Below are 56,498 nucleotides of genomic sequence, written 5' to 3'. Positions count from 1 at the left end.
AAGAGATCGCGTTATATTTACATTTGACAGCAAAAGAAAATTTAATATTTTGGGGGAGAATGTACGGACTCAAAGGAAAGGAGTTAAAAAGCAGAGTACAAGAAACACTTCAGTTAATTGGTCTTGAAGATAGAGCAAATGATAAAGTGAAAGTATTCTCTGGAGGAATGAAAAGAAGAGTGAATATCGGATGCTCGATTTTGCATCAACCGAAACTATTAATCATGGATGAACCGACTGTAGGTATAGATCCACAATCAAGAAATCACATACTAGAAACAGTAAAAATGTTAAATAGTGAAGGGATGACAATTATATATACTAGTCATTACATGGAAGAAGTCGAATATTTATGTGAAAGAATGGCTATTTTGGACCACGGATCGATCATTGCAATGGGGGATCAACATGAATTAAGTGAGCTTGTCGGCAATCAAAGGGAAATTATTTTTACTATTAAACGTGAACATGGACAGAGCGAAATAGATCGTGTGTGCCAATACATAAATGATGAAGATCCGTTAAAGGAAATCGTGATTCATGGAAATCAAATTAAAATATTTGATCAACATCCTCAGCAGCTATTAAGTCGTCTCATTCAAGGTGTGACTGCATTAAATGTTCAAATTATTTCAGCAGAAATCGTAGAACCAAACTTAGAAAATGTTTTTTTATATTTAACTAGTAAAAAATTGAGAGATTAGGCTGTTTGGAGGTGAGCATATGAGCATTTGGGTTGTACTGAAAGATCTATTATTGTTTTTTAGGGATAAGAAAAGCTTTTTTACACTTTTTTTTATGCCTATCATATTAATTGCTATTTTAGGTGCAGCATTTGGAGATAACATGAAGAAAGATAGTGAAATCAGGATCAATTCATTTCGAGTAGGAATAACAGATCAAGATAAGTCCGCTACAAGTAGAATGTTTCTTTCAACAGTGTCTAAGAGTGAACTAAGTGACATATTTGATGTGAAGGTCACCTCGAAAAATCAGCTAGAGAAAGATTTAAATAGTAGAGACATTACAATGGGTATAATCATCAAGCCGAATTTTGAAAAAAGCCTATTGAATTATGATCATGTGCAATTGAATATTCTCAAAGGGCCCAATTCAAACTTACAGGAAATGGTTCTGGAAAATGTGGTTTTGCAATTCTTTCAAAATTATCATATGAATCGTATTCTGTTGCCGTTGAATCAAGGTAAAGAAGTGGAAATCGCGTCTGATCAACTGAAAAAAGAACTGGTGAACGAGAGGAATATTCATATCAACAGCCAGCCGATTACATCCTTCCAATACTACGCAGGTGGGATGGGTGTGCTTTTTTTATTAATGACTGTTGTTTTTCTAGTTGGAAGTATGATAGAGGAAAAAGAAGAAGATGTTTATAAAAGGCTGATTGTATCAAAATTAAGCAATACTAGTTACATCGTTGGGAAGTTATTGGGTATTGTTTTGATGAGTATGATTCAACTTGCGGTCATTATTTTATTTACTAGTTTTGTCTTTAAGGTGAACTGGGGAGAGCCTTTTACTGTTGTTATGATCGGATGTAGTTTTATATTAAATGCTGCGGGTTTCGGGGTGCTGATTGGTTCTTTTATCAATAGAGAAAAAACGTTTAACAGTGTAGGGATTTTAGGAACTCAAGTGTTAGCTGCTTTAGGTGGGAGTATGGTGCCCTTATACTTATTCCCACAATGGGTGATTGATATCAGCTATTTTTTACCTAATTCTCTTGCACTTCAAATGTTTTTGAAAAGTATGGCAGGTGCTGATTTTAGTGAAATTCAAAGCGGATTATTACTTAGCTGTGGGATGGGACTAGCTTTCTTCATCATTGCTTTATTAAGAATGTCTTTTGAAAGGAAGCATCGTTATGCATAAAATATTAGCCATTATAACGTTAAAGTTAAAAGAAACATTAAAGTCCCCATTGACCCTCATTTTTTTATTTGTTATGCCAATCGTATTTAGTTTTATCTTTGGAAGTACCGCATCTGATTCAAAGAAACCTACAGTTGCTTTTATTCTAGAGCCTAGTCAAGGGAAACTGGATCAAGAAATTTTTCAAATTCTCGAAAAAAACACCAAATTTCTCTGGGTAAAGGCGACTGAAAGGGACGCAAAAGATTTAGTATCTGAAGAAAAGGTAGTGGCGTCTGTGAAAGTCGCAAACCAATTAAAGTCCCATCTAAAAGAAAATAAAGAAATTTTTGATGTGACAGTTTATAAGAAAACTGAAGAATATGCAGTCTTATCTCCTTATTTAAAAGAGACAGCTACCATCATTTATCAAATCAATCAGGGTGTGAAAAAGCAGAAAAGTGTTTCTCTCTCTAATGCATTGAACAAGTTAAATGAATCTGGCACCATTTCATTGATTGAAAAAAATCAAGATGATCAAGCAAGCCAGCAACCAAATTTAATACCGCTTGGCTTTACCATTATGTTTATGATGTTTGCGATTTCAAGCTCTGTGTCATCTATTCATTTGGAATATAAAGATTATACATGGCAAAGATTGCTTTCGAGTCCAATTCATAAAATATATGTGCTTCTGGGCTATTTAGTGGTTTATTTCCTCCTTGGATGGATACAACTGGGTGTTCTTTTGACTGTCTTATCTGTGTTCTTTCATGTGTACTTAGGAAACGTAATTCATATTCTAGTGTTTGGATCATTTGTTATAGGGCTAGTCGTGAGTTTAGGTTTTATGATTGCCACCTTATCTCATACAAAAAAGCAATCTGAAGTATTTAGTGCAATTGTTATCGTAGGATCGTGTATGCTGGGTGGTATTTATTGGCCTTTAGATATCGTTCCAGACATTATGAAGAAGATCTCTTTGGCTATACCGCAAACATGGATGATGTCGGGTTTTGGTGAGATCATGAGCGGTACTGTCAACCAATCAATCTTATTATTAGACATAACAGTTTTAGCTGCTTTTACGATTGTTTTTATGGTGATTGGTTTGAAAAATATCAGATCCTATTAATCACTTTTCTTCGTTTCATTTTAGTTTTTAAAAACCCTCTATGGCTCTCAATTGCGATAGAGGGTTTTTTATTCATGCGTACTCCTCAAAATGATATGATAGACGACAACATCTCATGGAGAAAGGATTGGATGAATGATGAATTTTCAACATAAAACCGTCATCATCACAGGCGCAGCCAATGGTATTGGTGAAGCGATCGCCTGCGGTTATGCAAAAGAAGGGGCGCGTGTGGTGCTTGCGGATATAGATGAAGAAAAGGGAAAGCGTTTGGAGGAGCAGCTGAGAAAAGAGTCCTATGAAGTTTATTTCATTAAAACGGATGTGAAACAGGAGAAGGATATTCAGCGCTTAATGTCGTTTGCTGCAGAGCACTGCAAAACAATTGATATTCTCATTAATAATGCCGGCGTCATGTGCACAGCATCGCCTTATGAGTTAACGGTCGATGAGTGGGATCATGTGCTGCATACAAATGTAAGAGGGACTTTTTTATGCGCTAGAGAAGCAGCACGTTATATCAAAGAGAATCCAAACGGCGGTTCCATTGTGAACATTTCATCTACCCGTGCGACCATGTCAGAGCCCCATACGGAAGCATATGCTGCATCAAAAGGCGGCATTTCCGCGCTTACTCATGCCTTGGCGGTTTCTTTTAGTCAGGATCACATTACGGTGAATAGCATTTCCCCTGGATGGATTGAAACGAAAGATGAGAAAAGTCTTCGAGAAATTGACCATCAGCAGCATCTTTCCAATCGAGTGGGTACGCCAAAGGATATTGTGAGAGCCTGTTTTTATTTAACTGATGAAGACAATCAATTTGTGACCGGCACAGATTTGGTTGTTGATGGCGGCATGACTAGAAAAATGATTTATGCGGATTAACATGAAAAAAATATTGACGCTTTGATCGAGGCGCAGTACAATATGTAACAATTCAGCTGAAGATCGTGATGAAAAAAAGACACAGCGCAAATAGAGAAGAGTACATCATAGCTGCCCCACACAGAGAACTCCGTGAAGCTGAGAAGGAGCTGGGAAGCATGATGGAACCAAGCCTCTTAGCTCTGCACCGGATTCCCTCGGATGGTGGTGCAGCGAACTTCTCCCGTTACAGAGAAGGGTGAATGATCACCCGCTAAGGTTCATCTGGCAACAGATGAATGAACTGAGGTGGCAACGCGGAGTAAATCCCGTCCTCAAGACAGACATGTCTTGGGGGCGGGATTTTTTTTATGACAAATAGGGGGGATCATGATGAAAAAACATTGGCGGGATATGAGTATTTTACTTGGAGCCATCGGGATCGCGAACATAGGAGAATGGATTTATATGATTGCTCTCCATCTGCTTATTTTTCAAAAAACGGGCTCTGTACTTGCTGTAACAGCAGTTTATTTACTAAGACCGGCTGCTGCTCTTTTGACCAATAGCTGGTCCGGCAGTTTGATTGACAGGCTGAATCAGCGGAATGTGATGATCAGTTTAGATATTACCCGTGCTCTGCTCATTGCATGCATCCCTTTTGCCTTATTCTCAGGACATCTGATCATCCTATATGTCATGGTGTTTTTCATACAGATGGCACAAGCGGTGTTTCATCCAGCGTCGATGGTGTATATGACAGGACTAATCCCGGCGGATAACCGAAAACGGTTTAATGCCATTCGCTCTTTATTACAATCCGGTGGATTTTTACTTGGGCCCGCAGCAGCAGGTCTGCTCTTTCTCATCGGGACTCCTGTGCTTTCAATTTATGTAAATGCGATCTGCCTGTTGATATCTGCTTTGTTAACGATGTGTTTACCGAATTTGGTCAAAACAGATGCTGCCCAAAAGCGGTTTTCCCTTTCAATGTTAAAAGAGGATGCAAAGCTTGTTCTGCGTTTTAGTCTGACGTCACGCCAGATCATGACGGTATATTTATTATTTAGTGCCGCAATATCGGTCCTTCCTACGGCCATAGACTCACTTGAAACAGCCTTTGCAAAAGAAGTATTGATGCTGACTGATACACAATATGGCCTTCTTGTCAGTATAGCTGGAGCGGGTATTATCGCAGGAGCAAGTCTTAATTCGGTCATTGTCGAAAGGCTGTCAGTTTCGCTGATGCTTGGAATCGGCAGTTTGTTTGTGGCGTTTGGCTATCTTATTTATGCATTTTCCAGCAGTCTAGTTGCAGCCGCAGGTGGATTTTTTATATTAGCCTTCTTTTTAGCATTTGCGAATACAGGTTTTATGACGTTCTATCAAACAAATATCCCCGTAGAGGTGATGGGGAGGGTAGCCAGCTTTTATGCTTTGGTTGAAGCCATTCTGACGATGACCATGACAGGAATATTCGGCGGACTCGCTCATATTCTATCGATCAGAATTTCCGTCATCATTGGGTGTCTATGTATGCTTCTTATCTGTCTATTGCTATGTTTTGTCATCTTTCGTCCATTGACTGTCAAAAAAATAGTGCATCCTACTTAGAAAATTAAAAAAATTATGTTATCATTATTTAAGTAAGTTAATTAAATTGATGAGAAAAGGAGTCTTATAAATGAAAGCACTACGCTGGCACGATCAAAAGGACATTCGACTAGAGGAAATTGATGAACCAACAGTTGCTCCAGGAAAAGTGAAACTTAAAGTAAAATGGTGCGGCATTTGCGGTAGTGATTTACATGAATATTTAGGCGGACCGATCTTCATTCCTGTGAATGAACCTCATCCACTTACAAAAGAAAAAGCACCCGTTACACTGGGACACGAGTTCTCTGGTGAAGTTGTTGAAGTAGGAGAAGGCGTGAGCAATTACAAAGTAGGCGACCGAGTGGTGGTTGAACCTATTTTTGCAACTCACGGGCATCAAGGTGCTTATAACTTAGATGAAAACATGGGCTTTTTAGGGCTTGCCGGAGGCGGCGGTGGGTTCTCTGAATATGTATCAGTCGATGAAGAATTACTTCATTTATTACCAGACGAAATCTCATATGAGCAAGGCGCGCTTGTCGAGCCTTCTGCAGTTGCTTTATATGCGGTTCGTTCTAGTAAAGTACAAGCTGGGGATACAGCGGCTGTGTTTGGCTGCGGACCAATTGGTTTACTTGTCATTGAAGCATTAAAAGCAGCTGGTGCTACTGATATTTATGCAGTTGAATTATCAAAAGAGCGCCAAGTGAAAGCAAAAGAGCTTGGAGCGATCATTGTAGATCCATCTCAGTATGAAGATGTTGTTCAAGAAATCGCTCGCCGTACAAACGGTGGCGTCGATGTTTCTTTTGAAGTGACAGGTGTACCTGTTGTATTGAAGCAAGCAATCCAATCAACTAGAATTTCAGGCGAAACAGTCATTGTAAGCATTTGGGAAAAAGGCGCTGAAATTATGCCGAATGACATTGTCATTAAAGAACGTACAGTAAAAGGAATTATCGGCTACAGAGACGTATTCCCATCTGTATTAAACTTAATGAGAAAAGGCTATTTCTCTGCAGACACACTCGTCACGAAAAAAATCAAGCTGGACGATGTGATCGAGGATGGCTTCCATGCATTAATCAATGAAAAAGATCAAGTGAAAATTTTAGTCAGTGCTGAATAAGTAAGATAACAAAGAGGATGGCATAAGCCGTTCTCTTTTTTTATGTATTCAGATCATTTTCATAAAGGGAGCTGCGGTCGAATAGTGATAAGTGAAAAGATGTTTTTGATAAGGGAGATGACATCGTGTTTTATCACATCAAAGAATTGCAATATGAAGCAAAGCCCTCAAAGCCGGATCCGGTGTATGCAAAGAAATTACAAGAAGTATTAGGCGGTCAATATGGTGAAATCAGCGTGATGATGCAATATTTATTTCAAGGCTTTAATTGCCGGGCAGATCAAAAATATAGGGATTTATTATTTGACGTGGGAACAGAGGAAATTGGTCATGTCGAAATGCTGGCAACGATGATTGCGCGTTTACTTGATAATGCACCAGTTAAGGAACAAGAAGAAGCGTATCAAAGTGATCCTGCACTTGCAGCTGTCATGGGCGGAATGAACCCGCAGCATGCGATTGTTGCAGGTTTAGGGGCAATGGCAGCGGATAGTCAAGGATACCCGTGGAATGCCAAATACATCATTTCAAGCGGAAATTTAATGGCGGATTTCAGAGCCAATTTAAATGCAGAGGCCCAGGGCCGCCTTCAGGTCACAAGACTTTACGAAATGACAGATGACCGCGGCGTCAAAGATATGCTCTCCTTCCTCATTGCTCGTGATACATATCATCAAAATATGTGGATTGCCGCAATTAAAGAATTAGAAGAGCGAGAAGGAGATGTCGTCGTACCAACCACCTTCCCTCGTTCACTAGAAAAACAACAAGTATCCTATGACTTGTTTAACTTCTCAAGAGGGGAAGAAAGTAAGCAAGGCAGATGGGCACATGACCGCAGCATGGATGGAAAAGGAGAGTTCAGATATATTTCTGCACCTGTCGTATTCGGCTCTGCACCAAAGCTCAAACCCGCACCAAAAGAACTATTTAACACACCAAAAAAGGGTGAATAAAAAAGTCGATCAGGTTTTTGTGCCTGATCGACTTTTTAACGTCCGAGAGTTCTTCCGTATACACTGACACGTTTCTCTAATAATGCAAAGGCTAATTCAAAGACAATGCTCAGCAGCCAATAGATCAAAGCAGAGACGAGATAAGTTTCTAAAAACTGATAGCCGTCATTTGCAATGATCCGGGAAATACCCATGATTTCGAGTACCCCAATTGTAAACGCAAGAGATGTCGCTTTTAATAACTGAACGAGCTGATTGCCTAGGTTTGGTAAGGCCACAACAAATGCCTGCGGCAAAATAATGCGTATCATCGCCTGACGTGTGGTCATGCCTACAATTTTTGCCGCTTCAAGCTGCCCTTTATCTACTGCCAGAAGTGCACTTCGGACCACCTCTGTTAAATGAGCGGCTGAATGCAGGCTGAAGGTAATAAGAGCCACAGCTAAAGGGGAGACCATATCCGGATGAAAGGTCAGTCCGAATGTGCCGCTCATACTGGTTAGAAGAAAAGGGAGCCCATAAAAGAAAGCGAACAGTTGAACAATAAGCGGCGTTCCTCTAAAAAAGGAGACGTATAGCGTAACGAGCTGTCTGAGTACAGGGATGCGAAAGAGGCGAATGAAAGCAAAAACAGATCCGATCACAAGACTCACAGCCATGGAAACAAGAGCAATTAATAAGGTTAAAGGGACACCTTTTAGAATATGTGGTACTTGGTCAATCGCAAATGGAATATCAATGGTTTGCATCAAATCGCCTCCTTAACGTGACAGACTGGTACGGCCTTTTACAAATTTCTTTTCAAGCAGCATGGTGACTAGTTCAATGCTCATACAAATGAGCCAGTACACAATCGCAATGATCACATACACTTCAAACATGCCGATTCCATAGTTATTTCCTAAGATGATCTTCACCTGTCCCATAATATCGATGAGTCCGATCGTAAAGGCAATCGCCGTGTCTTTCACAAGATCAATGGTGTAATTTCCGAGGTTTGGCAGGGCAATGAGAAAGGCCTGCGGGATAATGATCCTGATCAAGGCCTGTGTATCTGTCATCCCCACAATGTAGGCGGCTTCCAGCTGATCCTTCCCAACAGACGAATACGCACTGCGAAAAACTTCAGATAAATAAGCCCCCGTATGTAAAGAGAACGTCATCATCACAAATAACACACGATCCCAATGATTGATTTGAATTCCTGCCACAAGTAAAAGCTGAGGAAGTCCAAAATAAATTAAGAATAACTGAACAATTAATGGCGTACTTCGTGTAAAAGATAAATAGATAACAGCCAATTGCTTCAGCACTGGGATTTGTTTTATACGAATGCATGCAAATAAGAGCCCTATTATGATGGCGAAAAACAATGACACCGCAATAATGAGAAAAGTGAGTGGCAGGCGTTCAAGCACCTGTAAAAAAATTCGCAGCCAATCTCCAGCTGTAAACGTCATGACGCTTCCTTCCTTTCTTCATATTGATAGCCTTGCTCTGAGATGTAGTCAATATCTTGAAAGAAATCAACCCCAAACCACTTTTTCGCAAGCTTAGGAAGTGTTCCATCATCAATCATCTCTTGTGTGACCTGGTCCAAATCTGCTGCAAGCTGCTTCTCACTCGGCTGTAAGACAAGATAAATCGGCTCCTTTGACACAATGCCGCCAACTTTGACCTTTAGGTTGAGATGCTTTTGTATGGTATCGAAGGTCGAAATATTCATAAAAGCCGCATCAGACCGTCCGCTTTCAACGCGCTTTAAGTTGAGTTCATTTGAAGGGCTTTCAATGGTTGTCAGCGGAATATCTGGATCATGTTCTTCATTATATTGATTTAATATGGAACGCAATCCGCCGCTGGGACTGACAGGAGCGAGCTTTTTTGATGTCATATCATCAAGCGATTGAATATCCCGGTTTGATTCATTCACAATTAATCCTGTCATCGAATAGCCGTACGGAACTTGAGGGTAAAGAAACCGTTTTTCGCGTTCAGGGTTACTGAAAAACCAATTAGCTGCCATTTCAAACTTCCCTGCGCCAACACCAATTAAATTGGATTCTTCCTCGCCAAAGATGTAATCAAAATGTATGTGTGGAAGTCTCTTTTCCACTTCATTTAAATAATCAATGTTATAGCCAATCGGTTCGTTTCGGTCATTTGTGGCTAAAAAAGGTGGATTGACCTCTGCACTCAGTGCGACTTTCACAATTTGTTTTCCATCATCTGTTGTTGTTTTCACACTGCTGCAGCCAATCAGGGAGAGGAGAATCAGAAGGACACCAGCTGTCATGAATGCTGTCTTTTGCTTCATATGTCTTCCTCCGATCCTTGCCACATTCCGCGATGAATCCTAGATAAAAATTGTTTCGTTCGTTCATGCTGCGGCTTCATGAGGACGTCTTCTGGGGAGCCTTTTTCAACGATTTCCCCATCTGCCATAAAGATCACGGTATCCGCTACGTCCTTTGCAAACGAAATTTCATGCGTCACAATGACCATCGTCATCCCTTGGCTCGCAATATCTTTGATCATTTCAAGGATTTCTCCGACCATCTCTGGGTCAAGTGCGGACGTTGGTTCATCAAACAAAAGCACCGCAGGATTCATCGCAAGAGCGCGGGCAATTCCAATCCGCTGCTGCTGACCGCCAGATAATTCACTCGGAAATGCATCCTTTTTATGAAGCAGTCCAATCCGCGCTAAAAATTGCTCTCCAACCTTTTCAGCTTCTTTTTTAGACATGTTTTGGGACACAATCAATCCCTCTGTAATATTTTCAAGTGCTCGTTTATTTTGAAACAAGTGATAATGCTGAAATACCATGGAAGATTGCTGCCTTAGTTTTAAAAGATCTTTTTTATGATATCGTTCAAATTGAATCGTGGCTTCTCCAACAGTCAGCTCTCCTTTGTCTGGAATGTCGAGGCTGTTTAAACTGCGGAGAAGTGTTGTTTTTCCTGATCCGCTCGGTCCAATAATTGCGACCACTTCACCTTCTTGTACGGTGAAATCAATGCCTTTTAACACATGGGTCTGCCCATAAGATTTATGTAGATTAGTAGCTGAGATCATAAAAGCATCACGTTCCTTTGACAGATGTACTTAATATTGATAAAATTTAACACATTAAATCCTATAAGTAAAGTGTGTTTTATTCATTCCGATTGGAAAAATGAGATATCATAGATTGTGAGAAACAGAGGAGTTGGATACGTTTTGTCTAAAGCATTATTTGTCGATACCGATTTTCAAAAAACATGGCTTAATCAGCTGGAATCTCTTCGTGAAACGATTGAACAAAACGCAAAAAAACATGATGAAGGCGCTTATTTTCCTAAACAGAATATCGAATCATTAGTAAACATGGGATATACAGCCCTGTCTCTTCCCGCTGAATATGGAGGCGGGGGTCAATCTGTGACAGATATGGTTCTATTTCAAGAAACGCTTGGCAGCATGGACGGAGCGACTGCCTTATCGATTGGCTGGCACCAAGGAGTTGTTGGTGAAATTTATGAAAAGAAACTATGGAATGAGAAGCAGCTGCAATTCTTTGCGGAAGAAGTGAAGAAGGGCGCCCTTGTCAACCGCGCTGTGAGTGAGGCGCAGACAGGCAGCCCAACAAGAGGCGGCAAGCCTGGGACAACAGCGATGAAATCAGGTGATCGCTGGGTGATCAATGGACATAAAATTTTCACAACAATGTCACCAGCTCTCACATACTTTTTAGTCGGTGTATGGATCGAAGAAAAAGAGGCGATGGGATTCTTCTTAATTCACCGTGACACAGAAGGTGTTTCTATAGAAGAAACATGGGATGTTGTCGGCATGAGAGGAACAGAAAGCCATGATTTAATCTTAGATCAAGTTGTGGTATCAGATGATATGCTTGTTGAAGTGCAAAAAGGACCTCGGGGCGGTACGTTAAACCCTTGGATCGCACATATTCCTTCCTGCTATTTGGGGATTGCGCAAGCGGCAAGAGATTATGCTGTTCAGTATGCCATCACCCATTCACCGAACAGTATCAGCGGAACGATTAGTGACCTGCCGAATGTCCAAACACTGATTGGCGAAATTGATTTACTACTAAAGCAAGCACGCCACGTCATCTATTCAACGACAACATTGTATGAACAGCCAGAGAAAAGAGAGCTGTTAATCAATGAATTCGGTGCTGTGAAGCATACAGTCGTAAATCATAGTCTGCAAGTGGTCGATAAAGCCATGCGTTTAGTCGGTGCAAAAAGCTTAAGCCTCGGCTGTCCGCTTCAGCGTTACTATCGAGATATCCGGGCTGGGCTCCATAACCCGCCAATGGATGATATGACGATTTCAAAAATCGCGAAGCAGGCCATTGAAGAGAAAAAAGAAAGCTAATATGATCAAAAAGCCGGATGAAACCGGCTTTTTTTATTTGGCAGAAAAGAGGACAAGCGTACCTTATGTCTCATCACTCAGGCATGCTACAATCGATACAAATCATAGGAAAAGGAGCGATTTTTTTGAAGAAAAAGCATATGAAATGGCTGTTTTGCACCATCATGCTGATGGCATTTTGTATCGGCCAGCCTTCATCAAGTGAGGGAACATCTCCAGCTTGGTCAGTAGATGAATTCATGAAAGACCGAGAAGGCACATTTGTCATCCAAGAAGTAAAAGAAAAATCGCCATGGGTGTATAACCAAAAAAGAGCGAACAAGCGCTTTGCCCCACAATCGACATTTAAAGTGGCAAATGCCCTCATCGGACTCCAAACAGGCGCAGTGAGAGATGAATACGACATTAAATATTGGGACGGAGTGAAAAGAGAGATTGATAACTGGAATAAGGATCATACACTGGGCTCTGGCATGAGAGATTCAGTCGTCTGGTACTATCAAGCCATGGCACGTGACATCGGAGAAGAACGCATGAGTCATTGGGTGAAAGCCATTCATTATGGGAACGAAGACATATCAGGAGGAATCGATCAATTTTGGTTAAGCAGTTCGTTGAAAATTTCTCCAGTAGAACAAGTCCATTTCCTCAAACAGCTATATGAAGAAAGTCTTCCATTTGACCTGTCTGTCATGAGAACGGTCAAACGAATGATGATACAAGAAGAAGAGAAACATGCCACCCTATACGGAAAAACAGGCTCCGGCTCAGGCATCGGCTGGTACGCAGGCTTCATCAAACATGAAAACAAAACCTACATCTTCGCCACAAATATCGAAGGCACCGGCATAGAAGCAAAAGAAATTACCTATCGTATTTTGAAAAAATATCATTTGATGGAAGCATCCGTTTAGGGTGCTTTTTTATATATAAAAGGGGATATTTTGATAAGATGATGATATATGGGTTAGTTTTAGGAAAATGATAGTGATATCACATGAGAAGGAGGCTTTTTGCTTGAACCAGCCTGAGCCCTTATTTGTTCGTTCAGAAAAAGAATTCAGGTTCTATCAGAATTTAGTGGATCATGTATTTGATCAAAATAAAGGGCTGCCACAGCAAGTCTTCCGTAAGAATTTTGATTGTTTTTTGTTTCAAGAGTTTGATTGGGCATTAAGTGATGATATTTTACCAACAATCAAGGAGTTATCAAATTCAACACGTGATAGAGAATTTTTGACCGCAATCCTTAAGCCAGATCCAGTTGATTACTATTTGAAGGAGTTTGGTTATTATCATTGGCTGAAAGCGAGTGTGAACATTTCAGGTGAGGATTATGTAAATGCACTATGGATGCACCCAAAAGGTTCTATAGCTGATAATATAATTACGAACTCAAACATAGTGGTTTGGTTATCCCGTTCTTTGCAGTGGGCGATTTGGGCAGATAGAGATATGGAAATTTGTATAATAGGTATGGTATCAAAAAAAGAGTGTTCCCAAAATATTTTATTAGAAGAAGGATGGAAACCACTGGATCATCCTGATTTAGCAAGTTGGTTAGAACTGTTATTGAAGGATCAAAAAACATTCAATGAATATTTCAGTCAATTGCTATCAAATTATCCGTAATGGTACTTGTGGTTTAAATTAGGAAGTATCAATTACTAATGATAGACAAAGAAATGATTATCAGTAATGTCTATATATAAAAGGAGCATAAGGCCATGAACATCAGCCAAGATAAAACAGCATTAATCAATGATTTGAAGCAGCGCTATCAATATTGTTTTCATTCCGCTTATCCAGAAGATATCGTATCTTTTGAGGAGGAAACTGGCATTTGGTCCGATGATTTTTATGAATTTTTCACACTTGTAACAGGAAGCTTAAGTTATGTGATCGATAACAAACGAATACCGAAAAAACAATTGAACGTGCTGCGTCAATCATTTGAAGAGCATTACCCTCAAATCAAAGCGTTTCAACACATCCTTGAATCGTATCCTTTATTACATTCCTACGTTCAATACCATGAAGAAACAAGAAAACGAATCATTGCACTTATACAATAACCTATGGGGGACAAACGATGACATGGTTTTTAGATGAAAAAATCCAAAAGCAAATCCCTGATTTCAATATCAACCATCTAAAGCAAATCAATGAATTTCACTATTTTAAAGAGTATAATGAACATTACGACTTGATCAACTGTATTAATCTACACATCCCATACGAATCTGCGATCCATAAAGCAGACATTTATCTGAAATTCACCAATGTCTCTTCTGTTCAAATCAAAGATTTGGAGTTAACAAACGATGACTATATTTTATTGGACATTCAGCTTTTGGATAGGGGCTGGGAAAATTTGAATTACTTTGTCGAAGACTTTGAAGAACAGTATTTTTCTTTTTATTGTCAAACGGTTCAAGTCATACAAGTCGTATCAAATGAATCGTGATAGTCTACCAACATATGCCTAAATATACTTCCCCATCCCAACACAGAAAGGTGCAATGACATTGAATCGATTCATGAAATGGCTCTTATTTGCGGCGGTCATCGCTGGTTTATTGGTATGCGCATTCTTTGTGTTCCGTTTCAACCAGCCTAAGCCGACAACCAATATCCATTATGCAGACACACAAAACAAACAGCAAACACTCGATATGTATATGCCAAAGGGCAAAGATGAAGACAAAAAGAAGAAGCATCCTGTGATGATCTATCTCCATGGCGGCGGCTGGACAGGCGGCGATAAGAATAGAGTCGCTTCAAAGGCTGATTATTTTACTGGTCAAGGGTATGTGTTTGTTTCAATGAATTACAGGCTTCACCCTGATGCCAACTATGAGCAGATGGCAGATGATACAGCAAACGCCATTAAATGGGTGAAGGATCATGCAGATGAATATCAAATCGATTCATCAAAAATCAATGTCATGGGTCACTCAGCGGGCGGTCATTTGACTGCATTGGTTGCCACAGATTCGACCTACTTAAAACGTGTGGGGCTGTCGCCAAAAGCGATTAATTCCATCGTGATTTTAGATGGGCCGTTAAACCTCAATCAATTTATACAAGCCATCCCATCGTACAAAAAAGTCTTTGGCAAACAAGAGAAAAATTGGACAAAGGCATCACCTGTCACTTATATGAATCAAGCGAATGTACCTCCTGTCTATTTGGTCACGGGCTGGGAAAATCCTCAGGTGTACCGATTTGCAGAAAAACTGAACCATGATAAAGGCTCTCGGTTTGTTTTTCGGGTTCATACGTTAAGCCATAGTGATCTGAACAAATGGTTTGGATCAGACAGAGCGCCAAAAGAAGCACAAAAAATGACAGAGGCTGTGATGGCTTTTGTCAAAAAACAAAATCAATAACGAAGACCGTATGCTTGGGCAATTCATTTTGCCGCAGTATATGATAAAGCGTAAATGGTTTGAAATTAAAGGAGTGTATGTTGTTGTCATCACGAATGGAAAATAAAGTATTCAATTGCGAAAAAGAGCTGACGCTAAATATTATCGGCGGTAAGTGGAAAATGCTGATTTTATGGCACCTTGGCAGAGAAGGGACAAAACGTTTTGGTGAGTTAAAGTCGTTAATGCCTGGGATTACGCAAAGAATGCTTGTCAATCAGCTAAGAGAATTAGAGGAAGATCACATTGTGCACCGGGAGGTTTATCCTGTCGTCCCGCCAAAGGTTGAGTATTCTCTCACAGAACTAGGAGAAAGCTTAATGCCGATTTTAGAGGCGATGTATGATTGGGGAAAACAGTATCTCGACAGTAATTTTTTAAAAGATGATAAATAGAAAGACGACCGATTGTAGGCAAAGGGCTAAAATAACTTTATTTTAGCCCTTTGTCTTTACGCTGAGATACTGGCCAAAAGACAGTATCTTTTTTGTAACCATATGCGGAAAAGTATAGTATGTAAAAAAAAAGTGCGTACTTGGATTGCGTCCATCCTGTTGTTATACTCATTTCATCGTTCAAGATGCATCATCCGCGGAGCTCTTGAAGATGAGATGAAAAACGGGAGTGAAAGTTGATGAAATTACAATTAGCATTAGATTTAGTGAATATACCAGAAGCGATTGAGCTGATCAAAGAAGTAGAAGCATCCATTGATGTGGTCGAAATTGGGACACCTGTTGTGATTAACGAAGGGCTTCGTGCTGTAAAAGAAGTCAAGCAGGCTTTTCCGAATTTACGTGTACTCGCTGATCTGAAAATTATGGATGCTGCCGGCTATGAAGTGCAGCAGGCCTCCGAAGCAGGAGCAGATATCGTCACCATTCTTGCAGCGGCAGAAGATATGTCCATTCAAGGAGCGGTGAAAGAAGCAAAAGCAAGAGGAAAACAAATTTTAGTTGATATGATTGGCATCAAAGATATCGCAGGCCGTGCAAAAGAGCTGGATGCGCTTGGAGTCGATTATATTTGTGTGCATACAGGCTATGACCTGCAAGCGGTTGGTCAAAACTCATTTGCTGACCTTATGACAATTAAACAAGTCGTCAAGCAGGCAAAAACAGCGATTGCAGGCGGAATTAAGCTTGATACGTTACCTGAAGTCGTGAAATTAAACCCTGATTTAATCATTGTCGGCGGCGGTATCGCAAGCCAGGACAATAAAGCAGAAGTAGCGGCACAAATGAAGCAGCTGATCGCACAATCATGAAGACCAGCGACTATGTGAAGGCCATTTTAAATGAGCTTTCTGAGCATTCGCCAGCCATTCAAGACGAACAAGCAGAGCGCCTGGTCACAAGTATTTTATCTGCACAAAAAGTCTTTGTGGCAGGTGCAGGCAGGTCTGGTTTGATGGGAAAATCGTTTGCGATGAGACTTACGCATATTGGCGTCAAGGCTTATGTCATTGGAGAAACGAATACGCCTTCTTTTACCAAAAAGGATCTCTTGATTGTGGGGAGCGGCTCTGGTCGCACAGAGTCTTTGCTTGTCCTTGCAAAAAAGGCAAAAGCAATTGGCGGAAAAGTGGCAGCGTTCACGCTTTCTGCTGAGTCACCTTTAGCTGATCTATCGGATGAAGTCATCTTATTGTCAGGTGCACCGAAGGATCAACAGGAAGGAAGTCATCATACCATTCAGCCAATGGGTTCACTATTTGAGCAGCTGCTTCTTTTGACTTACGATGGGGTCATTTTGCGGTTAATGGAAATGAAAGAGCTCGATACACATACAATGTACGGTCACCATGCAAATTTAGAATAGTCATTTTCAACGCCTTTCCTTTCTTAAAAGGAGAGGCTTTTTCATTTCAATCAAGCCCAGAATCTTGACATAACCGATTTGATGTAACTATAATAGTTACATCGTTAAAGAAAAAGTGCAAGCACGGAAGGAAGATGAAAATGAAAGTACAAATTTGGTCAGATATCGCCTGTCCTTTTTGTTATATAGGAAAAAAACAGCTGGAAACAGCGCTAGAACAATTCCCAGAGAAGGACCAGGTAGAGATAGAGTTTAAAAGCTTTGAGCTTGATCCACATGCACCTGCTCAAGTCGATTATGACGTTCATGATATGCTCGTCAAAAAATATGGCATGAGCCGCAGCCAGGCCATGGCGATGAATGAGCAGGTGAAGCAGGCCGGCAAAGAGAAAGGAATCGATTTTCAATTTGATCCGCTCGTGTTGACAAACACCTTTGATGCTCATCGATTGGCGCAATATGCTGGTCAAATGGGGAAAGGCGATTTTGTCATGGGAGAACTGTTTCAAGCATATTTTACAGATGGAAAGCATGTTGGTGACCGTCAAACTCTTTTAGACATTGCAGAAAAAGCTGGTCTTGATGAGAAGGAAGTACAGCAAGTTTTAGACAGCGAAGCATTTACCGATCATGTCCGAAAAGATGAACAAGAAGCGAGACAGCTTGGTATCAATGCTGTTCCGTTTTTCTTGATCAATGACAAGTATTCAGTTGCAGGTGCGCAGCCGGCCGATACGTTCCTGCGCGCACTTGAAACAGCTTGGACAGAGGAAGCAGCTCAAGCAGAAAAAGCGTCTGCCAATTCATTTGAAGCAGCATGTGCAGATGGCGTATGTGCGGTGCCTACTCCTAAAGAAGAAGCGTAATAGCAAGTTCCCTATCTTTCTAAAAAGATGGGGATTTTTTCTTGTTTTAATATAAAGGTTGCTTTATACTTAAGATATCTTAATTATGAAGGTGATAAAAGTGACATCCAAAACAGCTATGATTCAAGAGCTAAACAATATCGAAGCCCGCATCCATCAAAAGCTCCGATTAGAGTTTGAAGAATTATTTGTAGATGAGTTAACCGATAAGCAGCATATTGTACTGAATTTTATTGAGCAGAAAGGGGGAAGTTCTCCTATTCAAATTGCCCAGCAATTAGGCATCACTCAAAGTGCAGTGAGTCAATTGTTAAACACGCTTGAAAAAAAAGAATGGATTCGCCGCAGCATTAACCCGAATAACCGGAGGGAATTGCATGTTGAACTTTCTGAGAAGGCAAAAACGTACCTTGAGAATATGCGAAAGGTAGAGCTTGCGATTATTGAAAAATATTATTCAGCATTATCCTTCGATGAGATATCCACATTGACATCGATTTATGAAAAGCTTGATCAATTGATCCCACATCAAAACGAAGAGAAAGGATGAGAATGAATGACGCTCAAACAAGAAGTACAGAGAATCGCTTCCTCTTATACAGAGAAAAAGAAGGAGGCGCTGCTTGTGATCGGACTGATTCATCAAGGGGAAACGCATGTCTTTCATTTCGGGGATCACCCTATACAAAAGCGAGTGCAGCCAGAGGATGTCATTTTTGAGATTGGCTCGATTTCAAAAGTCTTTACGACAAGTATATTGGCAAGCATGATGCAAAAAGGGCAGATGAAACTCGATAATTCGATTTCTCTGTATTGTCCTCACATTCGAAAGAATCACCCCATTCAAATAGAGCAGCTGGCAACCCATACGTCTGGTCTTCCTCCGCATCGTCTTCTTAGAGATTTGCAGCTATGCTTCCTTCCTAAAGTGAGAAGAGATATGTTCTGTCAGTATTCACTCGATGAATTAATGAAACTGTTAAATTCGAAAAAGTGGAATCAGCCAAAAAGCTTTCCATCTCGTTATTCCAATGTGGGTATGGGTCTGCTTGGTTTAATCATGGGCTGGTCTCGTCACAAAACATATGAACAGCTATTGATGGAATATATCGTGGATGAGCTTCATCTATCAAGTACCTTTATTACGATTAAGGATAATGTAGAAGCAAAGATGATCTTAGGGCATCGGGAAAATGGAAAAGAGGTTCCGCCGCTTCATATGCTTGACTATCAAGGAGCTGGCGCTATTCGCTCGACCATCACAGATTTATTGTCATTTCTCTCTAGCCATCTACACGCAGATGCGGATTCTTTTTGGAAAATCACGCATGAACCAAGACGGGATATGGGCAGGAACATGTCAATGGGACTCGGCTGGGTCATCGATGACACAGGACTCATTTGCCATAATGGGGCGACGTCTGGATTCTCCAGTTTCATGGGCTTCCGCCCGCATTCAAAATCAGGCGTGGTCGTTTTATCCAACTACCGTAATCGAATCACGCAAGACTCTCCCGATCGTATAGCGTATGATCTGCTGGATATGCTGGAATCTAAAATAAAATGAGCCACTTGGAGTAGGGGCTCATTTTATTCGTTTGATCGTTTCACCTGGAACCAATTCAGGCTCGTAAAACGTTTGATCAGGGAGATTCTTTTTTCCTTGTACTTTTTTAATCATCCAGTCTGCTGCATCACGGCCCATTTGCTCCTGAGGATGGGTCAGTGTTGTCAGCTTCACATGGGCATTTTTCTGGGCGATATATGAATTATCCTGTCCAATAATCGAGAGATCATCTGGAATGGACAGCCCGATTTCGCTGCATACGCTGGCTACTTCTAAACCCACCTCATCGTTATAGCAAACAAGGGCGGTCAGCTCATGTCTGTGCGCCATCAGGAATGTGTTAATTTGCTCCCCTAAATGCTGCTTCGATTCTGTATCGAAAAAAAGCACATGCTCAGGCAGGAAATTAAGCTTCGCTTCACCTAGCGCCTGAATATAGCCCTTCATCCGATATTTTCCCTGTAAATCATCTGTTTTTGAAATAAGCCCAATTTGCTGATGTCCAGAGGTGATCAGCTCTTTTGTGGCTAAATAGCTGGATTTTACATCATCCAAACAGAGAAAAGGAACCTCTAACTGCTCATAATAGGCATTGATCATAATGAGCGGTACATCCTGTTCTTTAAAGGATAAATAGTACGAGATGTTTGGGTTATATAAATTGCTTTTCGTCGGCTCGACGATAAGTCCGTCCACACCAAACGACAGCATCATTTCCAGCGCTTTTTTCTCCTGCTCAACATCGTTATTTGTGCTTGCCAGTAATAAAGAATAGTTCTCTTCGTTTAAACGGCTTTCAATGCCTCGAATGATAGAAGGAAAAATGTAATCGGATATGTATGTTGTAATGACACCAATCGTTTTCATATGTGCATGTCCCGCAGGCTTTGTTTGATATTGATTGGTCACAAATGTGCCTGAACCTTTTTCGCTGCGCAAAAATCCTTCGCTGGACAATTCCAAAATGGCTTTTCGAACTGTATGTCTGCTTACTTGATACATGTCTTGCAGGCTTGATTCGGTTGGAATACGCTCCCCGATCCGATAATCCCCTGTGAGTATTTTGCTTTTTATATCATCAATAATGATCTGGTACTTCTTTTTCATCGTTTCACTTCTTTCTCAGTTGATCATCTACTCGGATTGAGAAGAAATTGTATGGACATATTTTAACATGGTTGTCGGATCAAAAACAGGCGCTTCCCTTTTCTGTTATGACCCCTTCAGAAAAAATGAAAGTTTTTGTCGCATTATGTATGTACAACTATATTTATTATTGACATATGTACGTACAAATATTATATTGTGATTGTACCAGAGAATCAATGAATCTAGAAAAAGAAAATTGAAACCGCTATCAAAAATGGGGGTGAACGTAGAGTGGATCACAAAGAGACGGCCAAAGCCTTGAAAGAAGGACGGACATCTTTAGGCATTGAATTTGGCTCAACACGAATTAAAGCGATTTTAATAGATGAGGAATTTCAGCCAATTGCACAAGGTGCATATGAATGGGAAAGTTTTCTCGAGGATGGAATATGGACGTACAACTTAATTGATATCATTACAGGTCTGCAAGTGGCGTATCGAGAGATGAAAGAACAGGCCGAGCAAAAGTATGGTGTGACCATTCAAACCATTGGCTCAATCGGGGTATCAGCGATGATGCATGGCTATGTGGCATGTGATCATACAGGAGAGGTTCTCGTTCCGTTCCGAACATGGCGGAACGGAACGACCATCGAGGCGAGTCAAAAGCTGACAGACGTATTTCAATTTCATATTCCAGAAAGATGGAGCATAGCCCATTTGTATCAAGCGGTATTAGAAGATGAAAAACATCTATCCCGATTAGAATATATGACCACTTTGTCAGGATATATTCACTGGCTGTTAACCGGAAAGCAGGCCATTGGCATTGGGGATGCGTCAGGTATGTTCCCAATTGACGAACAAACGAAAGATTACAATGAAGAAATGCTCCATCAATTTGAAGACTTGATCGCAGAAAAAGGCTATCCATGGAAGCTTCGTCATCTTCTGCCGCATGTTTATTTAGCAGGTGAGGAGGCTGGCGTGTTAACGGCAGCAGGAGCAGCCATTTTAGATCAAGGAAAACATTTGCAGCCAGGCATTCCATTTTGCCCGCCGGAAGGTGACGCTGGAACGGGAATGGTGGCGACAAACAGTGTAGAAAGACGGACCGGGAATATTTCTGTTGGGACGTCGGTTTTTGCCATGATTGTGCTGGAGCAGGATCTAAAAGGTGTGTATCCAGAAGTGGATCTTGTCACGACGCCGGATGGACTGCCAGTTGCCATGGTTCATGCGAATAACTGTACAAGTGACCTAAACGCTTGGATGAATATATTCAGAGAGGCATTTGAAGCACTTGGCCTGCAAGTGGAGTCAGAAAGGTTATACGAATCCTTATTGCAGCAAGCTTTAAAAGCAGATCGAGATGGCGGCGGACTCTTAAGCTATGGCTATTACTCTGGTGAAAATATTACGAGACTGCCAGAAGGAAGACCTCTTTTTGTCAGGTCTCCTGAAAGCCGCTTTAACCTCGCTAATTTCATGCGAACCCATTTGTTCTCCGCTTTTGGTGCAATGAAAATAGGCATGGACCGGTTAAAGGAACAGGAACATGTAGTGATTGACCGCTTACTAGGGCATGGGGGATTATTTAAAACACCGCTCGTTGGACAAAAAATGGTTGCCGCAGCGCTGAATACACCTGTATCAGTCGTTTCAACAGCGGGAGAAGGCGGTGCGTTTGGGATGGCTGTCCTTGCTTCATATATGATCCATCAGCAGCAGCAAACATTGGCTGAATTTCTCACTCATCGAGTATTTGCCCATACATCAGAAGAGCTCATGGAGCCTGATCCACTCGATGTCAAAGGCTTTGACGAATTTTTAAAGCGCTATCAAGAAGGTCTTGCGATTGAAGAAGCGGCAGTAGCGCATCTGATGCCAAAGAAAGGAGTGACGACGGTATGCTAGATCGCTTAAAAGAAGAAGTGTATCAAGCAAATTTAGATTTGCCAAAATACGGACTTGTGAAATTTACATGGGGCAATGTCAGTGCATGTGATCGTGACAGTGGTTTGTTTGTGATTAAGCCGAGCGGCATAGCGTATGACCAGCTATCAGCAAAAGACATGGTCGTTGTGAACTTTGACGGTGAAGTAGTGGAAGGGGAATTCAGCCCTTCGTCAGATACAGCTACACATGCAGTTCTTTACAAACACTTTGAGGAAATTGGCGGCATTTCACATAGCCATTCTATGTGGGCAACCGTTTGGGCGCAGGCAGGTCTTGATTTACCAGCAATGGGCACAACGCATGCCGATACATTTTACGGAGCCGTTCCGTGCGCTCGTTTTCTAACAGAAGAAGAAGTCAATCGCGGTTATGAGGTAGAAACGGGCCGGCTGATCATCGAAACGTTTGAGAAAAGAAACCTAGATGTGATGGCGGTGCCGGGTGTCTTGCTTCAAGGTCATGGGCCGTTTACGTGGGGGAAAGATGCAAAAAGTGCGGTCACAAACAGTGTGATTTTAGATGAAGTCGCCAAGATGAACCTTTTTGCCAAGCAATTGAACGAATTTGCGGAGCCATTACCGCAGCGAATTTTAGATAAACATTACTTAAGAAAACATGGAAAGCATGCGTATTACGGACAAAAACCTTCAAGATAAAGAAAAGAGGGATATCTATGTTAACAAGTCAGAAAAAAGAATTTTGGTTTATCGTTGGGTCACAGCATTTATATGGTGATGAAGCACTGCAAAAAGTAAAAGCAGATGCACAAAAGATGACGGATGCTTTAAATGAGAGCGGTTTACTTCCTTATCCCGTGATCTTGCAAAACCTGGCTGTCAGCGCTGATCAAATCACACAGCTTATGAAAGAGGTCAATTATCGCGATGAAGTTGTCGGTGTGATGACGTGGATGCATACATTTTCTCCAGCAAAAATGTGGATACGCGGCACTAGCCTTTTGCAAAAGCCTCTTTTGCACCTTGTCACACAATATTATGAAAAGATTCCGTGGGACACGATCGACATGGACTATATGAATCTCCATCAATCCGCACATGGAGACAGAGAATATGGCTATATCAATGCACGTTTAAATAAACAAAACCAAATTGTGACCGGTCATTGGTCAAAGCCGGAGGTACAGCAGCAAATTGCTGATTGGATGGACGTTGCGGCTGCTTATCATGAGAGCTTTCACATCAAAGTAGCCCGGTTTGGTGACAACATGCGGCATGTAGCCGTGACAGAAGGCGATAAAATCGAAGCGCAGATTCAATTAGGATGGACCGTTGATTACTTTGGAATAGGCGATCTCGTCGAATATGTAAATGCAGTAGAAGACGAAGAGGTAGATGCATTATTTGCTGAGTATTTAACGCAATATGATGTAAATTATGGAACGTATTCAGTTGAAGAATGGGAAAAAAGTGTCAAGGTGCAGGCGCGATATGAGATCGCCATCAAACGTTTCTTAGATGAAGGCGGCTATAATGCCTTTACAACAAACTTTGAAGATTTACATGGGATGAAGCAGCTGCCAGGGCTTGCGGTACAGCGGCTGATGGCAAAGGGGTACGGCTTTGCTGGGGAAGGCGATTGGAAAACGGCCGCACTGGACCGCTTATTAAAGATGATGAGTCATCATCAATCCACTGGATTTATGGAGGACTACACGTATGAAATGACGTCTGGGCAGGAAGCAGTGCTGCAATCTCATATGCTGGAAGTAGATCCAGCGCTCGCACATACAAAACCCGTCATTGTCGTATCTCCACTTGGAATCGGAAATCGGGAAGATCCAGCACGTCTTGTGTTTGATGGAAAAGCAGGCGAGGGTGTCGTTGTTTCCATTGCTGATTTTGGAACACATTTTAAATGGCTGATACAAGAAGTCGAAGCCTTTGAGCCGGAGGAAGCAGCACCTCATTTACCAGTTGCACGTGTATTGTGGAAAATCAAACCGAATTTTCAGGATGGCGTCAAAGCATGGATTAAAGAAGGCGGGGGCCATCATACAGTCGTGTCTCTCAATTTAAAGGTTGATCAAATTGTTCACTTTGCAAAGCTAGTCAATGCAGAATATGTGGTTTTATAGAAGGGGGAAAGGTCTTCTACTGGTTACAGTAGAAGCACCGGGTGAAATGAAAGCGGTTAATTAAGTGAGGGGGTCATCCACTTGGAGAAAAAAGTGTCAAGCAAATTTATCTTCTTTTTCGGGTCCTTTGCAGGCATCTTATTTGGATATGATATTGGTATTATTGCAGGGGCGGAAGGACATATTCAGGAAGAATTTCAGCTCAGCCCATTATGGCTTGGAATCGTTGTCTCTTCATTAATGGGCGGGGCCATCATTGGCTCCATCTTAAGCGGTCTCTTAGGGGATAAATTTGGCCGCAGAAAACTCATTTTGGTCTCATCCGTGATCTTTTTTGTCGGGGCGATCGGATCAGCTATCGCACCAGAAGAGATTTCACTCACCATCGCTCGAATCTTTTTAGGGACAGCAGTAGGAACAGCTTCATCTTTGGTTCCTGCTTACATGTCTGAAATCGCTCCTGCTAAAATCCGCGGGAAATTATCTGGGCTCAATCAGCTCATGATTGTAACTGGTCTATTGCTCAGCTATATTGTTGCGTTTGTGTTTGAGCCCATCCCGGACAGCTGGCGCTGGATGCTGGGAAGTGCCGCTTTATTTGCGATCGTGCTTTATATTGGCATGCTGAAGCTTCCTGAATCTCCGAGATATTTGATTAAACACGGAATGGCTCATAAAGCACGGGAAGTATTAGGATCACTGCGTTCTTCCCGTGAAGAAATCGAATCAGAAATGCAGGAAATTTTAGAAGTCGCCAAAGAAGAACGCTCGGGAATTCGTGAATTGTTTCAAAAGAAATTCCGAATGGCTCTTTTCATTGGGGTTGGAATGGCAACCCTTCAGCAAATTCAAGGCGCGAACTCCATTGTCTATTATGCAACGAGTATCGCTCGGAATGTAGGTCTTGCGCCGCAGGTCGCCGCAGGTTTTACAGTCATTGTCGGTGTCATTTTCGTCGTCACGACCGTGATCTTTTTACAATTTGTTGACCGCTTCGACCGCCGAACGATTCTCACCGTAGGGGGATCGGGAATGGCCCTTTCTTTCTTTGCTCCAGCCGCATTAGGGGCACTTGGCGTTAGTGAAGGAATTTTAAACTGGGTGACATTGATTTCACTTTGCTGCTTTATTTTGTGCTATGCCTTCTCGTGGGCACCGATCACTTGGATCATCATCGGCGAAATCTTCCCGCTTTCTGTCAGAGGCATCGGAGCAGGTATCTCTTCTGCTTTTAACTGGACCGGATCATTAGCAGTTGGACTTGTTTTCCCTATTCTGGCTGATCAATTCAGCTTTGGGGTCATTTTCTCCTCATTCGGAGTCATCTGCTTAATCGGGCTGTTATTCACCCGATTTGTGCTAGTCGAGACAAAGGGAAGAAGCTTAGAGCAAATCGAAACCGATATGGCTGCACGTGTATAAATTTAAGAAAACCATCTATCCCATGTGGGTAGATGGTTTTTTACTCAAGCGTCTGTTTGAGCTCATTTGGCAGTAAATCAATCAATTGATCATAGGAAGACAAATCCAGCACTTCAAGCAGTGCGTAATATTTCGCGTAAATTTCACTCAGCTGATCAGGATGGTTTGTTTGATATTGATTCAGATGTAATTGAGTTAGTTCAAGTGCAATGTCTAGCTTGTTTCGTTCGAATGGCTGTGTCGTGTTGATCATATCGTTCACCTCTTATTTGATAATGAGTGGAAAAAATGCATTGAATAAAAAGAGCTGATGTTTTGTTTTCATGGATGACCTGTCTTCGTAAGATATCATTTGTATAATATGTTAAAATTGTCCTTTTGTAAAGAAAGAGAAAACGAGGTCGATAGTGGATTTTTTTTAAATAGACAAGCATCTAATCACGAAAGGTGCCTCTGACATACGATAGAGTGTAAGTGAAAGACAACTTGAAGGGGTGTTGAGATGAGCCGAAATCGATTAGATGATTTCTTCTTTGGACCTCGCAGAGGAAACCAAGGAGGAGACGAAACGGTTGTTTTCCCCACACGTCAAATTGTCAACACAAGAACGAATGAACAAACGATCAGAAAAATTCATCCAACGCATATCACAAACGTCAATAAAAACATCAAAAGAATCGAAAACTACTATCCTGTCACTGAATCGACTCACAACGAGTATATTGTAGAAGAATACGATTGCGGCAGTGATATTAAAAACCCTTGCTGCCGTCCGGTGAAGCGCTGTAAGTGGTAATGAAGGGGGCATCCTTTTATGGGATGCCTTTTGTATGTCTAATGCTCCATTTCATTTAATTGTCCCTGATCCAGCTGGAAGAAACGATTTCCTAACTCTGAATAAAGGTAGCGCTGATGGCTTGTAAATAAAACACATCGATGAGAGAACTCTTTTTTTAATAAAGAAATCGATTGTATTTGAGAGGCTTCATCAAGAGAGGTAAAAGGCTCGTCAAGAATGATCAGCTCTGGAGATCTTGCCACCATACAATTAAAGAAAAGTTTATATCTCATGCCCAATGAATATTGTTTGACAGGCATTTTTAGGGCATGAGTTAAATCAAATGTATCACAAAGCGATAGAAAGGTCTCTTTGTATAAAACCTTTTCCGACTTTTTCATTTTCCATAAAGACTGGATAAGCTCCATATGCTCGAAACCAGTGAGCGCATCATAGACTAAAGGTTTATCTGGGATGTATGCTACCAGACTTTTATATTGAGCGGTTCCAGGGTGATGCTGCTCGTTAAGTAAAATCGTTTCTGATGCTGAAGGAAGCAGACCTGCGATGATCTTTAAAAGTGTCGATTTACCGCTGCCGTTCTTTCCAATAATACAAGCTCGATCACTTTCTTTCAGATCACATGACACATGATCGAGAAGGGGAGAATTCTCTTCTGTTGTTTCATAGCGAAAAGATAGCTGAGACACTTGAAGTTTAGCCATTGATGAATCCTCCAATAACAAACGCAGTCGTCACAAGCATATACAAGATCACAGTTGCTAAGGCAGCTTTTTTTGATCCTTCAGCATAGTAAATAATTCCATCATAAAGGATCCGTAAAAGATATAAGTTGAATAAGAAGGAAACTATTTGAATCAAGAGAAAATAGTGATCTAATTGTAACACCATCACACAATAGATCGCTGCACTATTCACTACTAAAAGAAATGCATTATAAACCAAAATAACAAGATACATTTTGCGTAGAATAAAAGCTTTATGAAAAAAATACATATAAATAGAAGTTAGGACAGTACTGAGAAAATTTAAAATGAAATAAAGCGGGATTGTCAGCAAAAAGATAAAAACAATGCTGGCAAGTTGTTTCCCAGTGGATAAAGGTTCATCTACTAACAAATCAATAATAAAAAATGTTAAAAAGACAGTCGACACAAATAATGATAGTAAGACAAGGCCTACAATGGTTTTAATCGATTGATTCTGATTGAAAAATTGCTTAGGACGTAAAAGTAGCTCCATGGAACCACATTCTCCTTTCTTCTATGGTAGATGTACATGGCTAACGTATTGCTCTAAAAGAGATGCCATGAATAAAAGAATGGCTGCTGCAAAAATCAATTGAAGCACAGTTAGAGTCAGTTTTTTTAATTCAATTGTTTCTCCTTTTATAAATCGATAGAGATAAATAAAAGGATAAGAGCTGACGATTGAAAACAGAATTAATCCAAGGACTTCTACGAAAGCATGAGGCAGGAGTCCTGTGAATAGCTGCTGCGCTTTGTGATTGACAATCAAATACTGAACAAGTTTGCCGATAATGTAGCCGTTGTAAAAAAGAATGCCTGCAGACATGATGCCGCCTGTAAAAGCTCCAATTCCTAATATCGCCATTCCAACTTGTAAATTGTTTAAGAAAATAGATAGAAAAAACATCTCTTCATCCTTTTTAAGATAAGGAATCTGATCATAAGGAAGAAGGCTTCCGATTAGCACAGCTGCAATAAAGATAGCAGCGTAGAGGTAACCGAGGCGTAGAATCAGTCTATTCTCCGATATAAAACATCTTATTTTTTTCAACATATTCAATCCCTTTATAGATGGTCTTGCGGCATAACACCCAGCATATCACTGAAACGATCACAAAATATAAAGCAAACAGAACGCTTATGAGACTTGTAGAATGCTGCAAAATAGGTAGAAAAGAGGTCAAGATCATATAGTACATGAAAGGCAGCACGAGAAAATTCCTTGCAAAGGCCTGTCCTTTATCGATAACTTCTATTTCTTCATTGGTTGTCCCTATTTCATGCTCGTGAATAAAATTGAATTTTGTTGTGAATGGAAACAAATACAGCTGAATCAATGGAAAAATGTAAAAGCCAATCCCCAATGCCACCAATTGAATGAGCATCTGAACATCAAAAAGGTGATATACACTCATGATTGATAGATTAATGAAAAGTAGAAAGAGTGATGGTATAGAAAATAAACAATAAAATAACTGGATTTTTGATAAGAAAAACTGCATAAGAGATGTTTGAGAAAGCTCATAGAGCCAAATATTCTTTTTTTCAGCACTCAAAGAAAATATAGAAGGGGTCAGCATTCTCATTTCATATGTTTGATTAGCTAAAATCATCACATTTAATGTGAATAATATCTGAATTTGCAAAGCTTGATGATCAATAAGCGAGATCAAACCTGTCATAACCCCGACATAGAAGAAGGCTTCATATGACATGAACATATAATTAAAAAACTCTTTAGACAGCAGCCACCTTTTTTCTTTTAACACCTTAAGGTCTTTTTGAATCAACATATTCTTTTGAAACAGCGAGCCCTGAATTTTATCAAGTGCTTGAAAGTACCAATAATATAAATCTCTAAAATGTTTTGAGCTTTGATCATGCTCTTTCCCAGTCGGAATCCAGCGAACAGGAGTCTTCATGACGAGTGTTGCAGCTAATATCACCACGAAAAATGTGACAGGTGAAGTAAAAAGCGCTAGAAATTGTAGAAATACCGAATCCTGTGAAAATAAAGCATGATGGATTTGCTGAAGATTATTCTGATATAAAGACACCAAGTTGTTTGAAAGTGTAATCCAAAACGCATCTTCTGCAAGCGAAGAAATTGATTGAAAAAGTTGTCGGAAGGTGTGATAAAAAGGGAAAATAACGTTCGATATTAGAACCCTTCCGAATAAGAAGAAAAGTAAAGAGATGCTTGCGAAAAAAAGAACACGAATGATCCCAATTTTTTTTACGACAATGTTATAGATGTAAGCACCAAATATCTTATTGCTGATGATAAAAAGTAAGAAGCCTGTCAATATAACATTGAGATGCTTCAACCAAAATATCCAGTCATGTGTTTGAGCAATGAAATATTGAAAGAGAAAATAAATCAAATAAGTACTCAAGCTCGTAAATAGAAGCCATACCAACTCTGAAAATAAAAGCGTTTGAAAAAGGCGTCTCGCGGAAACAGGTGCAAGCTGTATTAACTCTTCAAAAGGAAGAATATGCGTTCTTCTATAAGATTCAATTCCTTTGACAATAGAGAAAAGGAACAAAAATATCACAAAAGCACTTTCCCATTCTATTTGATAGACCGAAGAGTAAAGATATGAATAAATAACGAATACAATCAGGCATCCGAATAAAGTATCAAGAATGCAAGAAAATAATATGTATTGTTTAGAAGAAAACGATTTGAAAAATGAAACCCTGCGTATTATAAACTGAGCTAGATTTGAATATTGTTGTTTCATTCTAATTGATAGAAGTAGTGATAATAATGGATATAACATCTTCTCACCTGCATAAAAATTTAAATAGAAGGAGAACAAAGTCTCCTTCTATTGGGTCATAAAATTGAATTACCAAGCAATAACAGCTTTACGGCCTTTTTTCTTAATTTCGTTTTTAAGGTACTGACGAATTGTCTCTTTACCAGCCGCTGCAATGAGAGAAAGACCACCTGATCCTACAGCAGTTAAAATGGAGACAATTGTTGTAACAGCCCCGCCCGCTTCAACCACGTTCAGAACAACAGCTGCAACACTGCCTGGAATACCAAATTCTTTTGCTAGATCAGCAACGGGCAGTATTTGTAGCGAGAAGGAAAAAAGAGCTAGCATAAGGAATCCTACTGCTAAAGCACCAAAAAGAACATGTAGTTTGATTTCATTTCTTGTTTCTGTCATATCAAATTCCTCCCTTTTTTGTATTTTTATTACTATTTTATCTTAAGATATCTTTTAGTTCATCGCAATCCTTTTTTTTCATTTTTTTCATGAATTAGTTATAGATTAATATAAAAAAGGTGAAAAGATAAGTGAGAAAAGAATCGTTTTTGCTAGAATAAAACACGTAAACATGATCTGAAATACCTTGTTTTCACAGGTGGGAAAGCGAGTCTAATTTGCATATAGGTAAAGAGATATGTGCAGAGGGACCAATATCCTTTGATCAAAATCTTCTTTCAAGATAAAATTGGAAGTATCCATCATTCTTTTGGAGGCGGTTTTCTGAATATTCGATTGTTAACACCAGATGATGCTGAAGAATATGCGGCACTCAGACTAGAAGCACTGCGATTAAATCCAGAGGGTTTTGCGATGAGCTATGAGGAAGAGCAAATCAATACAAAGGACAAATATAAAGCGCGTTTTGCTTCGGCCCAATCTATGTGGACTTTTGGCGCTTTTCATCAAGGGCAGCTTGTGGGGGCAGTCACGCTCATCCAAGAAACCTTGCAGAAGTTAAAGCACCGAGCGAATCTGACAGCGATGTATGTAACACCTAGTGCCCGCGGAGAAGGAGCAGGCCAGGCCTTGATGACAAAAGCTCTTTCCTTTGCGCGAGAACGGCAGGATATCGAGCAAATGTATTTATCAGTGGTGACAACTAATCACTCAGCCAAGCGCCTCTATCGCTCCGTTGGATTTGAGTCGTACGCTGTCGAAGAAAAAGCGCTAAAATGGGCTGATACATATGCAGATGAGGAAAAAATGGTTTTATTTTTATCATAGTCTGGAGGAGATAGAAGTGGATCAACAGGCCATGCGTATCATATTAGCAGCAGGACCCAATAGTGAGCTGGAATCTTTTGCCCTGCGTGCAGCACTTGAAAACTTCGGCGTGAAAGTCGATATGCATTGGATCGGAAGACCGAATGATCTGATTCATGTGTTATCTGGTAGAGCTAGAGGTGAAATAGATTACCTTCTTTTATCGTTTCACGGTGAAGAAGGAGCATTTATCATGCCTGAATTAGGGGAAGATGTTTACGAAGATGAGGAGCCTAGAGATACTGCCTTTGGAGTGGATGAAATCAAGCGGTATGCCTCCTTAAAAGGAGTTCATGTCATCTCTACAGGCTGCACACTAGGAGAGAAAAATTTAGCAGATGCTTTCTTAGAGTCAGGAGCTACATCTTATACGGCACCGGACGATTACATCGATGGGAATGCAGCATTTATTTTTGTGCTGACCATGCTGTACGAGCTCATGAACAATACAAAGACGGTCAGAGCGGCATTTGATCGAGCGCGTTCCATTGATGAAGAAACGAAATTATTTCAACTATATATGCAAAAGTAATCAAAGGACTGAGAAATCAAGTCCTTTTTTTATTCCTCTCTAAAAATGTGTCGAAAATGTGACAGTTATGTGATTTGCAAACTAAAAAGGGTGCATGCAAAGTCTATCCTACAAACACACGTCATTCAGGCATGACGGCATCACGAGAGGAGAATCATTGTGTCAATGAAATGGAAAGTCAGTCTCGTCCTATGCGGACTTGCGATGATCATCGGAATCGCTGCGTTTTATCATAATCAGCAGGCAAGCGGGACAGAGAAGAAGAAGGTAGAACCAGATGCGAGCTATAAAGAAGTTGAAATTGTGACCCTCGTGAATGACGGGAGATACTTGAGATATGCTGTGAACTATCCTGTGTTTCATCAAAAAAAGCTAGATCAAGAGATGAAAAGATTTGCAGAAACAGCGCTGGACAAATTCAAAACATCGTTTAGTGAAGCAAGTGATGTCGATGAAGATCATCGATACGAATTAAACATAGATTACGAGATTACTCATTATGCCAAACAAACTGCTGCGATCAAATTCAATACATATGAATGGAAAGGCGGAGTAAAAGGCGCACATGAAACGAAGATATTCAATTTTGATTTCAAGAAACAGCAGTTTTTATCAATTGATGATCTATTTTTATCAAAGAAAAAAAGTCTGCAAAAACTGTCTCAAATGACATTTGAGGAGTTGAAAAAAGATCGCTCTCTTGCTGAAAACGAGCATTTGCTCAAACAAGGAACGTCTCCTAAGGCAGAGCATTATCAGTATTTTGCCATCAAAGATCGTTTTATTGAATTTTACTTTCCAGCAGGGCAAATTGCACCAGTCAAACAAGGCCCTCAAGTGCTGGCGATTAAGAAAACACTGCTTAAAGGTATGTTAAAGCCAGAATACATCAATAAAGAAAAGAACAAAAACGAGAAAAAAGAACCGATCGCAAAAAGAAAGATCGTAAAACTGCCAAAACAGGGAGTATTCAACCCAAATCAAAAAGCCATTGCCCTTACATTTGATGATGGACCAAATCCATCAACGACCTCAAAAATCTTAACAGCTTTAAAAGAAAACAAGGGACATGCGACATTTTTTGTATTAGGAAGCAGGGTTCAATATTATCCTGATATGCTGGGTGAAATCAGAAAAGGTGGAAATGAAATCGGAAATCATTCCTATAACCACCCTTTACTCACAAGACTGCCATTAAAACAAGCTATCAAACAAGTAGAAGATACACAGCAAATCATTGAAAAAGCAGGCGGGTTCACACCGACTCACTTTAGACCGCCATATGGTGGAACAAACAGGCAGATCAACGAGGCTGTCAACATGAAAGTCACGCTTTGGGACGTAGATCCTGAAGACTGGAAATATCGCAACAGCCAATACGTCGCCAACTACATTCTTACACATGCGTCTAGCGGAGAAACCGTCTTAATGCACGACATCTATGACACCTCTGCAAACGCAGCTGTCACGATCATCAAAGAATTGACCAAACAAGGATATCAATTACTAACAGTCTCGGAGCTTGAGCAGTGGAAGGAAGCCCGGGCGAAAAAGGTGAATTGAATACGTAAAAAAGATGCATGTCTTAATGGATTCGCATCTTTTTTAAAGCCAATTATGAGAATGAAGGGAAAATATGTTAAAGTGATTGTAGAAAGGGAGGGCTTCGAATGGTATTGATGAGGTTGATCAGCATATATATGCTGACAGCGTTTAGTTTGGGATTTGTCGTAAACTATGTACCTGGTTTGATGCTGCCCATCTATATCCTTGCGATGATTGGGCTTATTTTATGTCTCGGTCATATTGCGCTTCATTATATTCGGCGAATTAGATATATGTTGTTTGATGAAAAACGATAAGATTTCTCCTATTGTAAACACCTCCGGTTGCGTGAGGTGTTTTTTTCGGTTTTTGATGTTCTAACAGTTGAATGATTTTCTCGTTTGACGCTTTGAGTTGTCTCAAAAGAGAAACGATATTTCCTGTAAATCCCACAAGCCCAACAAGTAAAATGATGATCATCCACATGCTCTGGCCTCCAATCGCTGACTACTAATACAGTATAATAAGAATGTATAAAATGAACAGTTCGTGCCATATATTCGGCAATTGAATGGAGAATGTTGAGGGGGATTTATTTGAAACGAGTAGACGTGGTTTCAGCTATTATTTATGATGAGGAAGGAAATCTATTAACAGTCAAGAATGTAAAGGGATATTGGGAACTTCCGGGCGGTGCTGTGGAAAAAGGTGAACACCTGCAGCAGGCTGTCATCCGTGAAGTAAAAGAAGAGACAGGGTATGTTGTCAAAGTAAATGAACTTCATTCGGTTCGAGAAGCGTTCTTTCAAGATAAAAAACATCATGCGCTTATCATTACGTTCTTTGCGAGAATCACCGGAGGAGAGATGAACATTCTAGATCCGGATCAGGATATTGAAGAAGTAAAATGGGTCAGCACTCAAACCTTTCAAAAGCTAAACCCAAAGCTATCTCACATGCTAAAATTAAACCAGCAAACACAAGCTTTTTATGATTTTGAGGGGAATAGAACAATTGGTTAAATCCAAATTGATATAGGCATGAAGGAGCGATATTGATGTTTTTATACTACGGGCCTACAGGAGCTCCAGTAGAAAATCCGGGAGAAGAATTCATGAAAAAGATCTTCTTTCAGGAGGGTGAAGAGTATTGGAAACAAGGTAACGGGGAATCTTCCATTGAGATAGAGGAAGATTGGGAATGCGAGACTCTAGTTTTCTTTTATACTGAGCCGTATGGATTCTTTATCATCAGATATCCAGATTTTTTAGTCCCTTTTCAAAAGGCAGAAAAGATCGAAACGATCGAGCATTTCATAGCAGGATCACCATTGCATGTGCCATCGTGCAGCTATGTCGACCGCAATCAGGCTTATCAAATCGTCCAATACTTTTTGACGACAAAAACGGTACCTGATTTTGTTGATTGGGTTGAGTTAAGGAATATTGATTTTCAGCAAGATATGAAAGTTAAGGGAGCAAGATAAAAGTGTGTACAGATGAAAGAATACATAGGTTAGAGTATGCATGTACATGTAGGATATTATGAACAAGGTTGTGATTATGAAGGCGTGTTTTTTAAGAGTTTAGAAACAGGAAGATGGTTATTGTTTTTTGATCAAAAAAGTTACGGGTTGAATCTCTTAAAGAGTTATGAGGAATACAATCATTTAGGCTTATTCATTGGGGAATATTCAATTGAAGATGCTCAAATCGAAGAGAAAGGTCAGCAATTATTTGAGTGCTTTTTAAAAGAAAATGGCATAGTGGAATAAATGAATGGATCTTTAACTGACCTTACTTTTCATAAGAATGTACTGATTTTAACTTTCTACCGATAAAATTAGCAGATACAGGTGTTAATTCTTTTTCTCTTGCCCAAACAGAAAGTTGACCGATATGGTGAATTTCGTGGGCAATTATATGATGTAATATTTCATTTTTAGTGTATTCATCTTCATCCCAAGGAACTGTTACTATTCGATCTTGTTTTTCATCTAAATGAAACTTTAAAATTTCAACGATTTCATGTCGTAAAGTAGATGAGAGAGTTTTTACCTTCGTCAGAGACTTGTAATCATCAAAATTCAATACCACGTCTTCTTTACCCTGAATACCACGGAGCCAACTATATTCAACATCGATAATGTGAAAAAGAGTGTATAAAATACTCCCCACTCCACCTATGCGGTCTTGTAACAACTCTTCTGTTGTTAGTTGATGACACCAGTTAACCCATTCGTCTCTAACTTGCCAGTTGTACTCAAAAAACTTAATCATTATGATCACTCCAAAGTTAAATTGTTTGTTTAAGTACTGCTATCTCTGAAAAATATTCTTGTTGAATTAAACGACACAATCTACATGATCTGGTGTCAGTTTAGAACCAATCATACTATCAACCTTGTTTTCATAACATGACCCTTGGAAACTGTTACGTTTATAGGGTCTCTTGCAGCAAGTTGTTCTTTTGGGTAAGCGGTAGTTTATCAATGTGTTTTAACAAATTACTAAACGCCTTCCTCATACTTCTAATATCCCGAATGTTTGTTCTTGTATTGATTATACTAAGCTTTCTGACAGGTATCAAATATCAACATTTACTTTTAACAGAGCCTTTTTCTCTTCAAAAAAATTGATTAGCAAGAATACACGAAGCATCATATTTTATTTTTTCGTATTTAAATTTTTTAAGCATTAATGCAGAATACAATACTTATATGCAAATCGCTTTGCCATCATTTCCTGCAGTACTCTAAATAGTGGAGCATAATGAATTGATTTCCTTCACGCCTTAGTTCATGACCAAAATCTTGCCACTGTTCTTGAGGGCTAAGGCGGCAGCTATTATCAAAAGAAATGCAGAGAGACAGTAGCTTATTGCCGAAATAAAAAACAGACCTAGTGAGGTCTGTTTTTGTTAGAAGTTAGGAAAATTTATTTTCACTTCCCCTTCTCCCTTTTCCGTTTCTCCTTCTCCGCCCGGTAAAACTCATGAAACATCTTCATCAGCGCGCGCTTCTCAATACGTGACACATAGCTCCGCGATATCCCAAGCTCTTTGGCTATTTCCCGCTGCGTTTTTTCTTTCTTTAAATCAAGGCCGAACCTGCCGACGATGACTTCTTTTTCTCGGCCGTCGAGAATGTCAATATACTCCTTTACTTTTTCAAGCTCCATGTTGAGCTGAATGGTGTCGATCACATCTTCATTTTCGGATTTTAAGACATCGATTAATGAAATTTCGTTGCCTTCTTTATCCTGACCGATGGGATCATGCAAGGAGACATCTTTTTTCGTTTTTTTGAGCGCGCGTAAATGCATGAGAATTTCATTTTCAATACACCGCGCCGCATACGTTGCCAGCTTTGTTCCTTTTCCAGAGGAATAGCTTTCGATGGCTTTAATGAGTCCGATCGTCCCGATGGAGATGAGGTCTTCAGCGTCTTCCCCGGTATTTTCAAATTTCTTTACAATATGGGCGACGAGCCGAAGGTTATGTTCAATCAGCATGTTTCTTGCATGTTCATCACCCTGTGCCATGAGGGCTAAGTATTTTTTTTCATCATCTCCCGAAAGGGGCTGTGGAAAGGCATTGTTTTTGACATAGGACACTAAAAACACCAATTCTTTGACCATCAATCCCATCGCTGTAAATACTCCTGCCACGATTTTCACCTCCACCATGTTTAGGCCGCTGCCTATATCCTCAAATGTATGTGAAGGGGGGATTGTCTGTGTCTGTACGATGAAAAAATCATGTTTTTCGAAAAATGTTCGTCTCTTTTTACAGCTCCCCTCATATGTTTGCGGTTTCTTTGCGGTGCTTGGCGGTCAAGAAGCGTGCTAAAATATGTAATATTAGACCGAAAAGGAAGGGGTTTTTTCGGAACATGGGGAAGGTTCTATCTTCACATGTAGGTATGAAAATTAATGAATGGTATCGAATGATACGGCAGTTCAGTGTTCCAGATGCGGAAATCTTGAAAGCGGAAGTTGAAGCGGAAATTGAACAGATGGAAGAGGACCAGCATTTACTGATTTATTATCAGCTCATGTGTTTTCGGCACCAAATCATGCTTGACTATATACACCCTTCAAAATATCAACCTTTCTCAGTATCTAATCTAGTCGATAAAATCGAAAACTCCAATCATGAGTTATCTGATATGCTGCATTATTACCATGCATTTTTTCGTGGCATGCATGAATTTAGTCAAAAAGAATATTTAGAAGCAGTCAAATATTATCGAGTCGCAGAAAAGCAGCTGTCCATGGTATTTGATGATATTGAGCAGGCAGAGTTTCATTTTAAAGTGGCAGAAGCCTACTATATCATGAAACAAACACATGTCTCCATGCACCATATTTTAAAGGCGCTGGAAATATACGATCAGCATGATGCGTATACCATTCGCATCATTCAATGTCTCTTTGTCATCTCAGGAAATTATCAAGATTTAAAACGAAAAGACCGGGCACTGCCTCATTTAAAAAAGGCAAAACAGCTCGCATCTCAAATTGATCACCCGCGCATATACAGTTCAGCGCTCTATAATTTAGGAAAATGTTATGGTGAGCTTGGCTATAGAGAGGAAGCGGAACGATATTTAACGGAATCTGCTGATCTTGCCCGCAAAGAGCTGCTTCCAACGCTTCCGCATACGCTCTATACGCTGGCGAAGCTGCTTTTTAGACAGAATGAACAAGCGGATGCCCTGCGCATATTAGAAGATGGGAAATTGGCTGCAAAGAAGCATGAAGACCAGCTGTTCTGTCATATGTTTGAGTACCTGGATGCTTTATATGTTCAGGAAATCAATGAAGACCAACTGCAAAAAACCATTGATTATTTGGAAAAACTTAGCCTATACTCTTATATAGAGGATATCTCACTAGAAATTGCGACAGCCTTAGAAGCCTCTCAACAATACAAGAAGTCCAACCAGTATTATCAGAAATTATTATGGGCTCAAAATCAAATCCAAGAAGGAGAGTGTCTGTATGAATTCTAAGCAACGTTCGACAGTTGAAGAGAGAAACCAAACGTGAAACAAAGAGCGGGCCAATATGGCCGGCTTTTTTTATTTAAAAAAAAGCGGATATGAGCATGAATTGATGAGAAAGCGGGCAATTTATCGGTAATGATGTTCGGTGGAGGAGGCGGTCGAATGAGAGGGCTGCATATCTTGATGTGTATATGGCTGCTATGTGCTTTTATTCCTAATAAAATAGAGGCACGTACATTAAAACGAGTCGATCTTGAAAAAACGGGACGTGCCTTTTGGGATGTGAGAGCGGAACGGAAAAAGATTGCGATCACCTTTGATGATGGACCTCATCCAGTGTATACAAATCAAATATTGGATGTGCTGAAGGACCATCAAGTGAATGCAAGCTTTTTTGTGATAGGGAGCCGAATTCATACATATCCAATGATCGCAGAACGGATTGTGGACGAGGGGAATGAACTCGGCAATCATACGATGAATCATACGTATTTTGACCTTTTGTCGTCAAAGGAGATCAAGCGGGAATTAAAAGAATCAGCGGCTCATATCGCTTCACTCCAGCCTGGCGGTCCCTTATTATTTCGCCCTCCTGGTGGACGCTTAACAATGAAATCATTCCGCATTCTATCAAAGCAAGGGTACGATGTGGTCATGTGGTCCTTTACGCAAGATCCGAAGGACTGGTCAAGACCAGGCGCACGTAAAATTGCAAGCCGAATCATTGATCATATTCAAGGCGGCGATATCATCCTTTTACATGATGGCGGAGGAAATCGCAAGCAAACGGTAGAAGCATTGAAACAAGTGATTCCTGAGTTGAAGAAGAGGGGCTATGAATTTGTAAAAGTAAGTGAACTGCTGCACCATGACAAAGCATATATGCCTGTTCAGCTGCAATAGGCAGCATTCGTCAAAAACATTCATTCATTGAAACCAAAAGTCTTGTCGTTTAATATATGAAGAGGGCTTTTGGAGGTGAATGTTGTGAAGAAATATGTTTTCCTTTTTATCCTACTATGTGTTGCTGCTGGTTGCTCTAAGCCAGTACAAGAAAGCGTCATTGCATTTGGTGACAGCAATACAAGAGGATCAAACTGGGACTTTCGAGATTATCCAACATCTGAAAAATGGGTGAATCTCATGAAAAACGTCGAGCGCTGCCAAATTCAAGTGAAGAATGCAGGTATTGGCGGGCAGACGACTGAAGACGCGAAACTTCGCTTTGAGCAGGATATTTTAAAACAGAAACCAACTTACGTCCTCATCATGTTCGGCACGAATGATGCGGCGATTTTAGACGGGAAACATCCCCGAGTGACGAAAAAACGGTTTAAAGAAAATTTAATCTACTTTGTTTCTGAAAGTAGAAAAGAAGGCATAACCCCGATTCTCATGACCTGTGTGCCTGTTGTAGAAGGCGGGAAAAAGGGCTTGTATTATTACTCTAGATATAAGTCATCTTATTTTGCCGGGAGAGGCGGGGCAAGAGCCTGGCAAAACTCTTATAATGATATCATCAGAGAAGTAGCGAATGATGAGCAGGTGCCGCTTGTCGACAACTGGAAAGCTTTCATCCGAGAAGCTGGAGAAGATAGTGATCATGCCCTGATTCAATCAGGTTTGATCGACCCTTCTGGCAATCATATGACACCAAAAGGGGCGAGAATTATTTATAACGAAATCAAAGAGCGTGATGTCATCAAACATTTTTAAATGATGGCCATCTGCCTAAACAAGACCATCCATCCAGCATAGTCTAACAGTATATCTTCCGAGAAGGAGGTAACTGATATGTGGGGATGTCCTTATCCTTACCCTGCGTGTTCGCCTTATCCAGCACAAGGAGCAGGAATCGGTTACGCTTTTCTTGTTGTGTTCCTTGTGGTCATTTTAGTCGTAGGCGGAGGGTTATGGTTTTGGAATGAACAGCCTTGCAATTAAGACACCTCTTCTTTCATCAGAAGGGGTGTTTTTTACGGAAAATAGTAGTAAGCCTATAGCGCAAGTGATATAATATCAGTCACCTGAGTTTAAAAAAGGGGAGTGCTCGGGAGGCATGGTTCCTGTGATATGGAATTAAGAGGAAACAGAGAGCATATGCCCGAGCGAACGTCTTTTCATTTCTGTCTCAATTAATTCAATGAAGTCGCGATTTAAGTTCATTTCATTTGCTTTATAATACGATTCTATAAGTAAATCATCTGACAGCTTTTTCATACTAGAAACCCATATGATGGGAAAAACACCTCCCCTGAAAAAGTTGGCATAAAATTTGAGGAAAAGACATATCATCATAGGTTGATCGACTGTCTTTGAAGTACCTTTAATCTACCATGAATGGGAAACAAGAACAATCGTTCTGTTATCCACATGGTTAAGTGGATAACTTGTGGGTAGAGTGTTTATAATTGAATGAAAGCGTGATGGAATATAGGTGGATAATGTGTGTAAAATTATCCACACCTGTTGAAGGTCCTCATCATATGTCGAAAACTTTTTCATTGTATTCGATAGACAGACAAATTGTGATTTGATTCGACACAATCGCTGAAAACCAATGGAAGAAAGGGTGCAAATTGTGCTAAAGAAGTATTTCTTACCGGATGAATTTGTGAAAAGTATTTTCCACATTTCACCGCAAAAATTAAAAGAACGAAATGTAAAAGGAATTATTACCGATCTAGATAACACACTAGTAGAATGGGACCGTCCAAGTGCGACACCGCGCTTAATTGAATGGTTTCAAGAAATGAAAGATCACGGGATACAAGTGACGATTGTATCGAACAATAATGAAAAAAGGGTCAAGCTTTTTTCTGAACCGGTTCATATTCCGTTTATTTATAAAGCGAGAAAGCCTATGGGAAGAGCCTTTAATAAGGCAGTCGCTGATATGCAGTTGAAAAAAGAAGATGTGGTTGTCATTGGAGATCAGCTCATGACAGATGTTCTTGGCGGGAATCGTCATGGCTTCCATACGATTTTGGTCGTTCCTGTTGCTGCCTCGGACGGATTTTTCACAAAGTTTAACAGGCAGATTGAACGCAGAATTTTAGGAGCCTTAAAGCGTAAGGGCCACATTCAGTGGGAGGAAGAGTAATAATGGAAAAGGTTGTTTGTATTGGCTGCGGTGTAGCCATTCAGACGGAAGATAAAGATCAATTAGGATATGCGCCGGCAGCATCTCTATTGAAAGAAGATGTGATCTGTCAGCGCTGTTTTAGGTTAAAGAACTACAATGAGATTCAAGATGTTTCTTTAACAGAGGACGACTTTTTAAATATATTGCACAGCATTGGAGAGACAGATTCTCTCATTGTGAAGGTCGTTGATATTTTTGACTTTAACGGAAGCTGGATCAATGGACTGAGCCGTATTGTCGGCGGTAATCCGATTTTACTTGTCGGCAACAAAGTGGATATTTTACCGAAATCCGTGAAAAAAGATCGTCTGATTCATTGGATGAAACGGGAAGCAAAAGAAAACGGATTAAATCCTATCGATGTTTTCTTAATCAGTGCAAGCAGAGGCCAGGGTGTGCCTGAGGTGATGGAAGCGATCGATCATTACCGCGAGGGAAGAAATGTCTATGTCGTCGGCTGTACGAATGTTGGAAAATCAACATTTATCAATCGAATCATCAAAGAAGTATCTGGCGAAGAGAACGTTATTACTACATCCCAATATCCAGGTACTACACTTGATGCGATTGAAATTCCGCTTGATGACGGGTCTGCTTTATTTGATACGCCGGGCATCATCAACCGCCATCAAATGGCGCACTATGTCAGCAAAAATGACTTGAAGATTTTAACGCCGAAAAAAGAATTGAAACCGAGAACGTTCCAATTAAATGAAGCACAAACGCTTTATTTTGGCGGACTGGCTCGATTTGATTACGTAAAAGGCGGCAGAACATCATTTGTCTGCTATATGCCAAATGAGCTGAACATTCACCGTACAAAGCTGGAGAACGCAGATGATTTATATGAAAAACATGCAGGGGAACTCTTGTCACCGCCATCAAAAGAGGGAATGGAAGATTTCCCGCCGCTCGTTCCGCATACCTTTACCATTGATCAGCCAAAAATGGACATCGTCTTTTCAGGTTTAGGCTGGGTCACTGCAAATGATGCGGGCAAGCAAATCAAAGTTTATGCGCCAAAAGGCGTTCATGTGTTTATGAGACGTTCGTTAATTTAAATGTTCAAAGGGGGAGAGACCTTGAAACCTTTATACGGAGTAATTGGTAACCCTGTTGGCCACTCAATGTCTCCGGATATTCATAATGCAGCATTAAAGGATGCTGGAATTGATGGACATTATCATGGCTTTCAAGTAGAAAGTGATGACCTGAAAGATGCGATTAGCGGCATAAAAGCCTTAGGAATCAGCGGCATTAACGTCACTGTTCCTCACAAGGTAGAAATCATGCAGTACCTCGACAAAATTGATGTGACAGCTGAACGCCTCGGTGCCGTCAATACGGTGAGGCTCGAAGGGGATCAGCTCGTTGGGTACAATACAGATGGAGAAGGCTTCCTTCATTCATTGCTTGAAGCCTTGGATCAGCCGCTATCAGAGCTGTCATTTCTCTTGATTGGTGCTGGCGGAGCGGCAAGAGCGATTTATACGACAATTGCTCAGTATGCACCGAAGAGCTTTGATATTACGAACCGCACCATTGAAAAAGCTGAAGCTTTAATTGAAAGTGCAGAGGGGAAAATCACATCTCAAGCAATCACATTAAATGCAGCAGAAGAGCGGCTTGGGGAATATGATGTCATCATCCATACGACCTCGATCGGCATGTATCCGAATGTTGAAGAAACCCCGATTTCTTTAGCGAACGCAAAAAAAACAGCGGTCGTTTGTGATATTGTGTATAATCCAATAGAAACAAAACTGCTCAGTGAAGCAGCAGGTTTAGGCTTGAAAACAGTGGATGGGGTTGGCATGTTTGTTGGACAAGCAGTAAGAGCCTTTGAACTGTGGACAGGCATTACGCCTGACGCCGGAAAAATGAAGTCAATTGTCATAGAGAAATTAGGAGGAACACCATGTTAAAAGGTAAGCAAAAACGTTTTTTACGTGCACAAGCACATCATTTATCACCTATTTTTCAAGTTGGAAAAGGCGGGGTAAATGACAATATGGTCAAGCAAATTTCCGAGGCGCTTGAAGCAAGAGAACTGTTAAAGGTCAGCGTATTGCAAAATTGCGACGAGGACAAAACGGAAGTTGCGAAAGCACTTGTAAAAGGTGCAAAGGCTGAGCTCGTTCAAACGATCGGAAATGTGATTGTCCTTTACAAAGAATCTAAGGAAAATAAACAAATTAAGCTGCCGTAAAGGTGGATGCGATATGAAAAAAATAGGGTTGTTCGGCGGTACGTTTGATCCTCCCCATAACGGGCATTTGCTGATGGCAAGTGAGGTGCGGATTCAAGTGGGGCTTGATGAAATTTGGTTTATCCCAAACCATATGCCTCCTCATAAAACTGGACGGAAACGAGCAGATAGTCATCACCGGATAAAAATGGTGGAGGCGGCGATTCAGTCAAATCCATATTTTCGGCTCGAGCTCATTGAAATGGAGCGGGAGGGCCCGTCTTATACGGTAGATACAGTCGATCTGTTAAAGAAGCGTCACCCAGAAGATCAGTTTTTTTTTATGATAGGAGCGGACATGGTCGAGTATTTGCCAAAATGGCATCGGATCGATGATTTGCTTCAAATGATCACCTTTATTGGGATGAAAAGGCCGGGTTACGTTGGAAGTACGGGATATCCTGTTTTATTTGCAGATGTTCCAGCTTTTGATGTATCATCGACATTGATTAGGCGGCGAATAGAGCAGGGGAACCCTGTCGATTATTTGATTCCGAAAGCTGTTGAGCGTTATATAAAGGAGCATCATTTATATGAATCGTGAAGAAGCATTGAACTGTGTCAAAGAGCAGTTAACAGAGCATAGATATACACATACACTCGGAGTCATGGAGACAGCCATTTCATTAGCGGAACGGTTCGGTGCAGATGTGAAAAAAGCAGAGATCGCCGCTATTTTTCATGATTATGCGAAATTTAGACCAAAAGAAGAAATGAAGGGGATTATCCAAAAAGAACAGATGAACCCTTTATTGCTTGAATATTCGCCCGAGCTTTGGCACGCCCCGGTTGGTGCCTATTTGGTCAAAAAAGAAGCTGGAATTGATGATCAAGATGTGTTAACAGCTATTGAATTTCATACTTCCGGCAGACCAGACATGACCTTACTTGAAAAAGTCATTTATGTCGCAGATTATATTGAACCAGGACGTCATTTCCCTGGTGTCGAAGAAGTAAGGGAATTAGCAGAACATGATCTAGATCGTGCACTGATCCAATCATTAAAAAACACCATCAGTTTTCTAATGAAAAAGAATCAGCCAGTCTTTCCAGATACGCTTGCTACTTACAACTCGCTTGTGCATAAGAACAACTAAGGAGGAATTTGGATGGATTCATCATCAATTTTAAACGTCGCAGCAGGAGCATGCGATGATAAACGGGCTGAGGATATTATTGCCCTTAATATGCAAGGAATCTCACTTGTTGCAGATTATTTTCTCATTTGTCACGGGAATTCTGATAAACAAGTGCAAGCCATTGCAAGAGAAGTAAAACATCTTGCAGAGGAAAGCGGAATCGAAGTGAAGAAGATGGAAGGCTTTGATGAAGCAAGATGGGTATTGATTGACCTAGGTGATGTCATTGCCCATGTGTTCCACAAAGAAGAAAGAGGATACTACAATCTAGAAAAGCTATGGGGAGATGCGCCAAGAGAAACCCTTTCACTTGGCATTAACTCATGATTTATCAAGGGTTTGCAGGTGTGTATGACGAGCTCATGACACATGCACCTTATGATGAATGGGTTCAGTGGATCCAGCAGTATATGAAGCCGAATGCTGCCATCATCGATGTAGGCTGTGGAACTGGAGAGATTTCTCTTCGGTTAGCTGAAAAGGGCCACAAGGTCACAGGAATTGACCTCAGTGAAGAAATGCTGGCCTTCGCGCAGCAAAAAGCGCAGGCGAAAAAGCAGTCGATTCAATTTTTACATCAAGATATGAGAGAGGTTACGGGCTTTGAACAAGCCTTCCAGGCAGCCGTTATTTGCTGTGATTCCTTGAATTACTTAAAAAACGAAAATGACGTCAAAAAAACCTTTAAAAACATGTTTCAGCTTTTAGAGGCAGATGGGGTTTTACTTTTTGATGTTCATACGCCTTATAAAATGGAAGAGGTATTCCCAGGTTCGACTTATGCAGATCAAGATGAAGAGATCAGCTATATTTGGCAGAGTGATAAAGGGGATGACATGTATTCGGTCATACATGATTTAAGCTTTTTTGTAAAAGACGGAGACATGTATCAGCGTTATGATGAGACACATGAACAGCGCACATTTCCATTTGAAACATATGCAGCGTTCCTTGAGTCCGCTGGCTTTGAACAAATAGAAGTGACTGCTGATTTTACAAATGAAGCCCCCGGTGAATTCGCCGAAAGGTATTTCATCTCAGCTAAGAAACCAAAAACCATCGTTTAATAGAACGATGGTTTTTTAAAACCCTTTTTTCGCTTGTTGCAAAGATGATTAATTTCTGCGATCATCAGTGAACACGCTTGGCGGATATTGAAGCGCAACCGCCTCTAGATCTTCATCGAATTTTTCATGGGTGTTTTGAAAGAGACGGTGAAACATATCTTGCACACCTGCTTCAAGTGCTTTAATGCCTTCACCAGTGACGCCGCCTTTCACACATACTTTGTCTTGCAGTGTCGGAAGGGTATAGACTCTTTTTTCAATCAAACGGCCAAGACCAACAAGCATATCCTCTGATAAGGTGGTGGCTTCTTCTTTAGAAATATCCGTTTCTTCTACGGCTGCTTCAATCATTTTCTGAACGAGAAAACTGATAAAAGCAGGTCCGCAGCTGACAATATCGGAAGCCGCTCTTGTAATCGAATGATGGATCTCGATAGGTGTTGAAATGCACGAAGCTAACTGTCTTAACGCAGTTTTTGCCGCGGCATTGCATGATGAACCAAAAGTTAAAAGTGATGCGCCTGATAAAGCGCGGTTTGTAATGCTTGGAATCAGCCTGGCTGTTTGACAAGGAACGATATCCTGAAGCTGTTCAGGGTGAACCGGACTTGTAATGATGACAATGGTTTGCTGCTCCGTTAAAAGAGGGCTCAGCTCTTTTAAAAGTGGATAAATATCAAGTGGTTTGACACAAACAAAAATGAAATCTTTATTCGTGACAGCCCCTGAAAGCTGTTTCGTTACTTCAAGCTCTGGATGGTTCTTTTTTATATTGAACGCTTTTTCAATGGTTCGGTTTGTAATAGTAATCGATGAGGGATTGACTGCCTTTGATTCAATAAATGCCTCAGTAAGTATGGTACCCATGTTTCCTGTACCGATTAACCCTATATTCAAACGTTCTCCCTCCTTAGACGCATTGGATCTGTTATCTTCTAAACAGTATGTTGAGCAGTAGAAAAATATGATTGAAAGAAGCGTGAGTAAGTGAAACGACTCATTTCATTAAAAAAATACAGTCTTTATATCGCCGCTGGACTCATAGTCGTGATCATCTTCAGTTTCTTCTTTTTCACTGGAAAAGGAGAGGGCAACAGAGAGCCAAGTGTATTGAAGGAAAATAAAGACATACAAGTCACATTAGAAGACAAACAAGAAAAGACAGAAAAAGAGCCATCGACGATTTTTGTAGAGGTCAAAGGAGCTGTAAGGAAGCCAGGTGTTTATACGTTTCAATCTGATGCTCGGGTAGAGGAAGCGATTCAAAGGGCAGGAGGCTTTACCAGCAAAGCAGACTCGATTGAAATCAACCAAGCAGCTAAATTAGAGGATAGTATGATGATTTATGTTCGGAAGCAGGGGGAAGCGGAAAGAGAGGCGCAAACAGCATCAGCTGACGCATCAACGGGCGTTGAAAAGAGTGAAGGTGTGAATGTCAATCAGGCCGATGCAGGCGAATTGCAAACCATTAACGGCATAGGACCAGCTAAAGCCGAAGCTATAATAATGTATAGAGAGGAACACGGAGAATTTCAACAAATTGAAGACTTGCGGAACATTTCAGGTTTTGGGGAAAAGACGATTGAACGGCTGAAAAGTCAATTGACCGTGAAGTAGAATTGACGTTAGAGAAGAAAGGCATGTACACTTAATATCAACCATCATTCTGGAGGGATCAGCTCGTGGAAAGAATTTCATGGAATCAATATTTTATGGCACAAAGCCATTTGCTTGCTTTACGAAGCACCTGTGAGCGGTTAGCTGTTGGGGCGACCATCGTAAGGGACAAGCGCATCATTGCAGGGGGGTATAATGGCTCCATTGCCGGTGATGTTCATTGTGCGGATGTAGGGTGCTATGTCATTGATCATCACTGTGTTCGCACCATCCATGCGGAAATGAATGCTATTTTACAATGTGCCAAATTTGGTGCACCTACAGCTGATGCTGAAATATATGTCACACATTTTCCTTGTTTACAGTGCTGTAAAGCCATCATTCAAGCGGGCATACGAACAGTGTACTATGCAAAGGATTATAAAAATCATCCATATGCGATTGATTTATTCGAGCAGGCGGGTGTTCAAACAGAGCAAGTTGAATTAGATGAAATGATCATCGACTTAAAAAATCAAGAAAAATTGGCCTTTGTTGCAGATTTAATTGGGAAGCTGAGTGAATCAGGACTTAGCGAAACAGAAATTCGCGATATGCATGAGAAGGCGAATCAATTATTTACTTCCTATGTTTAAATATTTGCCGTTTGGGGCAATTTCAGCAGCTGTTGGAATTGCTCTGGCTGCATATCATCTTCATATGTATTTCCTTCTCTTTCTTCTCATCATATTACTTCTCAGCCTACTGAAAAAAATGCCTCAGCTCTTTTTAATGGTCAGCCTATGCGGGGCTGTCTATATACTCATTTTTATGATTCATGAGTCTCTTGAAACGGATCAACCCGTACTAGAAAAATTCCTATCTGGTTCCGTTGTGATTGAAAGTATTCCGAAAACAGATGGCAATCGTTTTTCAGCGACTGTTTCAACAGACCATGAACAACTAGCCACTTTTTATACAATTCAAACAGAGCATGAAAAAGAGGCATTAAAAGAGGTAGAACCTGGTATGAGCTGTCACATGACAGGTGATGTTCGTCCAGCAAAGCACGCAACCATTCCTAACGGGTTTCAATACGATCAATTTTTAAAATCAAAAGGCATTGACGCCATTTTTCTGCCACAGTCGATCAAAAACTGTACAAAAAAAGACGGGTCTTCCTATTTTCTTCAAGTGATAAGGCAAAAGGGTTTGAAATTTTTAGAAGATCATGTGCCTAAACACTCTGTTGGCATTGTACAGGCACTAATTTTTGGCGATCGTGAGTTGATAGAACCTGACACATTAAGAGATTATCAAATGCTCGGCATTATTCATTTACTAGCGATCTCAGGATTGCATGTGCAAACGCTTCTTGCATGTTTATTTTGGTGTCTCCTTCGTGCAGGCGTGACAAGAGAGACAGCACGTATTCTTCTATTATGCTTTCTTCCTATTTATGTTTGTTTGACAGGTGCTGCACCATCTGTTTTAAGAGCTTGCCTCATGGCAGGAATTTATTTAGTGATGACTAGTCTGCCAAAAGAAATGAAACAGCCTTCTGCTGTGGTATTAAGTGCAACGTTTTTACTCTTATTAGCGGTTCATCCTCTTTATTTATTTGATATCGGATTTCAGCTTTCATTCGCGGTCACGTTTTTTATTTTGTTATCGACTAGGATTTTATCAAAAGCAAAAAGTTCAGTCATGCAATTATTCCTGATTTCCTTTATTGCACAGCTTGCTTCACTTCCTGTTCTTTTATATCATTTTCATCAATTCTCTTTACTGAGCGTACCTTTGAACATGATATTTGTTCCTTTATATACGACGGTCGTTATGCCGCTGTCCTTACTCTTTTTTATTCTCACTATCATTTATCTTCCGCTTGGACAAACATTGTTTCAGCTGCTTGATTCGGTGATTCAGCTTAGTCATCAATTGTCAGCCAATATGGCTGTTTTTGATGAATTCAACTTGATTTTTATGAAGTCTGCTTGGTGGCATATTCTGCTTGAGGTGAGCGCCTTAATTGTTCTGTTATTTGTGATGGAGAGCAAAACTTCTGTGAAATCCTATGCACTGCCGATCCTTTTTCTTATTGGTGTCTTGAGTGCACACTATTTCACCCCGAATTTTTTCGAAAAAGGGGAAGTGACGATGCTGGATGTAGGACAGGGGGATAGTTTGTTTATTCAGCTTCCCTATCGAAAGGGGCACCTGCTTGTGGATACAGGAGGCAGACTTTCTTTTGAAGAAGAACCGTGGAAAAAAAGACGTAAGGTGTCTACGATCGGTGATCAAACACTGATCCCGTTTCTGCATTCTAAAGGAATAGCAAAACTTGATGTTCTTATTCTTACACATGCGGATCAAGACCATATGGGAGAAGCAGCTCGTTTAATCAAACGAAATAAAGTAAAGCGGCTGGCTATTCCAAAAGGCTTTGCACGGAGTCCAGAGGATGTGGAGCTGTTAAAAGAAGCAGCTGATCAAGGGATCATGATTGATGAATTAGAGAGAGGAGATCAGCTTCAGATTGGAGAGCAAATATTTCAGGTCCTTCATCCATCGCGTGATCGGGTTACAACTAAGAATAATGATTCACTCGTTTTGACATTTACTCTAGGCGGGAAGCGGTTTCTGCTCACTGGAGATCTTGAACAAGAAGGGGAGCGAGACATGATAGAAGCCTTTCCTCATCTGCGGGCAGATATCTTAAAGGTTGGACATCACGGGAGTAAAGGGTCAACAAGCGAAGAGTGGCTTCAGCATCTCAAGGCCTCACATGCACTCATTTCAGCAGGTGAACGCAATCGTTATCAGCATCCACATCAGGAAGTTTTGAAAAAATTAAAGGACCAGCAAATGAAGGTGTATCGTACAGATACCGACGGGAGCGTGACGTATGAATTTCTCGATGAGGAAGGAACGTTTTACACACACCCTCCATATGATATCTTACAAACTCAATAAAAAAACTGCCAAAACGGCAGTCATGTAACCTTCATGAAGTTAAGATCCAACGAGGTGTATAATGGTTGCCAAAATAAACATTGAGGCGAAAAATCCGAATGTGACGATAAAACCAACGGCTGAGTCGGTCACATCATTCCGCTTGCTTTGAACATTTTTTTCAAATTCATTCATTTTCATCCCTCCTGGCTAATTTTAGTATACTTGAACTCATTTGGAATTGCTAGAAGGTAAAGTAACCGTTTTCCATTTTATGATCATTTTATGAATATCGTCTGACAGCAGGCTGACCCGGGAGCTTGCGCCGGACGTTTACTATAAATGAGGAGGCGGCACTTTCAGCTTCCTCTTTACTAATGTCTTCACACACTTTAGGATAGAGGAGGAAGTGAAAGAGAGGGATTCAATTGATGGTCTTTGATGTATGGAACAATTTAAAACGAGGGGATATCCATCCCGTTTATTGCTTATATGGGAAAGAAACATATTTACTGCAAGAAACCGCTGCTAAATTGAGACAAGCTGTAGTAGAGGAAGAAACGAAGGATTTTAATTACTCCGTCTTCGATATGGAAGAAGTGCCGCTTGAACAGGCTGTGACGGATGCAGAAACATTTCCGTTTATGGGAGAACGACGTCTCGTCGTGATCAAGAATCCTTATTTTCTTACAGCTGAAAAGAAAAAGGAAAAGATTGAGCATGAGCTTTCTGTGTTAGAAGCTTATTTAGAAAAGCCAGCGCCCTATACCATTCTCGTGTTATTGGCACCATATGAAAAGCTGGATGAGCGTAAGAAAATCACCAAATTGCTAAAAAAGAAAGCTGCTGTCGTTGAGGCGAAAGAGTTAAACCCAAAAGAAACAACTGATTTCACCATCACACTGGTGAAGACAGAAGGAAAGACGATTACATCCGAAGCGGCTGAGCAGCTTGTGATGCTATGCGGCGGAAGTCTCTCCTCTCTATTCCAAGAGGTTCGGAAGCTAAGTACATATATTGGAGAGCGGGAAGAAATTGAGTTAGCAGATGTCAATCAGCTCGTTGCAAGAAGCTTAGAGCAAAATATTTTCGAGCTGATTAATCAAATCGTAAACAGGCGCCGCTCTGAGGCCATGCAGATGTTTTATGACCTGCTGAAGCAAAATGAGGAACCCATTAAAATATTAGCACTCATTTCAACTCAATTTCGATTGATTTTGCAGACGAAGTACTTCGCTCAGCAAGGCTATGGACAAAAACAAATTGCTTCAAATCTAAAAGTCCATCCGTTTCGGGTCAAACTTGCGATGGATCAGGCACGACTGTTTTCAGAAGAAGAGCTCAAGCAGATCGTCAAAGAGCTTTCAACGATTGATTATGAAATGAAAACCGGTAAAAAGGACAAGCAGCTGCTGTTAGAATTGTTCCTGCTTCGTTTGTTAGGCGCTTGAACATAAAAAAACGACCTTCTAAAAAGAGGGTCGTTTTTGTTTAGATGTATAATTGCCAGTCTGTCCTTAAGGCTCGGCCGGTCAGGACGGACGTACAGTTAAACAGGTGCCTCATCACTGAGGCGTTGCAAGCATTATGCAGAAAGTCCGTTTACTTGTTTAGCAAGTCTTGATTTGTAACGCGCAGCTGCGTTTTTGTGTACAAGACCAGTTTTAACGGCTTTGTCAATGCGTTTTGCAGCAGAAGCAAGAGCAGCTTTTGCTTGCTCAGCATCGTTGTTAGCTACAGAAACTTCAACTTGTTTAATCGCAGTACGCATCGCAGACTTGATTGTTACGTTATGTGCACGGCGTTCGTTATTCGTTTTTGTACGTTTGATCGCTGATTTAATATTTGGCATGTGTTTCACCTCCTAAGATACAACCTAAACACAATTGTCTTAAGGTTAAATCTTCACAATAGAACAAATTGTATTCTATCAAACACACCTTTAGAATGCAATATAAATGTAAAGTATTTTTCATTGATGACGTACTCGAATGTTTCTTTCAAGAGATGGAAAGACTACTGTTAATTACTTGGTGGAAGGAGTCTTTTTATGGAGAAACAGAAACTCGATTTAAGCGTTTATCAAATCCGGACAGACCTCGCTGTTGAAACAAAAGAGATACTAGAACAAGAGAACAATCCGAATGTCGTCAAAAAGGACGGGATCCAAGGGATTGTCGAAAAGGAAAAAGAAGAGCAGGGCATCCGCATACGTACTGTGGAAATCACGAAAGAAGGGGAGGAGCTGACCGGCAAAAAGGCAGGGACATACTTGACGTTTGAGGCACAAGGCATTCGGGAGAAAGACTCTGAGATGCAAGAAAAAGTCGTCGAAGTCTTTGCACGTCATTTTGCTCAGTTTTTAAAAGACCGAGGCATTCAGGCTGATGCGAGCTGCCTTGTAGTAGGGCTGGGAAACTGGAATGTCACGCCAGATGCACTAGGTCCTCTCACAGTTGAAAACCTGCTTGTAACCCGCCATCTCTTTGAATTGCAGCCGGAAAATGTTCAGGAAGGCTATCGCCCGGTTTCTTCTTTGTCACCTGGTGTGATGGGACTGACCGGTATTGAAACAAGTGACATTATCCAAGGCGTGATCGAGCGGTCTAAGCCTGATTTTGTCATCGCGGTCGATGCCCTTGCTGCTCGTGCGGTGGAACGAGTGAATACAACCATTCAAATTTCTGATACAGGTATCCATCCCGGTTCTGGTGTAGGGAATAAGCGAAAAGAATTAAGCGAAGAAACATTGGGAATTCCAGTGATTGCGATTGGCGTTCCGACAGTGGTGGATGCAGTAACCATTGCAAGTGACACAATTGATTATGTCTTAAAGCATTTTGGTAGAGAACTAAAAGATGATAGACCATCCCGCTCTCTTGTGCCAGCTGGTTTGACATTCGGGAAGAAAAAAGTGCTTAACGAAGAGGACTTGCCAGATGAAGAAACGCGTCAATCATTCTTAGGCATCGTAGGAACCCTTCCTGAAGAAGAAAAAAGGCAGCTGATCCACGAAGTGCTTGCGCCCCTGGGGCAAAATTTAATGGTCACGCCTAAGGAAGTCGATACATTCATTGATGATATGGCAAACGTACTTGCCAACGGATTAAACACAGCGCTTCATCAAAAAATCACTCAAGATAACATGGGTTCATATAATCATTAATCGGTTCTACTTTCTCTAGCTCGCTCATAGTGTAATTACTAGAAAGCGTGCTGGAGGGAGTAAATCATGAAAAAAAGACCCCGCCGTCCTCGACAGTTGGTCGTTGCGATTAATGGAACGAAAGTAGTCAAAAGCATCTTCTTATTTATTGCCTCTCTTGTTGTGGTGTTTGTGATGACAGGGGCTTTGACCTCTTTAAAACCCGAGCTGAGGCCGCAAGCCTCGTTATATGGTGTAGCAGATGAGCTCTCTGGCGCATTTTTTGCCACATTAATGGGCATGGAAAACCAATATTTCGCCTCAGCAGTTCCAGAAGCTCAAAAAGGATTTCATTTCTCTGGGCTGTCACTGAAGCTTGCAACCAGTATTAATTTAGAAGACCCGCGCAGTTTCCTAGGAAGAGAGCTCCCAGGATTTGAACATTTTGATACAAAAATCATCTTAGCGGGTGAAGGAACAGATTATACCAATATGCCAATGGAATCACCGCCGCCTAGTGAAGTAATCCAAGATGAAAAAGAAGCAAATTTGGCTGAGCTGGACAAGCTCGATGATGATACGCCGAAAAAGCCTGCCAAAGAACCGGACCGGTCAACAGGAAAACGAAAAGCTGTGTACATTTATCACACACATAATACGGAATCATATTTACCATTTTTAAAAGGAGAAACGAATCCAAATAATGCACGGCACTCAAAAGTGAATGTCACCCTTGTCGGCGACATGTTTGGAAAGGCGCTTGATCAGCAAGGAATCGGCAATACAGTCGACAAAACGGAAATTGAAAAAAGACTGTTAAAAAAAGGATTAAAGTATCCGCAGTCTTATAATGAATCAAGATTGGTCGTGAAAGAAGCCTTAGCGAAAAATGATGACCTCGATTATTTAATTGATATTCACCGGGACTCAAGAAGAAAGAAAGATACGACTGTCGAAATCAAAGGGAAGAAATATGCGAGAATTGCGTTTGTTGTTGGGAAGAAGAATCAAAGCTATGAGAAAAACTTAAAGCTTGCGACAGAGTTCCACCATTTGATGGAGAAAAAATATAAAGGTCTTAGTGTCGGTGTGTTTGCCAAAGGAGAAATTGGCGATAATGGAATCTATAATCAAGATTTATCCGACAAAGCCCTTCTTTTAGAATTTGGTGGAGTAGATAATAATATGGAAGAATTGAGAAATGCATCCAATGCGGCAGCTGATGTATTCAGCGATATTTTCTGGGACGCGGAAAAGGTTGACGGCAAAGCAAAGGATGAGAAAAAACGCTCTTAAGGTGGTGACGGATATGGGCTCATTTATTGGAAAAACCATTATTTTAGGATTGGTCTTGCTGTTTGGTGTCTTTTTAGGAATGCAGCAAGCGAATAATGGCATGCTGCAAATGAAGGGCTACCATGATCCGCAATTAAAAGGAGCTTTCTCCATTCAAATGAACGACAATGAAGAGAAGGAAGCTTCTATCTTAGGAACGGCTGTTACAGAAAAGGATCTTGCCGAAAAACAAAAACAGCTGGAGGAAATAGAGGGCTTTAATGCCTTTTCCAAGGCAGGAAAAGCCCTGTCTGATGGCATGACACATGCAGCCCGTTCTCTTTATGATTGGGTGAATGGGAAATAAACGAATTTCATGAGATATCACCCTTTTGATCAAAGCCGCTGACCAATAAGCGGCTTTTCTTGATTTCGATTGAATCTTTACAGCCCTATTGATATAATCTAACCTAGCGCAACCCGCGTTTTATAGTAGGAGTGATAGATTGTGACAGATAAAGAAAAACGATTAGAGCGGCAATCAAGAATTCGAAATTTCTCCATTATCGCCCATATTGACCATGGGAAATCCACATTGGCGGACCGTATTTTGGAAAAAACAGCGGCGATTACGCAGCGAGAAATGAAAGAACAATTGCTTGATTCCATGGATTTAGAGCGTGAACGCGGCATAACGATTAAATTAAACTCTGTCCAGCTGAAGTATAAGGCGAAGGATGGAGAAGAATATATCATGCACCTGATTGATACACCAGGGCATGTCGACTTCACCTATGAGGTATCTCGAAGCCTAGCTGCCTGTGAGGGTGCGATTCTCGTAGTAGATGCAGCACAAGGAATTGAAGCACAGACACTTGCGAACGTTTATTTAGCTCTTGATAACAACTTAGAAATTCTTCCGATTATCAACAAAATCGATCTGCCAAGTGCAGAGCCTGAGCGTGTAAGAGAAGAAATTGAAGATGTCATCGGGTTAGATGCGTCTGAAGCTGTTCTCACCTCTGCTAAGGCGGGTATTGGAATCGAGGATATTTTAG

At 40.7% G+C, this 56,498-nt stretch carries 68 protein-coding genes (2 of these 68 running past the window's edge); 51 read left to right on the top strand and 17 right to left on the bottom strand.

Features of this window, described 5'->3' with window-relative positions; all coding sequences use genetic code 11:
* From NSQ25_RS12110 to NSQ25_RS12080, 7 genes are all read left to right on the top strand, one after another.
* Positions 1–704, top strand: partial view of an ABC transporter ATP-binding protein gene (locus NSQ25_RS12110; RefSeq protein WP_120208267.1) — the 3' portion only. It extends 241 nt beyond the left edge of the window; 704 of the gene's 945 nt are visible here — the last part of the coding sequence; the start codon falls outside the window, past its left edge; it ends in the stop codon at positions 702–704.
* A gap of 19 nt (positions 705–723) precedes the next feature.
* The gene (locus NSQ25_RS12105) at positions 724–1,890 is read left to right on the top strand and encodes an ABC transporter permease (RefSeq protein WP_065214599.1); all 1,167 of its coding nucleotides are present in this window, start codon (positions 724–726) and stop codon (positions 1,888–1,890) included.
* Positions 1,883–3,004, top strand: coding sequence for an ABC transporter permease (locus NSQ25_RS12100; RefSeq protein WP_326136214.1), 1,122 nt, complete (start codon positions 1,883–1,885; stop codon positions 3,002–3,004). The genes NSQ25_RS12105 and NSQ25_RS12100 overlap by 8 nt, the downstream gene beginning before the upstream one ends.
* A 138-nt stretch (positions 3,005–3,142) precedes the next feature.
* Complete coding sequence (locus tag NSQ25_RS12095) at positions 3,143–3,892, top strand: SDR family oxidoreductase (protein WP_326136215.1); 750 nt, start codon at positions 3,143–3,145, stop codon at positions 3,890–3,892.
* Between the two features lie 372 nt (positions 3,893–4,264).
* Positions 4,265–5,485 carry an MFS transporter gene (locus NSQ25_RS12090; RefSeq protein ID WP_326136216.1) on the top strand — a complete coding sequence of 407 codons (1,221 nt, stop codon included), beginning with the start codon at positions 4,265–4,267 and terminating at the stop codon, positions 5,483–5,485.
* A 70-nt stretch (positions 5,486–5,555) separates the two neighbouring features.
* The gene (locus tag NSQ25_RS12085; RefSeq protein WP_024427903.1) at positions 5,556–6,596 is read left to right on the top strand and encodes a 2,3-butanediol dehydrogenase; all 1,041 of its coding nucleotides are present in this window, start codon (positions 5,556–5,558) and stop codon (positions 6,594–6,596) included.
* 125 nt (positions 6,597–6,721) lie between these two features.
* Positions 6,722–7,552, top strand: a complete 831-nt coding sequence (locus tag NSQ25_RS12080) for a manganese catalase family protein (RefSeq protein WP_326136217.1) — start codon at positions 6,722–6,724, stop codon at positions 7,550–7,552.
* A 35-nt stretch (positions 7,553–7,587) separates the two neighbouring features.
* Here the strand turns inward: NSQ25_RS12080 and NSQ25_RS12075 are convergent, their stop codons facing one another.
* Genes NSQ25_RS12075 through NSQ25_RS12060 form a run of 4 tightly spaced genes read right to left on the bottom strand, consistent with a single transcriptional unit; the run spans position 7,588 to position 10,630 of the window.
* Complete coding sequence (locus NSQ25_RS12075; protein ID WP_024427905.1) at positions 7,588–8,301, bottom strand: amino acid ABC transporter permease; 714 nt, start codon at positions 8,299–8,301, stop codon at positions 7,588–7,590.
* Between the two features lie 12 nt (positions 8,302–8,313).
* Complete coding sequence (locus tag NSQ25_RS12070) at positions 8,314–9,012, bottom strand: amino acid ABC transporter permease (protein ID WP_025092844.1); 699 nt, start codon at positions 9,010–9,012, stop codon at positions 8,314–8,316.
* A complete protein-coding gene (locus tag NSQ25_RS12065) occupies positions 9,009–9,869 on the bottom strand; it encodes an amino acid ABC transporter substrate-binding protein (RefSeq protein WP_265193341.1) in 861 nt (286 codons plus the stop codon). The genes NSQ25_RS12070 and NSQ25_RS12065 overlap by 4 nt, the downstream gene beginning before the upstream one ends.
* Positions 9,866–10,630, bottom strand: a complete 765-nt coding sequence (locus NSQ25_RS12060; RefSeq protein WP_024427908.1) for an amino acid ABC transporter ATP-binding protein — start codon at positions 10,628–10,630, stop codon at positions 9,866–9,868. Before NSQ25_RS12060 ends, NSQ25_RS12065 begins: the two co-directional genes overlap by 4 nt.
* 144 nt (positions 10,631–10,774) lie before the next feature.
* Here NSQ25_RS12060 and NSQ25_RS12055 point away from each other — a divergent pair, with 144 nt between their 5' ends.
* From NSQ25_RS12055 to NSQ25_RS12000, 12 genes are all read left to right on the top strand, one after another.
* Positions 10,775–11,938 carry an acyl-CoA dehydrogenase family protein gene (locus NSQ25_RS12055; protein WP_280806394.1) on the top strand — a complete coding sequence of 388 codons (1,164 nt, stop codon included), beginning with the start codon at positions 10,775–10,777 and terminating at the stop codon, positions 11,936–11,938.
* 125 nt (positions 11,939–12,063) lie between these two features.
* Positions 12,064–12,852 (top strand): BPU family class D beta-lactamase, encoded by a 789-nt coding sequence (gene blaBPU / locus NSQ25_RS12050; RefSeq protein ID WP_280806395.1) that lies wholly within the window; start codon positions 12,064–12,066, stop codon positions 12,850–12,852.
* 103 nt (positions 12,853–12,955) lie between these two features.
* Complete coding sequence (locus NSQ25_RS12045) at positions 12,956–13,570, top strand: hypothetical protein (protein ID WP_326136218.1); 615 nt, start codon at positions 12,956–12,958, stop codon at positions 13,568–13,570.
* A gap of 95 nt (positions 13,571–13,665) precedes the next feature.
* Positions 13,666–14,013: a YxiJ family protein gene (locus NSQ25_RS12040; protein ID WP_041118067.1), complete on the top strand. Its 348-nt coding sequence runs from the start codon at positions 13,666–13,668 to the stop codon at positions 14,011–14,013.
* Between the two features lie 17 nt (positions 14,014–14,030).
* Positions 14,031–14,405, top strand: coding sequence for a hypothetical protein (locus tag NSQ25_RS12035; RefSeq protein WP_041118065.1), 375 nt, complete (start codon positions 14,031–14,033; stop codon positions 14,403–14,405).
* A 55-nt stretch (positions 14,406–14,460) separates the two neighbouring features.
* Entirely contained in the window at positions 14,461–15,330 is an 870-nt protein-coding gene (locus NSQ25_RS12030) for an alpha/beta hydrolase (protein ID WP_041118063.1), read from the top strand.
* A 77-nt stretch (positions 15,331–15,407) separates the two neighbouring features.
* On the top strand, positions 15,408–15,764 hold the full coding sequence (locus tag NSQ25_RS12025; RefSeq protein WP_029708013.1) for a winged helix-turn-helix transcriptional regulator: 357 nt from the start codon (positions 15,408–15,410) through the stop codon (positions 15,762–15,764).
* Positions 15,765–16,003: 239 nt separating this feature from the next.
* On the top strand, positions 16,004–16,636 hold the full coding sequence (gene hxlA, locus NSQ25_RS12020) for a 3-hexulose-6-phosphate synthase (protein WP_024423080.1): 633 nt from the start codon (positions 16,004–16,006) through the stop codon (positions 16,634–16,636).
* Complete coding sequence (gene hxlB / locus NSQ25_RS12015; RefSeq protein ID WP_034280016.1) at positions 16,633–17,190, top strand: 6-phospho-3-hexuloisomerase; 558 nt, start codon at positions 16,633–16,635, stop codon at positions 17,188–17,190. The genes hxlA and hxlB overlap by 4 nt, the downstream gene beginning before the upstream one ends.
* 140 nt (positions 17,191–17,330) lie before the next feature.
* Positions 17,331–18,056: a DsbA family oxidoreductase gene (locus tag NSQ25_RS12010; protein WP_041118061.1), complete on the top strand. Its 726-nt coding sequence runs from the start codon at positions 17,331–17,333 to the stop codon at positions 18,054–18,056.
* An 85-nt stretch (positions 18,057–18,141) separates the two neighbouring features.
* The gene (locus NSQ25_RS12005) at positions 18,142–18,606 is read left to right on the top strand and encodes a MarR family transcriptional regulator (protein WP_046311859.1); all 465 of its coding nucleotides are present in this window, start codon (positions 18,142–18,144) and stop codon (positions 18,604–18,606) included.
* 6 nt (positions 18,607–18,612) lie between these two features.
* Positions 18,613–19,623, top strand: a complete 1,011-nt coding sequence (locus NSQ25_RS12000; RefSeq protein WP_041118059.1) for a serine hydrolase — start codon at positions 18,613–18,615, stop codon at positions 19,621–19,623.
* Positions 19,624–19,641: 18 nt separating this feature from the next.
* Here NSQ25_RS12000 and NSQ25_RS11995 read toward each other — a convergent pair whose 3' ends face one another.
* Positions 19,642–20,730 carry a GntR family transcriptional regulator gene (locus NSQ25_RS11995; protein ID WP_041118056.1) on the bottom strand — a complete coding sequence of 363 codons (1,089 nt, stop codon included), beginning with the start codon at positions 20,728–20,730 and terminating at the stop codon, positions 19,642–19,644.
* A gap of 273 nt (positions 20,731–21,003) precedes the next feature.
* Here NSQ25_RS11995 and NSQ25_RS11990 point away from each other — a divergent pair, with 273 nt between their 5' ends.
* The 4 genes from NSQ25_RS11990 (at position 21,004) to NSQ25_RS11975 (ending at position 26,188) form a co-directional block, all read left to right on the top strand.
* Positions 21,004–22,629 carry an FGGY-family carbohydrate kinase gene (locus NSQ25_RS11990; protein WP_326136219.1) on the top strand — a complete coding sequence of 542 codons (1,626 nt, stop codon included), beginning with the start codon at positions 21,004–21,006 and terminating at the stop codon, positions 22,627–22,629.
* The gene (locus NSQ25_RS11985) at positions 22,623–23,327 is read left to right on the top strand and encodes an L-ribulose-5-phosphate 4-epimerase (RefSeq protein WP_039180113.1); all 705 of its coding nucleotides are present in this window, start codon (positions 22,623–22,625) and stop codon (positions 23,325–23,327) included. Before NSQ25_RS11990 ends, NSQ25_RS11985 begins: the two co-directional genes overlap by 7 nt.
* A 17-nt stretch (positions 23,328–23,344) precedes the next feature.
* Positions 23,345–24,766, top strand: a complete 1,422-nt coding sequence (gene araA / locus NSQ25_RS11980; protein WP_326136220.1) for an L-arabinose isomerase — start codon at positions 23,345–23,347, stop codon at positions 24,764–24,766.
* Between the two features lie 81 nt (positions 24,767–24,847).
* Positions 24,848–26,188, top strand: coding sequence for a sugar porter family MFS transporter (locus NSQ25_RS11975; RefSeq protein ID WP_041118049.1), 1,341 nt, complete (start codon positions 24,848–24,850; stop codon positions 26,186–26,188).
* 40 nt (positions 26,189–26,228) lie between these two features.
* Here the strand turns inward: NSQ25_RS11975 and NSQ25_RS11970 are convergent, their stop codons facing one another.
* On the bottom strand, positions 26,229–26,441 hold the full coding sequence (locus NSQ25_RS11970; RefSeq protein ID WP_024427922.1) for a hypothetical protein: 213 nt from the start codon (positions 26,439–26,441) through the stop codon (positions 26,229–26,231).
* Positions 26,442–26,690: 249 nt separating this feature from the next.
* On the opposite strand from NSQ25_RS11970, the gene NSQ25_RS11965 reads away from it, so the two are divergent.
* Positions 26,691–26,984, top strand: coding sequence for a spore coat protein (locus NSQ25_RS11965; RefSeq protein ID WP_024423071.1), 294 nt, complete (start codon positions 26,691–26,693; stop codon positions 26,982–26,984).
* A gap of 38 nt (positions 26,985–27,022) precedes the next feature.
* Here NSQ25_RS11965 and NSQ25_RS11960 read toward each other — a convergent pair whose 3' ends face one another.
* From NSQ25_RS11960 to NSQ25_RS11940, 5 genes are all read right to left on the bottom strand, one after another.
* A complete protein-coding gene (locus NSQ25_RS11960) occupies positions 27,023–27,691 on the bottom strand; it encodes an ABC transporter ATP-binding protein (protein WP_211043213.1) in 669 nt (222 codons plus the stop codon).
* Positions 27,684–28,229 carry a hypothetical protein gene (locus tag NSQ25_RS11955; RefSeq protein WP_326136221.1) on the bottom strand — a complete coding sequence of 182 codons (546 nt, stop codon included), beginning with the start codon at positions 28,227–28,229 and terminating at the stop codon, positions 27,684–27,686. The genes NSQ25_RS11960 and NSQ25_RS11955 overlap by 8 nt, the downstream gene beginning before the upstream one ends.
* A gap of 21 nt (positions 28,230–28,250) precedes the next feature.
* Positions 28,251–28,790 (bottom strand): stage II sporulation protein M, encoded by a 540-nt coding sequence (locus NSQ25_RS11950; protein WP_242025938.1) that lies wholly within the window; start codon positions 28,788–28,790, stop codon positions 28,251–28,253.
* Positions 28,753–29,658 (bottom strand): hypothetical protein, encoded by a 906-nt coding sequence (locus tag NSQ25_RS11945; protein WP_231122779.1) that lies wholly within the window; start codon positions 29,656–29,658, stop codon positions 28,753–28,755. The genes NSQ25_RS11950 and NSQ25_RS11945 overlap by 38 nt, the downstream gene beginning before the upstream one ends.
* Before the next feature lie 933 nt (positions 29,659–30,591).
* A complete protein-coding gene (locus NSQ25_RS11940) occupies positions 30,592–30,918 on the bottom strand; it encodes an uberolysin/carnocyclin family circular bacteriocin (protein WP_326136222.1) in 327 nt (108 codons plus the stop codon).
* 261 nt (positions 30,919–31,179) lie between these two features.
* Here NSQ25_RS11940 and NSQ25_RS11935 point away from each other — a divergent pair, with 261 nt between their 5' ends.
* From NSQ25_RS11935 to NSQ25_RS11905, 7 genes are all read left to right on the top strand, one after another.
* Positions 31,180–31,746, top strand: coding sequence for a GNAT family N-acetyltransferase (locus tag NSQ25_RS11935; protein WP_313960052.1), 567 nt, complete (start codon positions 31,180–31,182; stop codon positions 31,744–31,746).
* Between the two features lie 16 nt (positions 31,747–31,762).
* The gene (locus tag NSQ25_RS11930; protein WP_034280049.1) at positions 31,763–32,317 is read left to right on the top strand and encodes a hypothetical protein; all 555 of its coding nucleotides are present in this window, start codon (positions 31,763–31,765) and stop codon (positions 32,315–32,317) included.
* A gap of 159 nt (positions 32,318–32,476) precedes the next feature.
* Positions 32,477–33,880 carry a polysaccharide deacetylase family protein gene (locus NSQ25_RS11925; RefSeq protein ID WP_326136223.1) on the top strand — a complete coding sequence of 468 codons (1,404 nt, stop codon included), beginning with the start codon at positions 32,477–32,479 and terminating at the stop codon, positions 33,878–33,880.
* A gap of 107 nt (positions 33,881–33,987) precedes the next feature.
* Complete coding sequence (locus NSQ25_RS11920) at positions 33,988–34,179, top strand: hypothetical protein (protein ID WP_034280052.1); 192 nt, start codon at positions 33,988–33,990, stop codon at positions 34,177–34,179.
* 279 nt (positions 34,180–34,458) lie between these two features.
* Positions 34,459–34,884 (top strand): NUDIX hydrolase, encoded by a 426-nt coding sequence (locus tag NSQ25_RS11915; RefSeq protein ID WP_034280057.1) that lies wholly within the window; start codon positions 34,459–34,461, stop codon positions 34,882–34,884.
* Positions 34,885–34,919: 35 nt separating this feature from the next.
* Complete coding sequence (locus tag NSQ25_RS11910) at positions 34,920–35,348, top strand: hypothetical protein (RefSeq protein ID WP_034280060.1); 429 nt, start codon at positions 34,920–34,922, stop codon at positions 35,346–35,348.
* Positions 35,349–35,384: 36 nt separating this feature from the next.
* The gene (locus tag NSQ25_RS11905; protein ID WP_046311842.1) at positions 35,385–35,636 is read left to right on the top strand and encodes a DUF3986 family protein; all 252 of its coding nucleotides are present in this window, start codon (positions 35,385–35,387) and stop codon (positions 35,634–35,636) included.
* A 22-nt stretch (positions 35,637–35,658) separates the two neighbouring features.
* Here NSQ25_RS11905 and NSQ25_RS11900 read toward each other — a convergent pair whose 3' ends face one another.
* Positions 35,659–36,141, bottom strand: a complete 483-nt coding sequence (locus NSQ25_RS11900) for a DinB family protein (RefSeq protein WP_034280063.1) — start codon at positions 36,139–36,141, stop codon at positions 35,659–35,661.
* 663 nt (positions 36,142–36,804) lie between these two features.
* Positions 36,805–37,533, bottom strand: coding sequence for an RNA polymerase sporulation sigma factor SigK (gene sigK, locus NSQ25_RS11895; protein ID WP_034738387.1), 729 nt, complete (start codon positions 37,531–37,533; stop codon positions 36,805–36,807).
* A 221-nt stretch (positions 37,534–37,754) separates the two neighbouring features.
* On the opposite strand from sigK, the gene NSQ25_RS11890 reads away from it, so the two are divergent.
* From NSQ25_RS11890 to NSQ25_RS11875, 4 genes are all read left to right on the top strand, one after another.
* On the top strand, positions 37,755–38,876 hold the full coding sequence (locus tag NSQ25_RS11890; protein WP_024427938.1) for a tetratricopeptide repeat protein: 1,122 nt from the start codon (positions 37,755–37,757) through the stop codon (positions 38,874–38,876).
* A 156-nt stretch (positions 38,877–39,032) separates the two neighbouring features.
* Positions 39,033–39,773, top strand: a complete 741-nt coding sequence (locus NSQ25_RS11885) for a polysaccharide deacetylase family protein (RefSeq protein WP_046311839.1) — start codon at positions 39,033–39,035, stop codon at positions 39,771–39,773.
* An 84-nt stretch (positions 39,774–39,857) separates the two neighbouring features.
* Positions 39,858–40,586 carry a GDSL-type esterase/lipase family protein gene (locus NSQ25_RS11880; protein WP_326136224.1) on the top strand — a complete coding sequence of 243 codons (729 nt, stop codon included), beginning with the start codon at positions 39,858–39,860 and terminating at the stop codon, positions 40,584–40,586.
* A 78-nt stretch (positions 40,587–40,664) separates the two neighbouring features.
* Positions 40,665–40,814, top strand: a complete 150-nt coding sequence (locus tag NSQ25_RS11875; protein ID WP_162842499.1) for a hypothetical protein — start codon at positions 40,665–40,667, stop codon at positions 40,812–40,814.
* Between the two features lie 135 nt (positions 40,815–40,949).
* Here NSQ25_RS11875 and NSQ25_RS11870 read toward each other — a convergent pair whose 3' ends face one another.
* Positions 40,950–41,090 (bottom strand): sporulation histidine kinase inhibitor Sda, encoded by a 141-nt coding sequence (locus NSQ25_RS11870; RefSeq protein ID WP_003217327.1) that lies wholly within the window; start codon positions 41,088–41,090, stop codon positions 40,950–40,952.
* Between the two features lie 361 nt (positions 41,091–41,451).
* On the opposite strand from NSQ25_RS11870, the gene NSQ25_RS11865 reads away from it, so the two are divergent.
* The 8 genes from NSQ25_RS11865 to NSQ25_RS11830 are packed head-to-tail and all read left to right on the top strand — an operon-like array spanning position 41,452 to position 46,469.
* Positions 41,452–41,973, top strand: coding sequence for a YqeG family HAD IIIA-type phosphatase (locus NSQ25_RS11865; protein ID WP_008356191.1), 522 nt, complete (start codon positions 41,452–41,454; stop codon positions 41,971–41,973).
* Between the two features lie 2 nt (positions 41,974–41,975).
* Entirely contained in the window at positions 41,976–43,076 is a 1,101-nt protein-coding gene (gene yqeH, locus NSQ25_RS11860; RefSeq protein WP_034661381.1) for a ribosome biogenesis GTPase YqeH, read from the top strand.
* Positions 43,077–43,097: 21 nt separating this feature from the next.
* Positions 43,098–43,940, top strand: a complete 843-nt coding sequence (gene aroE, locus NSQ25_RS11855; protein WP_326136225.1) for a shikimate dehydrogenase — start codon at positions 43,098–43,100, stop codon at positions 43,938–43,940.
* The gene (gene yhbY / locus NSQ25_RS11850) at positions 43,934–44,224 is read left to right on the top strand and encodes a ribosome assembly RNA-binding protein YhbY (protein WP_008342507.1); all 291 of its coding nucleotides are present in this window, start codon (positions 43,934–43,936) and stop codon (positions 44,222–44,224) included. Before aroE ends, yhbY begins: the two co-directional genes overlap by 7 nt.
* Positions 44,225–44,237: 13 nt before the next feature.
* Entirely contained in the window at positions 44,238–44,807 is a 570-nt protein-coding gene (locus tag NSQ25_RS11845; RefSeq protein WP_061109377.1) for a nicotinate-nucleotide adenylyltransferase, read from the top strand.
* Complete coding sequence (gene yqeK, locus NSQ25_RS11840) at positions 44,797–45,360, top strand: bis(5'-nucleosyl)-tetraphosphatase (symmetrical) YqeK (RefSeq protein WP_034280084.1); 564 nt, start codon at positions 44,797–44,799, stop codon at positions 45,358–45,360. Before NSQ25_RS11845 ends, yqeK begins: the two co-directional genes overlap by 11 nt.
* A gap of 12 nt (positions 45,361–45,372) precedes the next feature.
* Positions 45,373–45,729 carry a ribosome silencing factor gene (gene rsfS / locus NSQ25_RS11835; RefSeq protein WP_003217467.1) on the top strand — a complete coding sequence of 119 codons (357 nt, stop codon included), beginning with the start codon at positions 45,373–45,375 and terminating at the stop codon, positions 45,727–45,729.
* Positions 45,726–46,469 carry a class I SAM-dependent methyltransferase gene (locus NSQ25_RS11830; RefSeq protein ID WP_041106941.1) on the top strand — a complete coding sequence of 248 codons (744 nt, stop codon included), beginning with the start codon at positions 45,726–45,728 and terminating at the stop codon, positions 46,467–46,469. The genes rsfS and NSQ25_RS11830 overlap by 4 nt, the downstream gene beginning before the upstream one ends.
* Before the next feature lie 48 nt (positions 46,470–46,517).
* Here the strand turns inward: NSQ25_RS11830 and comER are convergent, their stop codons facing one another.
* Positions 46,518–47,366, bottom strand: coding sequence for a late competence protein ComER (comER, locus tag NSQ25_RS11825; RefSeq protein WP_326136226.1), 849 nt, complete (start codon positions 47,364–47,366; stop codon positions 46,518–46,520).
* A 90-nt stretch (positions 47,367–47,456) separates the two neighbouring features.
* On the opposite strand from comER, the gene NSQ25_RS11820 reads away from it, so the two are divergent.
* From NSQ25_RS11820 to NSQ25_RS11810, 3 genes are all read left to right on the top strand, one after another.
* Entirely contained in the window at positions 47,457–48,086 is a 630-nt protein-coding gene (locus NSQ25_RS11820; protein ID WP_326136227.1) for a helix-hairpin-helix domain-containing protein, read from the top strand.
* A gap of 65 nt (positions 48,087–48,151) precedes the next feature.
* Entirely contained in the window at positions 48,152–48,721 is a 570-nt protein-coding gene (locus NSQ25_RS11815) for a ComE operon protein 2 (protein WP_024423045.1), read from the top strand.
* Complete coding sequence (locus NSQ25_RS11810) at positions 48,714–51,041, top strand: DNA internalization-related competence protein ComEC/Rec2 (RefSeq protein ID WP_326136653.1); 2,328 nt, start codon at positions 48,714–48,716, stop codon at positions 51,039–51,041. The genes NSQ25_RS11815 and NSQ25_RS11810 overlap by 8 nt, the downstream gene beginning before the upstream one ends.
* Before the next feature lie 39 nt (positions 51,042–51,080).
* Here NSQ25_RS11810 and NSQ25_RS11805 read toward each other — a convergent pair whose 3' ends face one another.
* The gene (locus tag NSQ25_RS11805) at positions 51,081–51,215 is read right to left on the bottom strand and encodes a YqzM family protein (RefSeq protein WP_012010638.1); all 135 of its coding nucleotides are present in this window, start codon (positions 51,213–51,215) and stop codon (positions 51,081–51,083) included.
* Between the two features lie 236 nt (positions 51,216–51,451).
* Here NSQ25_RS11805 and holA point away from each other — a divergent pair, with 236 nt between their 5' ends.
* Positions 51,452–52,471 (top strand): DNA polymerase III subunit delta, encoded by a 1,020-nt coding sequence (gene holA, locus NSQ25_RS11800; protein WP_034280095.1) that lies wholly within the window; start codon positions 51,452–51,454, stop codon positions 52,469–52,471.
* A 134-nt stretch (positions 52,472–52,605) separates the two neighbouring features.
* Here holA and rpsT read toward each other — a convergent pair whose 3' ends face one another.
* Positions 52,606–52,872: a 30S ribosomal protein S20 gene (gene rpsT, locus NSQ25_RS11795; protein WP_024423042.1), complete on the bottom strand. Its 267-nt coding sequence runs from the start codon at positions 52,870–52,872 to the stop codon at positions 52,606–52,608.
* A gap of 198 nt (positions 52,873–53,070) precedes the next feature.
* On the opposite strand from rpsT, the gene gpr reads away from it, so the two are divergent.
* The 4 genes from gpr to lepA form a co-directional block, all read left to right on the top strand.
* On the top strand, positions 53,071–54,186 hold the full coding sequence (gene gpr / locus NSQ25_RS11790) for a GPR endopeptidase (protein WP_326136228.1): 1,116 nt from the start codon (positions 53,071–53,073) through the stop codon (positions 54,184–54,186).
* 66 nt (positions 54,187–54,252) lie between these two features.
* Positions 54,253–55,461, top strand: a complete 1,209-nt coding sequence (locus NSQ25_RS11785) for a stage II sporulation protein P (RefSeq protein WP_120208229.1) — start codon at positions 54,253–54,255, stop codon at positions 55,459–55,461.
* 13 nt (positions 55,462–55,474) lie between these two features.
* A complete protein-coding gene (locus NSQ25_RS11780) occupies positions 55,475–55,807 on the top strand; it encodes a YqxA family protein (protein ID WP_024423039.1) in 333 nt (110 codons plus the stop codon).
* A 141-nt stretch (positions 55,808–55,948) separates the two neighbouring features.
* On the top strand, positions 55,949–56,498 hold the start of the coding sequence (gene lepA, locus NSQ25_RS11775; protein WP_326136229.1) for a translation elongation factor 4. The gene runs 1,289 nt beyond the window's last position; the window shows 550 of its 1,839 coding nt (coding positions 1–550); its start codon is at positions 55,949–55,951; its stop codon lies off the right edge, out of view.

The organism is Bacillus sp. FSL R5-0512 (genome assembly GCF_038593295.1).
In the GTDB taxonomy this organism is placed as follows: domain Bacteria; phylum Bacillota; class Bacilli; order Bacillales; family Bacillaceae; genus Bacillus; species Bacillus safensis.
This window is presented reverse-complemented; position numbering and strand designations above follow the sequence as displayed.

Bases quoted from the DNA above. Each gene is read 5' to 3' on its own strand.
- NSQ25_RS12105 (WP_065214599.1), top strand. From the start codon at position 724: ATGAGCATTTGGGTTGTACTGAAAGATCTATTATTGTTTTTTAGGGAT.
- NSQ25_RS12100 (WP_326136214.1), top strand. From the start codon at position 1,883: ATGCATAAAATATTAGCCATTATAACGTTAAAGTTAAAAGAAACATTA.
- NSQ25_RS12095 (WP_326136215.1), top strand. From the start codon at position 3,143: ATGAATTTTCAACATAAAACCGTCATCATCACAGGCGCAGCCAATGGT.
- NSQ25_RS12090 (WP_326136216.1), top strand. From the start codon at position 4,265: ATGAAAAAACATTGGCGGGATATGAGTATTTTACTTGGAGCCATCGGG.
- NSQ25_RS12085 (WP_024427903.1), top strand. From the start codon at position 5,556: ATGAAAGCACTACGCTGGCACGATCAAAAGGACATTCGACTAGAGGAA.
- NSQ25_RS12075 (WP_024427905.1), bottom strand. From the start codon at position 8,301: ATGCAAACCATTGATATTCCATTTGCGATTGACCAAGTACCACATATT.
- NSQ25_RS12070 (WP_025092844.1), bottom strand. From the start codon at position 9,012: ATGACGTTTACAGCTGGAGATTGGCTGCGAATTTTTTTACAGGTGCTT.
- NSQ25_RS12065 (WP_265193341.1), bottom strand. From the start codon at position 9,869: ATGAAGCAAAAGACAGCATTCATGACAGCTGGTGTCCTTCTGATTCTC.
- NSQ25_RS12060 (WP_024427908.1), bottom strand. From the start codon at position 10,630: ATGATCTCAGCTACTAATCTACATAAATCTTATGGGCAGACCCATGTG.
- NSQ25_RS12040 (WP_041118067.1), top strand. From the start codon at position 13,666: ATGAACATCAGCCAAGATAAAACAGCATTAATCAATGATTTGAAGCAG.
- NSQ25_RS12035 (WP_041118065.1), top strand. From the start codon at position 14,031: ATGACATGGTTTTTAGATGAAAAAATCCAAAAGCAAATCCCTGATTTC.
- NSQ25_RS12030 (WP_041118063.1), top strand. From the start codon at position 14,461: ATGACATTGAATCGATTCATGAAATGGCTCTTATTTGCGGCGGTCATC.
- NSQ25_RS12025 (WP_029708013.1), top strand. From the start codon at position 15,408: ATGTTGTTGTCATCACGAATGGAAAATAAAGTATTCAATTGCGAAAAA.
- hxlA (WP_024423080.1), top strand. From the start codon at position 16,004: ATGAAATTACAATTAGCATTAGATTTAGTGAATATACCAGAAGCGATT.
- hxlB (WP_034280016.1), top strand. From the start codon at position 16,633: ATGAAGACCAGCGACTATGTGAAGGCCATTTTAAATGAGCTTTCTGAG.
- NSQ25_RS12010 (WP_041118061.1), top strand. From the start codon at position 17,331: ATGAAAGTACAAATTTGGTCAGATATCGCCTGTCCTTTTTGTTATATA.
- NSQ25_RS12005 (WP_046311859.1), top strand. From the start codon at position 18,142: ATGAAGGTGATAAAAGTGACATCCAAAACAGCTATGATTCAAGAGCTA.
- NSQ25_RS12000 (WP_041118059.1), top strand. From the start codon at position 18,613: ATGACGCTCAAACAAGAAGTACAGAGAATCGCTTCCTCTTATACAGAG.
- NSQ25_RS11995 (WP_041118056.1), bottom strand. From the start codon at position 20,730: ATGAAAAAGAAGTACCAGATCATTATTGATGATATAAAAAGCAAAATA.
- NSQ25_RS11985 (WP_039180113.1), top strand. From the start codon at position 22,623: ATGCTAGATCGCTTAAAAGAAGAAGTGTATCAAGCAAATTTAGATTTG.
- araA (WP_326136220.1), top strand. From the start codon at position 23,345: ATGTTAACAAGTCAGAAAAAAGAATTTTGGTTTATCGTTGGGTCACAG.
- NSQ25_RS11970 (WP_024427922.1), bottom strand. From the start codon at position 26,441: ATGATCAACACGACACAGCCATTCGAACGAAACAAGCTAGACATTGCA.
- NSQ25_RS11965 (WP_024423071.1), top strand. From the start codon at position 26,691: ATGAGCCGAAATCGATTAGATGATTTCTTCTTTGGACCTCGCAGAGGA.
- NSQ25_RS11960 (WP_211043213.1), bottom strand. From the start codon at position 27,691: ATGGCTAAACTTCAAGTGTCTCAGCTATCTTTTCGCTATGAAACAACA.
- NSQ25_RS11955 (WP_326136221.1), bottom strand. From the start codon at position 28,229: ATGGAGCTACTTTTACGTCCTAAGCAATTTTTCAATCAGAATCAATCG.
- NSQ25_RS11950 (WP_242025938.1), bottom strand. From the start codon at position 28,790: ATGTTGAAAAAAATAAGATGTTTTATATCGGAGAATAGACTGATTCTA.
- NSQ25_RS11945 (WP_231122779.1), bottom strand. From the start codon at position 29,658: ATGAAGACTCCTGTTCGCTGGATTCCGACTGGGAAAGAGCATGATCAA.
- NSQ25_RS11940 (WP_326136222.1), bottom strand. From the start codon at position 30,918: ATGACAGAAACAAGAAATGAAATCAAACTACATGTTCTTTTTGGTGCT.
- NSQ25_RS11920 (WP_034280052.1), top strand. From the start codon at position 33,988: ATGGTATTGATGAGGTTGATCAGCATATATATGCTGACAGCGTTTAGT.
- NSQ25_RS11910 (WP_034280060.1), top strand. From the start codon at position 34,920: ATGTTTTTATACTACGGGCCTACAGGAGCTCCAGTAGAAAATCCGGGA.
- NSQ25_RS11905 (WP_046311842.1), top strand. From the start codon at position 35,385: ATGCATGTACATGTAGGATATTATGAACAAGGTTGTGATTATGAAGGC.
- NSQ25_RS11900 (WP_034280063.1), bottom strand. From the start codon at position 36,141: ATGATTAAGTTTTTTGAGTACAACTGGCAAGTTAGAGACGAATGGGTT.
- NSQ25_RS11890 (WP_024427938.1), top strand. From the start codon at position 37,755: ATGGGGAAGGTTCTATCTTCACATGTAGGTATGAAAATTAATGAATGG.
- NSQ25_RS11885 (WP_046311839.1), top strand. From the start codon at position 39,033: ATGAGAGGGCTGCATATCTTGATGTGTATATGGCTGCTATGTGCTTTT.
- NSQ25_RS11875 (WP_162842499.1), top strand. From the start codon at position 40,665: ATGTGGGGATGTCCTTATCCTTACCCTGCGTGTTCGCCTTATCCAGCA.
- NSQ25_RS11870 (WP_003217327.1), bottom strand. From the start codon at position 41,090: ATGAAAAAGCTGTCAGATGATTTACTTATAGAATCGTATTATAAAGCA.
- yqeH (WP_034661381.1), top strand. From the start codon at position 41,976: ATGGAAAAGGTTGTTTGTATTGGCTGCGGTGTAGCCATTCAGACGGAA.
- yhbY (WP_008342507.1), top strand. From the start codon at position 43,934: ATGTTAAAAGGTAAGCAAAAACGTTTTTTACGTGCACAAGCACATCAT.
- NSQ25_RS11845 (WP_061109377.1), top strand. From the start codon at position 44,238: ATGAAAAAAATAGGGTTGTTCGGCGGTACGTTTGATCCTCCCCATAAC.
- yqeK (WP_034280084.1), top strand. From the start codon at position 44,797: ATGAATCGTGAAGAAGCATTGAACTGTGTCAAAGAGCAGTTAACAGAG.
- rsfS (WP_003217467.1), top strand. From the start codon at position 45,373: ATGGATTCATCATCAATTTTAAACGTCGCAGCAGGAGCATGCGATGAT.
- NSQ25_RS11830 (WP_041106941.1), top strand. From the start codon at position 45,726: ATGATTTATCAAGGGTTTGCAGGTGTGTATGACGAGCTCATGACACAT.
- NSQ25_RS11810 (WP_326136653.1), top strand. From the start codon at position 48,714: ATGTTTAAATATTTGCCGTTTGGGGCAATTTCAGCAGCTGTTGGAATT.
- NSQ25_RS11805 (WP_012010638.1), bottom strand. From the start codon at position 51,215: ATGAATGAATTTGAAAAAAATGTTCAAAGCAAGCGGAATGATGTGACC.
- holA (WP_034280095.1), top strand. From the start codon at position 51,452: ATGGTCTTTGATGTATGGAACAATTTAAAACGAGGGGATATCCATCCC.
- rpsT (WP_024423042.1), bottom strand. From the start codon at position 52,872: ATGCCAAATATTAAATCAGCGATCAAACGTACAAAAACGAATAACGAA.
- gpr (WP_326136228.1), top strand. From the start codon at position 53,071: ATGGAGAAACAGAAACTCGATTTAAGCGTTTATCAAATCCGGACAGAC.
- NSQ25_RS11785 (WP_120208229.1), top strand. From the start codon at position 54,253: ATGAAAAAAAGACCCCGCCGTCCTCGACAGTTGGTCGTTGCGATTAAT.
- NSQ25_RS11780 (WP_024423039.1), top strand. From the start codon at position 55,475: ATGGGCTCATTTATTGGAAAAACCATTATTTTAGGATTGGTCTTGCTG.